The sequence below is a fragment of the Streptomyces sp. ME02-8801-2C genome, assembly GCF_033793965.1.
GTDB lineage: Bacteria > Actinomycetota > Actinomycetes > Streptomycetales > Streptomycetaceae > Streptomyces.
Genome location: NZ_JARAXP010000004.1, coordinates 748,867 through 806,337, shown reverse-complemented (window position 1 = coordinate 806,337; position 57,471 = coordinate 748,867). Strand labels below are relative to the sequence as shown.

General features: G+C 68.8%; 47 protein-coding genes, 1 other RNA gene and 3 pseudogenes (2 of these 51 cut by a window edge). 19 read left to right on the top strand and 32 right to left on the bottom strand.

Features of this window, described 5'->3' with window-relative positions:
* The 4 genes from brxC to brxL all read left to right on the top strand — a co-directional run.
* Window positions 1-2,479 carry the 3' portion of a BREX system P-loop protein BrxC gene (gene brxC, locus PV396_RS16800; RefSeq protein WP_319205336.1) on the top strand. Its footprint begins 1,082 nt before the window's first position, so 2,479 of the gene's 3,561 nt are visible here — the last part of the coding sequence; the start codon falls outside the window, past its left edge; the stop codon is at window positions 2,477-2,479.
* A complete protein-coding gene (gene pglX / locus PV396_RS16795) occupies window positions 2,479-6,015 on the top strand; it encodes a BREX-1 system adenine-specific DNA-methyltransferase PglX (RefSeq protein ID WP_319205334.1) in 3,537 nt (1,178 codons plus the stop codon). The genes brxC and pglX overlap by 1 nt, the downstream gene beginning before the upstream one ends.
* Before the next feature lie 11 nt (window positions 6,016-6,026).
* A complete protein-coding gene (pglZ, locus tag PV396_RS16790; protein WP_319205332.1) occupies window positions 6,027-8,537 on the top strand; it encodes a BREX-1 system phosphatase PglZ type A in 2,511 nt (836 codons plus the stop codon).
* Between the two features lie 120 nt (window positions 8,538-8,657).
* Window positions 8,658-10,706: a BREX system Lon protease-like protein BrxL gene (gene brxL, locus PV396_RS16785; RefSeq protein WP_416071410.1), complete on the top strand. Its 2,049-nt coding sequence runs from the start codon at window positions 8,658-8,660 to the stop codon at window positions 10,704-10,706.
* 234 nt (window positions 10,707-10,940) lie between these two features.
* Here the strand turns inward: brxL and PV396_RS16780 are convergent, their stop codons facing one another.
* Window positions 10,941-11,129 carry a DUF397 domain-containing protein gene (locus PV396_RS16780; protein WP_319205328.1) on the bottom strand — a complete coding sequence of 63 codons (189 nt, stop codon included), beginning with the start codon at window positions 11,127-11,129 and terminating at the stop codon, window positions 10,941-10,943.
* Window positions 11,126-11,998, bottom strand: coding sequence for a helix-turn-helix transcriptional regulator (locus tag PV396_RS16775; RefSeq protein ID WP_319205326.1), 873 nt, complete (start codon window positions 11,996-11,998; stop codon window positions 11,126-11,128). Before PV396_RS16775 ends, PV396_RS16780 begins: the two co-directional genes overlap by 4 nt.
* Before the next feature lie 168 nt (window positions 11,999-12,166).
* On the opposite strand from PV396_RS16775, the gene PV396_RS16770 reads away from it, so the two are divergent.
* The 3 genes from PV396_RS16770 to PV396_RS16760 all read left to right on the top strand — a co-directional run bounded on the left by PV396_RS16770 (window position 12,167) and on the right by PV396_RS16760 (window position 13,666).
* Entirely contained in the window at window positions 12,167-12,673 is a 507-nt protein-coding gene (locus PV396_RS16770) for an ATP-binding protein (RefSeq protein WP_319205324.1), read from the top strand.
* 176 nt (window positions 12,674-12,849) lie between these two features.
* Window positions 12,850-13,539, top strand: a complete 690-nt coding sequence (locus PV396_RS16765; protein WP_319205322.1) for a hypothetical protein — start codon at window positions 12,850-12,852, stop codon at window positions 13,537-13,539.
* Complete coding sequence (locus PV396_RS16760) at window positions 13,532-13,666, top strand: hypothetical protein (protein WP_319205320.1); 135 nt, start codon at window positions 13,532-13,534, stop codon at window positions 13,664-13,666. The genes PV396_RS16765 and PV396_RS16760 overlap by 8 nt, the downstream gene beginning before the upstream one ends.
* An 829-nt stretch (window positions 13,667-14,495) precedes the next feature.
* Here the strand turns inward: PV396_RS16760 and PV396_RS16755 are convergent.
* The 5 genes from PV396_RS16755 to PV396_RS16735 all read right to left on the bottom strand — a co-directional run bounded on the left by PV396_RS16755 (window position 14,496) and on the right by PV396_RS16735 (window position 20,195).
* On the bottom strand, window positions 14,496-14,948 hold the full coding sequence (locus PV396_RS16755) for a hypothetical protein (RefSeq protein ID WP_319205318.1): 453 nt from the start codon (window positions 14,946-14,948) through the stop codon (window positions 14,496-14,498).
* A gap of 29 nt (window positions 14,949-14,977) precedes the next feature.
* Window positions 14,978-15,307 (bottom strand): plasmid mobilization protein, encoded by a 330-nt coding sequence (locus PV396_RS16750; RefSeq protein WP_319205316.1) that lies wholly within the window; start codon window positions 15,305-15,307, stop codon window positions 14,978-14,980.
* A 151-nt stretch (window positions 15,308-15,458) separates the two neighbouring features.
* Window positions 15,459-15,908: a hypothetical protein gene (locus PV396_RS16745; RefSeq protein ID WP_319205314.1), complete on the bottom strand. Its 450-nt coding sequence runs from the start codon at window positions 15,906-15,908 to the stop codon at window positions 15,459-15,461.
* Window positions 15,905-18,331, bottom strand: coding sequence for an AAA family ATPase (locus PV396_RS16740; RefSeq protein WP_319205312.1), 2,427 nt, complete (start codon window positions 18,329-18,331; stop codon window positions 15,905-15,907). Before PV396_RS16740 ends, PV396_RS16745 begins: the two co-directional genes overlap by 4 nt.
* A gap of 214 nt (window positions 18,332-18,545) precedes the next feature.
* Complete coding sequence (locus tag PV396_RS16735) at window positions 18,546-20,195, bottom strand: DUF262 domain-containing protein (protein WP_319205310.1); 1,650 nt, start codon at window positions 20,193-20,195, stop codon at window positions 18,546-18,548.
* Window positions 20,196-20,532: 337 nt separating this feature from the next.
* Between PV396_RS16735 and PV396_RS16730 the strand changes: the two genes are divergently transcribed.
* Window positions 20,533-22,383, top strand: coding sequence for a DUF262 domain-containing HNH endonuclease family protein (locus tag PV396_RS16730; protein WP_319205308.1), 1,851 nt, complete (start codon window positions 20,533-20,535; stop codon window positions 22,381-22,383).
* 142 nt (window positions 22,384-22,525) lie between these two features.
* Window positions 22,526-22,851 (top strand): annotated as a pseudogene (locus tag PV396_RS16725) (adenylyl cyclase); the annotation flags it as partial.
* Window positions 22,852-22,964: 113 nt separating this feature from the next.
* On the opposite strand, the gene PV396_RS16720 reads toward PV396_RS16725, so the two are convergent.
* Window positions 22,965-24,200, bottom strand: a complete 1,236-nt coding sequence (locus PV396_RS16720; RefSeq protein WP_319205306.1) for a VCBS repeat-containing protein — start codon at window positions 24,198-24,200, stop codon at window positions 22,965-22,967.
* A 233-nt stretch (window positions 24,201-24,433) separates the two neighbouring features.
* Here PV396_RS16720 and PV396_RS16715 point away from each other — a divergent pair, with 233 nt between their 5' ends.
* The 3 genes from PV396_RS16715 (at window position 24,434) to PV396_RS16705 (ending at window position 27,239) form a co-directional block, all read left to right on the top strand.
* A complete protein-coding gene (locus tag PV396_RS16715; RefSeq protein ID WP_319205304.1) occupies window positions 24,434-24,793 on the top strand; it encodes a hypothetical protein in 360 nt (119 codons plus the stop codon).
* 43 nt (window positions 24,794-24,836) lie between these two features.
* Complete coding sequence (locus PV396_RS16710) at window positions 24,837-26,384, top strand: tannase/feruloyl esterase family alpha/beta hydrolase (protein WP_319205302.1); 1,548 nt, start codon at window positions 24,837-24,839, stop codon at window positions 26,382-26,384.
* 492 nt (window positions 26,385-26,876) lie between these two features.
* Entirely contained in the window at window positions 26,877-27,239 is a 363-nt protein-coding gene (locus PV396_RS16705; protein WP_319205300.1) for an Imm51 family immunity protein, read from the top strand.
* 199 nt (window positions 27,240-27,438) lie between these two features.
* Here the strand turns inward: PV396_RS16705 and PV396_RS16700 are convergent, their stop codons facing one another.
* From PV396_RS16700 to PV396_RS16620, 17 genes and pseudogenes are all read right to left on the bottom strand, one after another.
* On the bottom strand, window positions 27,439-28,401 hold the full coding sequence (locus PV396_RS16700) for a PDR/VanB family oxidoreductase (protein ID WP_319205298.1): 963 nt from the start codon (window positions 28,399-28,401) through the stop codon (window positions 27,439-27,441).
* 64 nt (window positions 28,402-28,465) lie between these two features.
* Window positions 28,466-29,809 carry an SCP2 sterol-binding domain-containing protein gene (locus PV396_RS16695; protein WP_319205296.1) on the bottom strand — a complete coding sequence of 448 codons (1,344 nt, stop codon included), beginning with the start codon at window positions 29,807-29,809 and terminating at the stop codon, window positions 28,466-28,468.
* 301 nt (window positions 29,810-30,110) lie between these two features.
* Complete coding sequence (locus tag PV396_RS16690) at window positions 30,111-30,707, bottom strand: HD domain-containing protein (protein ID WP_319205294.1); 597 nt, start codon at window positions 30,705-30,707, stop codon at window positions 30,111-30,113.
* Between the two features lie 4 nt (window positions 30,708-30,711).
* A complete protein-coding gene (locus PV396_RS16685; RefSeq protein ID WP_319205292.1) occupies window positions 30,712-31,191 on the bottom strand; it encodes a helix-turn-helix domain-containing protein in 480 nt (159 codons plus the stop codon).
* 168 nt (window positions 31,192-31,359) lie between these two features.
* Window positions 31,360-31,768, bottom strand: an RNA gene (gene rnpB / locus PV396_RS16680) — RNase P RNA component class A.
* Between the two features lie 67 nt (window positions 31,769-31,835).
* Window positions 31,836-32,633, bottom strand: a pseudogene (locus PV396_RS45140) (DMT family transporter); the annotation flags it as partial.
* A gap of 29 nt (window positions 32,634-32,662) precedes the next feature.
* Complete coding sequence (locus PV396_RS16670) at window positions 32,663-33,526, bottom strand: AraC family transcriptional regulator (RefSeq protein ID WP_319205288.1); 864 nt, start codon at window positions 33,524-33,526, stop codon at window positions 32,663-32,665.
* Between the two features lie 26 nt (window positions 33,527-33,552).
* Window positions 33,553-34,347 carry a class I SAM-dependent methyltransferase gene (locus PV396_RS16665; RefSeq protein WP_319205286.1) on the bottom strand — a complete coding sequence of 265 codons (795 nt, stop codon included), beginning with the start codon at window positions 34,345-34,347 and terminating at the stop codon, window positions 33,553-33,555.
* A complete protein-coding gene (locus PV396_RS16660; protein ID WP_319205285.1) occupies window positions 34,344-34,544 on the bottom strand; it encodes a hypothetical protein in 201 nt (66 codons plus the stop codon). The genes PV396_RS16665 and PV396_RS16660 overlap by 4 nt, the downstream gene beginning before the upstream one ends.
* A 62-nt stretch (window positions 34,545-34,606) precedes the next feature.
* A complete protein-coding gene (locus PV396_RS16655; RefSeq protein WP_319205283.1) occupies window positions 34,607-36,442 on the bottom strand; it encodes an ABC transporter ATP-binding protein in 1,836 nt (611 codons plus the stop codon).
* Window positions 36,439-36,564 (bottom strand): hypothetical protein, encoded by a 126-nt coding sequence (locus PV396_RS16650; RefSeq protein ID WP_319205281.1) that lies wholly within the window; start codon window positions 36,562-36,564, stop codon window positions 36,439-36,441. The genes PV396_RS16655 and PV396_RS16650 overlap by 4 nt, the downstream gene beginning before the upstream one ends.
* Before the next feature lie 2 nt (window positions 36,565-36,566).
* Window positions 36,567-37,241: a hypothetical protein gene (locus PV396_RS16645; RefSeq protein ID WP_319205279.1), complete on the bottom strand. Its 675-nt coding sequence runs from the start codon at window positions 37,239-37,241 to the stop codon at window positions 36,567-36,569.
* On the bottom strand, window positions 37,238-39,079 hold the full coding sequence (locus tag PV396_RS16640) for an alpha/beta fold hydrolase (protein WP_319205277.1): 1,842 nt from the start codon (window positions 39,077-39,079) through the stop codon (window positions 37,238-37,240). The genes PV396_RS16645 and PV396_RS16640 overlap by 4 nt, the downstream gene beginning before the upstream one ends.
* Window positions 39,080-39,284: 205 nt before the next feature.
* The gene (locus tag PV396_RS16635; protein ID WP_319205275.1) at window positions 39,285-39,572 is read right to left on the bottom strand and encodes a hypothetical protein; all 288 of its coding nucleotides are present in this window, start codon (window positions 39,570-39,572) and stop codon (window positions 39,285-39,287) included.
* Window positions 39,573-39,771: 199 nt separating this feature from the next.
* On the bottom strand, window positions 39,772-41,184 hold the full coding sequence (locus PV396_RS16630; protein ID WP_319205273.1) for an NAD(P)/FAD-dependent oxidoreductase: 1,413 nt from the start codon (window positions 41,182-41,184) through the stop codon (window positions 39,772-39,774).
* A 180-nt stretch (window positions 41,185-41,364) separates the two neighbouring features.
* Window positions 41,365-42,729 carry a sensor histidine kinase gene (locus PV396_RS16625; protein WP_319205271.1) on the bottom strand — a complete coding sequence of 455 codons (1,365 nt, stop codon included), beginning with the start codon at window positions 42,727-42,729 and terminating at the stop codon, window positions 41,365-41,367.
* A 99-nt stretch (window positions 42,730-42,828) separates the two neighbouring features.
* A complete protein-coding gene (locus PV396_RS16620; protein WP_319205575.1) occupies window positions 42,829-43,515 on the bottom strand; it encodes a response regulator transcription factor in 687 nt (228 codons plus the stop codon).
* 3 nt (window positions 43,516-43,518) lie between these two features.
* On the opposite strand from PV396_RS16620, the gene PV396_RS16615 reads away from it, so the two are divergent.
* Window positions 43,519-44,160, top strand: coding sequence for a helix-turn-helix transcriptional regulator (locus PV396_RS16615; protein ID WP_319205269.1), 642 nt, complete (start codon window positions 43,519-43,521; stop codon window positions 44,158-44,160).
* Window positions 44,161-44,172: 12 nt separating this feature from the next.
* Here the strand turns inward: PV396_RS16615 and PV396_RS16610 are convergent, their stop codons facing one another.
* Entirely contained in the window at window positions 44,173-45,615 is a 1,443-nt protein-coding gene (locus PV396_RS16610) for an RNB domain-containing ribonuclease (protein WP_319205267.1), read from the bottom strand.
* Between the two features lie 89 nt (window positions 45,616-45,704).
* Here PV396_RS16610 and yaaA point away from each other — a divergent pair, with 89 nt between their 5' ends.
* Both yaaA and eda read left to right on the top strand, forming a co-directional pair.
* A complete protein-coding gene (gene yaaA / locus PV396_RS16605; RefSeq protein WP_319205265.1) occupies window positions 45,705-46,487 on the top strand; it encodes a peroxide stress protein YaaA in 783 nt (260 codons plus the stop codon).
* A 150-nt stretch (window positions 46,488-46,637) separates the two neighbouring features.
* Window positions 46,638-47,300: a bifunctional 4-hydroxy-2-oxoglutarate aldolase/2-dehydro-3-deoxy-phosphogluconate aldolase gene (gene eda / locus PV396_RS16600; protein ID WP_416071409.1), complete on the top strand. Its 663-nt coding sequence runs from the start codon at window positions 46,638-46,640 to the stop codon at window positions 47,298-47,300.
* Here eda and PV396_RS16595 read toward each other — a convergent pair.
* The 3 genes from PV396_RS16595 to PV396_RS16585 are packed head-to-tail and all read right to left on the bottom strand — an operon-like array spanning window position 47,275 to window position 50,379.
* Window positions 47,275-48,717, bottom strand: coding sequence for a bifunctional RNase H/acid phosphatase (locus PV396_RS16595; RefSeq protein WP_319205261.1), 1,443 nt, complete (start codon window positions 48,715-48,717; stop codon window positions 47,275-47,277). The genes eda and PV396_RS16595 overlap by 26 nt on opposite strands.
* Before the next feature lie 22 nt (window positions 48,718-48,739).
* Complete coding sequence (locus tag PV396_RS16590; protein WP_319205573.1) at window positions 48,740-49,483, bottom strand: zinc ribbon domain-containing protein; 744 nt, start codon at window positions 49,481-49,483, stop codon at window positions 48,740-48,742.
* The gene (locus PV396_RS16585; protein ID WP_319205259.1) at window positions 49,480-50,379 is read right to left on the bottom strand and encodes a Nif3-like dinuclear metal center hexameric protein; all 900 of its coding nucleotides are present in this window, start codon (window positions 50,377-50,379) and stop codon (window positions 49,480-49,482) included. Before PV396_RS16585 ends, PV396_RS16590 begins: the two co-directional genes overlap by 4 nt.
* 197 nt (window positions 50,380-50,576) lie before the next feature.
* Here PV396_RS16585 and PV396_RS16580 point away from each other — a divergent pair, with 197 nt between their 5' ends.
* Window positions 50,577-51,812, top strand: coding sequence for a hypothetical protein (locus tag PV396_RS16580; protein WP_319205257.1), 1,236 nt, complete (start codon window positions 50,577-50,579; stop codon window positions 51,810-51,812).
* A 97-nt stretch (window positions 51,813-51,909) separates the two neighbouring features.
* Complete coding sequence (locus PV396_RS16575) at window positions 51,910-52,083, top strand: hypothetical protein (RefSeq protein WP_319205255.1); 174 nt, start codon at window positions 51,910-51,912, stop codon at window positions 52,081-52,083.
* 71 nt (window positions 52,084-52,154) lie between these two features.
* Here the strand turns inward: PV396_RS16575 and PV396_RS16570 are convergent, their stop codons facing one another.
* From PV396_RS16570 to PV396_RS16560, 3 genes are all read right to left on the bottom strand, one after another.
* Window positions 52,155-53,117: a 3-oxoacyl-ACP reductase gene (locus PV396_RS16570; RefSeq protein ID WP_319205253.1), complete on the bottom strand. Its 963-nt coding sequence runs from the start codon at window positions 53,115-53,117 to the stop codon at window positions 52,155-52,157.
* A gap of 9 nt (window positions 53,118-53,126) precedes the next feature.
* The gene (locus PV396_RS16565) at window positions 53,127-54,203 is read right to left on the bottom strand and encodes a Zn-dependent alcohol dehydrogenase (RefSeq protein ID WP_319205251.1); all 1,077 of its coding nucleotides are present in this window, start codon (window positions 54,201-54,203) and stop codon (window positions 53,127-53,129) included.
* Between the two features lie 69 nt (window positions 54,204-54,272).
* The gene (locus PV396_RS16560) at window positions 54,273-55,133 is read right to left on the bottom strand and encodes a MaoC/PaaZ C-terminal domain-containing protein (RefSeq protein ID WP_319205249.1); all 861 of its coding nucleotides are present in this window, start codon (window positions 55,131-55,133) and stop codon (window positions 54,273-54,275) included.
* Window positions 55,134-55,448: 315 nt separating this feature from the next.
* Here PV396_RS16560 and PV396_RS16555 point away from each other — a divergent pair.
* Together PV396_RS16555 and PV396_RS16550 are read left to right on the top strand one after the other, a co-directional pair.
* Window positions 55,449-56,780, top strand: a pseudogene (locus PV396_RS16555) (sensor histidine kinase); the annotation flags it as partial.
* A 371-nt stretch (window positions 56,781-57,151) separates the two neighbouring features.
* A protein-coding gene (locus PV396_RS16550; protein WP_319205571.1) for a response regulator transcription factor crosses the window boundary here: on the top strand, window positions 57,152-57,471 show its 5' portion. The gene runs 313 nt beyond the window's last position; the window shows 320 of its 633 coding nt (coding positions 1-320); the start codon lies at window positions 57,152-57,154; its stop codon lies beyond the right edge, outside the window.

The following is a 57,471-nucleotide window of genomic DNA, read 5'->3' as shown; positions in this document are numbered from 1 at the left end:
GCAGCACCCCAACTTCCGCACCCTGTTCGACTTTGTCGAGGGCACGACATACCGCAACTACCCCGACGAAGCCTCCTTCGTGGGCACCTACCCGTTCGTGACCTACCAGTTCCCGCTGTTCCAGTCCGCGATCCAGGGCATCTCCGACCACAACTACTTCGAGGGCCGTAGCAGCTCGGTTGGCGAGCGTTCCATGCTCGGGGTCGTGCAGGAGGTTGCCAAGGAGCTCGGAGAGCTTCCAGTTGGATCGCTGGCGACCTTTGACCAGATGTACTCCGGCATCCGTGCGGCACTGCAGTCTGCCGCGCAGCGGGTCATCGCCCGCGCCGAGCAGAACCTGCCCGAGAACCAGCTGGCCGTGCGCCTACTCAAAGCCCTGTTCCTCGTCAAGCACGTCGATGGGTTCGTCGCCAACCCGCACAATCTGACGGTGCTGGTTACCGATCGGTTTGATCGGGACATCGCCGAGCTGACCCGTCAGGTCAAGGCGTCCCTGGACCTGCTGGAGACCGAGAACTACATCCAGCGCACCGGGACCGTGTATGCCTTCCTCACCAATGACGAGCAGGAGATGGAGGCGGAGATCAAGAACGTCGACATCGAGCCCGGCGAGGTCAAGGGTCGACTGTTCAAGATCCTGTCGGAGGACGTGGTGCGCCTGAACAAGGTGCGCTACGCCAAGAACAACCAGGATTTTGCCTTCTCCTACAAGCTCGACGACCAGCCCTACAGCCGCAACCAGCAGGCTGACCTGACGCTGCACTACATCAGCCCGGACTACGAGTACAACTTCGATGTCGTCAAGGCTCACAGCGCGGGCCGGGACGAGCTGCGCGTGGTCCTGGGCGACGACGCCCAGGCCATGGCTGACCTGCAGCAGGTCATCCGCACCGAGAAGTACATCAAGCGCCGTCAGACGACCTCACTGTCGGCTTCCCAGCAGCAGGTCCTGCAGGCCAAGGCCGCGCAGAACATTGAGCGCACCAAGGACGTGATCGAGCGACTGCGCACCATGGTGGGCAAGGCTCGCCTGGTGATCAACACGGCCGAGGTGCCTATGACCTCTGCTGACGCCGAGTCTCGCGTGCGTGAGGGCATGCAGGAGCTCATCACACGTATCTACACCAGCCTGCAGATGCTGGGCGGGGTGCGCTATCAGGACAACCAGATCCAGGCGGCAGCCAACCCCGAGGAGCAGGTCCTCTTCGATGCCGAGGGCCTGTCCAAGTTGGAAGTGCCTGCAGGCGAGGTGCTCTCACACGTGACTCGGCGGGGTAACAAGGGTGAGCAGGTCACCGTCAAGGCGCTGGTCGACCGGTACAGCACCAAGCCGTTCGGGTGGGACCTGCCCTCCATCGAGGTCGTGATCGCCCGTCTGGTGGGAACCGGCAGGCTCACCCTGAGCATGGACGGTGCCATCCTCAAGCGCACCGAGGTCCCGCGGGCGCTAAGCAACACCCAGAAGCACTCCCACATCCTGGTCTCCCAGCAGAAGACCTTTGACGCCCGCACAATCAAGGATCTGCAGCACTTCGCCAAGGACTTCTTCGACGAACCGAGCGTGCCCGGCGACCCGTTGGAACTGGGCCGATACGCGGCCGACAATCTGGAGAAGAAGCGCGCCGAGCTGGCCGGCTACCGGGAGCAGCAAGACCGCTACCCGTTCCTGGCCGGGTTGGACGGTCCGATCGCGCTGCTGCAGCAGGCCGTGGGCAAGGGTGAGGAGTGGTATCTGACCGAGTTCCCCATGGCCGAAGACCTGCTGGATGCTAAGGACGACCAGATCACCCCGGCCGTGAGCTTCTTCAAGGGCGCCCAGAGGGGCATCTACGACTCCGCCCGCGACTTCCTGCAGATCAACAGCACCAATCTCGGCTACCTCGAGGCAGACGCTACCGGACAGGTCCAGGCCTTGCTGGACGATGAGGACCTGCTGCGCGGCGGCAAGATCACCAAGCTCAAGCAGGCCGTGGAGAACCTGCAGGCCCACGTCGCTGCCCGCGTCGAGCAGGCTCGCCAAGAGGTCACGGCCAGCATCACCGACCGGGTGCGGTTGCTACAGGAGACCAGCGACTACCAGCAGGCCGCCGACGCTGCCCGTCAGCAGGCCGACCAGAACGTCAAGGCCCTGTTGGACAGGATTGCCTCAGCTGACCAGATCGCCACGGTCAACATGCTCGCCAGCGCCTTCACCGACACTGGCTACCCCGCGCTTCTGGATTCCCTGACCAGCAGCATCCCCCAGCCCGAATCCGAGCAGTCCAGCGTCCCCGGCGGTTCTGAGGCTGAGGGCGCAGGCGGGCAGGCCAGCACTCCCGTGCAGGTGCCGGTCAAGCACACAACCGTCTCCATCAAGTACGTCAAGGTCACCGGTGGGCCCACCCTGCTGGAAAACCCCCAGGATGTGGACGCCTATCTCGACGCCCTGCGCCAGGCTCTCATCACCACCATCGCCTCCGGGAAGCGAGTGACCTTGTGATGGACACCAACGCGCTGAAGAACTTCGCGACCTGGGCACGCACCACCCTGCTGCGCGAGGTCGAGGCCCGAACGACGGCCGTCCTAGCCGCAGGGTCGATCGAACGTGTCGAGCACCCCGGGCGCGTCCGCCGCATGGAAGCTGACATCCAGGCGGCCGGAGGCGGGCAGGCCGGCCGTCAGGCCGTGGTCGACAAGGTCGCCTACACCTGGTTCAACCGCATCATTGCGCTGCGCTTCATGGATGCCAACGGGTACACCGGTGTCGGGGTAGTCTCCCCGTCCGAAGGTCAGCCGGGTGGGCAGCCTGAGATCCTGGTCGACGCCAAGAACGGCGTCTTCGACGCCGACGTCGTCCGTCAGACCGTGATCGACGAGGTCAATGCTCTGCTGGACGAGCAGCGCACTAGCAACGATCCCCAGGGCGAGGCCTATACGTGCCTGCTGGCCGAGTATTGCCACCACTGGCACCAGAAGATGCCGTTCATGTTCGAGTCCGACGACTTGCAGGACTACACCGAGCTGCTGTTGCCTGCCGCCCTGCTGGCTGAGGACTCCATCGTCTCCCGTACCGCCACGGCCCTCACCGCGGAGGTGTGCAAGGACGTCGAGGTCATCGGGTGGCTATACCAGTTCTACATCGCGGAGCGCAAGGACGAGGTCTTCGCGGGCATCAAGAAGAACAAGAAGGCCGGCGCCGAGGAGATCCCGGCGGCCACCCAGCTCTTCACCCCGCACTGGATCGTGCGGTACCTCGTGGAGAACTCTGTGGGGCGCCTGTGGATGCTTAACCATCCCGGCTCGTACCTGGTCGACCAGATGGACTACTACATCGCCCCGACCGACGAGCAGACCGACTTCCTGAAGATCACCTCCCCCGAAGAGCTGACGGTCATCGACCCGGCCTGCGGATCCGGGCACATGCTGACCTATGCTTTCGACCTGCTGTACGCGATCTACGAGGAAGAGGGCTACGCACCCTCCGAGATCCCGGCCGCGATCCTGACTCATAACCTCTACGGCACCGAGATCGACCCTCGCGCCGCAGCCCTGGCAGCCTTCGCGCTGACGATGAAGGCTCGCGCCCGCCACCGCCGCTTCTTCGCCAAGCAGACCGAGCCCAACATTTGTGTGCTCAACCCAATCGCCTTTACCCCGACCGAGCTGGGCCTCTTGGTCACCAAGGATGGTGACCGGTACCAGGAGGAGATGTTCTGGAACCAGTTCCAGCACGCCAGCACCCTGGGCTCGCTGATCCAGCCTGACGCCTCGCTCATTGACCAGCTTCACCAGCACATCGAGACCACGCTCAAGGTCAGTGACGACCTCCTTTCTGGGGCCCTCTTTCCCAAGGCGGCGCGTGTGCTGCAGCAGGCCCAGTACCTGCAAGCCCGCTACACCACGGTTGTCGCCAATCCCCCATACATGGGCGGGCGCAGCATGGATACCGTCCTGGCGGACTTCGCCAAGGAGGAGTACGCCAACTCCAAGGCAGACCTGTTCTCGATGTTCATCGAACGGGCGCTGAGCCTGCTGATCCAGCAGGGTTTGGCCGCGATGATCACTATGCAGGGTTGGGCATTCTTGTCCTCCTTTACCAAGCTGCGCGAGGCGGTCCTGGCTAAGGCGAATGTCCATCTCTTCGCTCACCTGGGGCCCCGAGCCTTCGACAGCATCGGCGGCGAGGTGGTCACCACCGCAGCCTTCGTACTCGAAGAAGCGCCTACGAAGCGGAGTGCAGGGACCTACATCCGTCTGACCGACGGGCGCAATGAAGCCGAGAAGAGCGCCACCCTGCGTGCCGCTGCCAAGGAGGAGAATCACCCGCAGCGTTACAAGGTCGACCCCGACGCTCTGAGCACGATTCCCGGCAAGCCACTGACGTACTGGGTCACCGAAGGTGCCGTGCATGCCATCGCTAAGTTCCCGACTCTTGGTGAAGCCGCCAAGCCCCGCCAGGGCCTGGCCACCTCTGACAACGACCGCTTCCTAAAGCAGTGGTGGGAGCCGGCCTTCGGCCAGATTGGCTTCGGAATGTCCGGCCGTCCTGCTGCGCAGGAGTCAAAGCGGCGTTGGTTCCCTTGCCAGAAGGGCGGGCCCTTCCGTAAGTGGTACGGAAATCACTTGTTGGTGGTCAACTGGCACAACGACGGCGAGGAGATGCTCGCGCTGGCCGCAGACTTGTACGGCTCGCCGACCCGCACAGTGAAGAACATGCCGTTCTACTTCCGCGAGGGCGGTACCTGGTCGACCATCTCGGCCAACTCTTTCGCCATGCGCTACAGCCCCAAGGGATTTATTTCTGAGCACAAGGGGTCGATCTGCTTCACCGATGACGAGGCGACCTTGAAGGCGGTCATCGCCTACGCCAATAGCTCCAGCGCTGACTACTTCCTGGGACTGACCTCTCCCACGCTGGACTTCCTTGAGGGGCCGGTCAGCCGGTTGCCCTTCGATCCCGAGGTCTCGTCTGAGGTGATCGAGCGAGTTGATCGGTGTATCGAGATCGCTCGGCAGGACTGGGACTCCCGTGAGGACTCCTGGGACTTCCAGCGTTCCCCGTTCCTGCAGGAACAGTTCACCAGTACGCAAGCGCTGGCCGAACGGTACGAGCTGATCCGCCAGCAGCAGCGCGACGAGGTACACGAAGTCCGTGGCCTGGAGGCGACGAACAACGTCTACTTCGCCGACCACTACGGCATCTCCGGTGATGTCGAGGTCGACGTGGCTGCTGAAGACGTGCCCCTATGCGCCAACCCTGACTTCACCTTCTCTCACCTGAACAGCGCCGACGAGCGCGAAGCTGCCATGCGCGCCTCGATGGCCACGGACCTGGTGTCCTACGCAGTGGGGTGCATCTTCGGCCGCTACAGCCTGGACACACCTGGCCTAATTCTGGCCGATCAGGAAAGCAGCATGGCCGCCTATCAGGCTGAAATCCCCGAGCCGTCGTTCCTGACAGACGAGGACAACGTCATCCCGGTGCTGGGAGACGACCGGTTCGAGGACGACGTTGTCGCGCGTTTCCGTAAGTTCCTGCGTGCAGCGTTCGGTGAGGAGCGCTTCGAGGAGAACCTGCGCTTCGTGACCGAGGCGCTGGATGTCAAGGACATGCGGGAGTACTTCGTCAAGAAGTTCTATGAAGGCCACGTCCAGCGATACAAGAAGCGCCCTATCTACTGGATGTTCTCCAGCCCGAAGGGAACCTTCAACGCACTGGTCTACCTACACCGCTACACACCCTCGACGGCCAGTACGGTGCTGGGCTACCTGCGCGAGTACCGCAACAAGCTGGCCTCTGCCCTAGAGAACGCCGAGCGCACTGCGCAGAGCGCTACGGGGCGGGAGGCCGCTGCCGCGCGCAAAGAGGCCGTGAAGTTGCGCAAGGACTTGGTCGAGCTGGAGGCCTACGAGCACGAGGTGCTCTACCCCCTGGCCACCCAGCGCATTGAGCTGGACCTGAACGACGGGGTCAAGGCCAACTACCCTAAGCTCGGCCGTGCGCTGAAGAAGATCAATGGCCTGGAGGCCAAATGACCTCGATCGTTGTGCGCCTGGGGCGCCTGTTCGAGACCCAGCGGGTTGTGTTCTGGCACGACCCGGCCGGCGAACACACCGCCTCCTTTGAGGCGCTGGACCTACCCGGCGTCGAGGTCGTGCGAGTGCAGAACAACGAGTTTGCGCTCAAGCACCGCTTCCTGAGGGAAGAGCCCGAGACCAAGTTTCTTGTCTATAGGTCTGGTCAGATCCCCGAGAAGACCGGGAACTGGCTGCTGGACCAGGAGCTGGCCTGGGGCGTGTTCTCCGCAGACAAGGCAACCCTCCTGCGCCAGGACCTCGGTCTTGACGGCGAGGACGTCGACGAGGCCCTGGCCGCACACGAGGCCTTCTTCGCCGATGAGACCCTCGTGGCCGCGCTCAAGCCGCGCCTGGCGAAGGGCGACGGGCCCCTGCAGGTGCGGGCCAAGATGAGTGCGGTCCTGCTGGAGGAGAAGGACCACAGCTTGCAGGAGATAACCCGCAGGCTGCTGGTCGAGCATGCTTCGGGTAAGGGCAAGGGCAAGGGCAAGCACACCGCGTTCTTCGACCGCCTGGCCGAGCATGACTTGGATGCCTACTTCTGGCAGGGCGCCGCCAGCATCTACGGGTACCAGTCGGCGCAACCGAGCATGGACGACTTCGTGCTGTGGCTCTTCACCCAGGCCTCCCGGCGCTTTCCCGGGCAGGACACAGCGGCCAGGAATATCCGCCTGGACTTCGAATCTTGGCGCAACGACCGGCGCAGCCAAGAGGCCATGCAGAAACTCGCCGAGAAGGTTGCCCAGGACATCTCGTACGCCGACCAGATCGAGAACCGCGACTTCCACGACCTGCTGGAGGACGACGTCTTCCCCCAGACCGAGCAGAAGATCATCTCAGCCCTAGCCGGAAAGGTTGCCGACCGCACTATCCCGGCTGGCGAGGTTGCCGAGATCGTGCGCAAGCGCAAGCTCAACAGCCTCTGGTACGACCGGTACGAGGCCGCCTACCAAGGTCTGGAGACCGCGGCGGACCTGATCACCCGGTTGTGGACGATCGACCTGAGCATCGCGTCCTTCGATGATGGGCTGACGAAGTACTGCACTGGCTGGTACGTCATCGACCAGCGCTACCGACAGTTCCTACACCAGGCCCGAACTCTGGCCGACCGCTCCGACGTCCTGGAGCACCTGCGAGAACAGATCAACCGGCAGTACCTGAACCGCTTCCTGCAGCCGCTGGGCGAGGCTTGGTCGCAGCAGCTGCATTCCCTGGCGACCTGGAAGTCGGACGTGCTGCGCCCGCAGACGAAGTTCTTCCATGACCACGTGGTCCCGTTGCATCGCAAGGACCGCCGCGTCGTCGTGATCATCTCCGACGCCCTGCGCTACGAGGTTGCCGATGACCTCAAGAGCGAGATCAACGGCCTGGACAAGTACTCCGCGGTCCTGGATGCCGAGAGCACGATGCTCGGTGTGCTGCCCAGTTACACCCAGATGGGCATGGCGGCCCTGCTGCCGCACATCACGATCGGCCTCACCGGCAAGGACGACCAGGTCCAGGTCGACGGACAGTCGGCCGGGGGAGCGGCCAACCGGTCCAAGATCCTCGCGGAGGTCGGTGGGAGCGCGGTCAAGGCCGATGACGTGCTGAGCATGAAGCGTGATGGCCTGCGCGCGCTGCTGCAGGAGCACAAAGTCGTGTACGTCTACCACAACCGCATAGATGCAGTCGGCGACAAGATGGAGACCGAGCGCAACACCCCCGAGGCCGTGGCCGCCACCCTCGAGGACCTCAAGAAGCTCGTGCGGCTACTGATGAACGCCTACGCCGGCACCGTGATAATCACCGCCGACCACGGGTTCCTGTACCAGGAGATCAAGCCCATCGACCCCGACTTCGTCTCTGAGGAACTGCCGCAGGGCGACGAGATCTTCAAGCAGGCCCGCCGGTACGTCTTGGGCAAGGGGCTCAAGGCCGCTCCCGCGCTGCACACCTTCACCGCCGCACAGATCGGCCTGGAAGGCGAGGGCATGCAGGTGCAGGTTCCCCGGGCCAACCTGCGGCTGCGCCGCTCGGGCTCGGGCACCCGGTTTGTGCACGGCGGCGCCTCCCTGCAGGAGGTCGTGGTGCCAGTGGTCAAGGTGACCAAGAAGCGCACCAGCGACCTCTCACAGGTCGGGGTCCGCATCATGGCCGGAGGAGACAAGATCACCACAGGGCAAGTCGTGGTGCGCTTCTACCAGGAAGACGCTGTCACCGAGAAGGTCCAGGCCCGCACCGTGCGGGTTGGCCTGTACGTCGACGACATGTTGATCTCTAACCAGCCTGAACTGCACTTCGATCGCACAAGCGAGGACAAGCGCGACCGCTTCCAGGATGTGCGCCTGTTGCTGTCGCGGGAGGCCGACGAGTTCAACGGCCGCACCGTGGAGTTGCGTCTTGAAGAGCCCATAGCCGGCACCACCGGGTGGAAGGCGATGCCGCAGAAGGCGACCTACACCCTCAAGCGCTCCTTCACCTCCGATTTCGACTTCTAGGGGAAGCCAGTGGTCTACGACGACACCACCCCTACGCCCACTACATCTGCTGGCGGGTTTGGGGTGCCGGTCAAGACGCCTCTGGATGAGAAGATCACCAGTCGCTTCCCAGGCGTGGTCGTGCGCAAGGACTTGGTCAAGGCCGTCAAGGGCAACGCGATCGTGCCCTCCTACGTTCTGGAGTACCTGCTGGGCCAGTACGCGGCCTCCGACGACGAGGCCACCATCCAGGCTGGCATCCAGGCTGTTCGCAAGATTCTCGCGGACCACTACGTGCACCGCAACGAGGCCGAGCTGGTCAAGTCGACCATCCGTGAGCGCGGCCGTCACAAGGTCATCGACCGGGTCACCGTCACCCTCAACGAGAAGGATGACGTCTACCAGGCCGAGTTCGCGAACCTCGGCATCAAGGGCGTCGTCGTCAGCCCCGATATCGTCAAGAAGCACCCCAAGCTCCTGGTCGGGGGTGTGTGGTGCATCTGCGACATCGAGTACTTCCACTTCGACGACTCCCGTGTAGTTCCGTGGATTCTGGGCTCGATCAAGCCCATCCAGCTGTCCCACTTCGACTTTGCCGGATACGTGCAGGCTCGCAGCGGGTTCACCACCGAGGAGTGGATGGACCTGCTGGTGCAGTCCATCGGGTTCAACCCCGCGATGTTCTCCCGTAGGGCCAAACTCATCCAGCTGGTGCGGTTGGTGCCGTTCGTTGAACGCAACTACAACCTCGTTGAGCTCGGCCCCAAGGGCACGGGCAAGTCCCACATTTACTCGGAGTTCTCCCCGCACGGCATGCTGATCTCCGGCGGCGAGGTCACCGTGCCCAAGCTTTTCGTGAACAACTCCAACGGGCGCATTGGCCTGGTCGGGTACTGGGACGTGGTCGCATTTGACGAGTTCGCCGGCCGTAAGAAGCGCACCGACAAGGCGCTGGTCGACATCATGAAGAACTACATGGCGAACAGGTCGTTCTCCCGTGGTGTCGAGACCCTCGGTGCGGAGGCCTCCATGGTCTTTGTCGGCAACACCTCCCACACCGTGCCGTTCATGCTCAAGCACTCCGACCTTTTCGACGAGCTGCCTGAGGCCTACCATGACTCCGCCTACCTCGACCGCCTGCACCACTACATTCCCGGGTGGGAGGCCGACACCATCCGCGGGGAGATGTTCTCCGAGGGGTACGGGTTCGTTGTGGACTACATCGCCGAAGTCCTCAAATCCATGCGCTCCCTGGACGCGTCCGATCGGTACCAGAAGTACTTCACGCTCTCGAGTGACATCTCCACCCGTGACCGCGACGGCATCCACAAGACCTTCTCCGGCCTGATGAAGCTGCTCTACCCCCAGGAGCAGGCCCAGCCCGAGGAGATCGAGGAGGTCCTGCGGTTCGCCATCGAAGGCCGCAAGCGTGTCAAGGACCAGATCCTGCGCATCGACACCACGATGGCCGAGGTCCGCTTCGGCTACACAGACGCCCAGGGCACCTGGCACTCGGTGGCCACTGGAGAGGAGAAGGACTACCCGGAGTACTACAACAGCCGCCGCCGCCGCAGCTCGGACGGCCAGAACCAGATCGAGGAACCTGCGGCCGGTCCTGCTCTGTCAGACCAACCTGCCGTCCCCGCGACACAGGAGAAGTCAGTCGTCGAGGAGGTCCTCAAGACCGGTCTGGTGGAGTGGGAGGAAGGTCAGCGCGGGTTCACCTTCTCCCGGCAGATTGTCCCGTACCTGCGTGGCGCCTCCCAGATCACGCTGATCGACCCGTACATCCGCTCCTACCACCAGGCCCGCAACCTGATGGAACTCATCGAAGGCATCGCCCGCGTCAAGGAGTCCGCTGACGAGGTCACCTTCAAGCTGGCCACCGTGGAGGTCCCTGACGATGCCGAACGTGCCCAGAGGCAGCTGAAGTATCTGCTGCAGATCAAGAAGAACGCGGCCATCCTCGGCGTGCTCGTGGACGTCGAGCTCGTCGACGAGGGCTCTATCCACGACCGGTCTATCACCACCGACACAGGTTGGAAGATCCTCCTGGGCCGCGGCCTGGATATCTTCCAGAGGCCTGCCGAGTCCAACGCGTTCGACCTGTCGATCAAGTACCAGCAGTACCGCGAGGTACGTGGCTTCGGCATAACCTACCTGCGGCAGAATAAGCACATCGACCACTGACTAAGGGCTGTCCCGTCGGGGCGTAACCGTAGGACTGGAGCTGGTGCATCCACTCATTCGCGGCCTGGGACTGGCCCTGCCAGCCGTAGCCTACGGTGGTCACTGATGCGAGCCGCAGCCGGGGCCTGTGAAACCTTCGGTGAAAGCCATGAGGCCATGGCGCAGACGTGCCGACGGTGTGGTCCGGATTCAGGCAGCACCACTCCGGTACCGCTACGGCGGCTCATACACCGCTCAGCCCTCTGTCACGAACCCGACGAACCGCGACCACTCCTCAGGACCGACGGCGAAGTGAGGGCGCCTCACGTCCTTGGAGTCCCGTACGCACACGGCCTGTTCAGTGACGGCGACCTCCACGCAGCTGTCACCCTGGCTGCCGCTGTAGCTGGACTTGAACCACGCCAGTTCCGGCCTCGTGCTCATAGCTCTCCTCGGAGTCGCTCCAGCAGACCCCGCGAGTCCTTCACGTTCAGGGCCTGCGAGCGCAGTGTGTCATAGCGCTGACAGAGGAGGCTCACCTCTTTCGCATCGGAGATCAGACGGCCGTTCTGCTGCCCCTCCGAGTACGCGAGCCGTTGTCCCTTCGGAGTCTCCAACAACTGCACTGGCCCATCCAGACAGGCATGCAACCCAGCCTCCAACGGCACGACTTGTAGCGTCACGTTCCGCGGTGCGCTCAGCTCCAGCACGTGGTCGAACATCTCCCGCATCTGGTCCGGATCCCCGAACCGGCGGCGGAAGACGTGCTCTTCGACGATGAAGCTGAACGGTGTCGTCGGCCGCTCGAACAGCATCCGCTGCCGCTCCATCCGCCGGGCCATGAAGTCCTCCAGCAGGCTGTCCGGAGCCACCGGAACGGTCCCCTCGAACACCGCCCGCGCATACCCCTCCGACTGCAACAACCCCGGCACCAACCGGCACTCGTACGTACACAGGTTCACCGCCACCCGCTCCAGCCGAGCCCACTGCCGGAACCACGCCGCGAGCCCCACATCCCCGCGCCCTCGTGTCACGTGCTTCGACGCCTTCCGCAGCGCCCCCGTGTTGCCCGTCGCCTCCTCGGAGCGCTCCACCAACGCCACGTCGGGCATCCGGCGCCCCAACTCCACTGACTCCACCGTGTGCTTGGAGAAGCGCACGAGGTCTGCGAACTCGGTTCTGCTGTACCCCGCGTGCTCGCGCAGCGCCTGCATGACCGCCCCGAACGTCCGCAGGCTGTCCGAGGGATCGGGCTCCCGATCCGCCTCGCCGCCCGGCACGTCTTCGTCGTCCACCACACAGCCGTCGGTCATCCGCGGCCACCTCCGGTTCCGTACCCGCGCTGTTCGCCGTCCCACAGCCGACGACACCCAGCGTGACGCAAGAACCGTCGTACCGTCCACGGAATGTGCTCGTACGCTGACACAGCGTACGGGCCGTACCTCTGGAACGCGCCCACGCGTACCCGTCACCGTGGCCCCATGAGCGCAACTACACCCCAACTCGCCGCCGCCGTACACACGTTCGCCCAGCTCCTGTCATCCACCCGCCGCGGAGCCCGGCTCGCTCGTCTCCTCGCCGCCGAGCAGCTCCGCGCGTGGCCGGTGTCACCCGGGGTCACCGAGCGTGCCGAGCAGATCGTGGCCGAACTCGCCGCAAACGCCGCCCTGCACGGTCGTGTCAGCAGCCGCGACTTCCGGCTCACCCTCACCCTCGACACCACGGCCGGCCTACTCCGCATCGCCGTCACCGACGCCCGAGGCGAGCACCTCCCGTCGCCGCCTGCGGAATGCGGAACGCCCCTGAACGCCGAGTCCGGCCGCGGCCTCCTCCTGGTCACCGCCCTCGCCGACCGCTGGGGCGTCGACCCCTACCCGCCCAGCGGCAAGACGGTCTGGGCCGAATGCGCCTGCGAGACCCCCGGCCCGGACACACAGCGGGCGGCGCTAACCGCGACAGCTGGGCGTGGGGGTCGGTCAGGGGCGTGACGAGACGGTATGCGCCGATACGGCACCCCTGGGAGGTGCTGACAGTGATCTCACAGTCAATGGGGCGGACCACAGCGGCTCCGAGCCTCGACAGGTAGGAGCTGTTGGGGGAAACGCTCCAGAACTGGCGGCCTGAGTGGGAGACTTGGGACCTAACGACCCAAGGAGTTCAAGGCATGACAACAGCCGCCCCCGACGGACTGGATCCGGCAGCAGCCGTACGTGGGCAGCGAGTCCTCGCCCTCCTGGACAAGGCAATCGACAGCCAGAGTCTGCTGGTGCGCAAGAACATAGCCCGGGCCCGTCAGCGGAACCCAGAGGCGACACCAGCACAGGTGATCCGCAATCTGGAGCGGATGTACGTCAGCGCCTTGACCGGGACTGGTGCCGCAGTCGGAGGAACCGCGGCCGCGCCCGGCGTCGGTACGGGAGTCGCACTGGCGCTGTCGGCAGGCGAGACTCTCTCATCTCTTGAGCTGAGCGCCCTCTTCGCACTTTCACTCGCCGAAGTCCACGGGGTTCCCATCGACGAGGTCGAGCGCCGCCGAACGATCGTAATGGGGATCATGCTCGGCGGGAGCGGCTCCACCACCATCACCAAGGTCGCCGAGCGTACGGGGCAACACTGGGGACGTCAGGTTGTCGCCAAGGTGCCAGTCGAGACGTTGCGTCAGATCAACAAGATCTTGGGGAGGAACTTCGTCACGAAGTACGGGACCAAGCAGGGAATCATCGTTCTCGGTCGCGTGGCACCGTTCGGTATCGGCGCTGTGATCGGTGGTGGCGCCAACGCTGCCATGGCCACTCTGGCTGTGAGGGCCGGTCGTCGCGCATTCGGCCCACCTCCGACGTCGTGGCATGACTGACGCACAGCACACCGCCGACGTCCGAGAACTCGCCTGGCTGACCCTCGGTGCACTGAAGGGCGTCCTGCACCCTGCCTCCGCCACCGGAGTCGACCACGGCACTTACACCCCGCCGCGCGACACCTGATGGAGCTCCAACCGAGGGGGTGCTTGTGGGCGGCGGAAGGTTCAACCGCACGTGTTTGAAGTGCCGCAACTCCATCAGGGTCGACCAGGACGGCCGCGTGGTCGCCCATGACAGGCCGCTGAGTCGTCTCCCCTGCCGTGCCTCCGGTCAGCTCGCCACGCTCGTGTCGGTCGAGTGGGGGCCCGGGCCACGACGCAGCCGACAGATTTCGGGTGGGAGCAAAGGACGCAGACGTGACCGCCGGGAAAAGACCGAGTACATCAAGCCCCCTGAGTGGATACCGAACTATCGGGGTGAGCATCTACCGACAATCGGCTTGCCCGCCAAGGGGTGGTTCGGTGTCTGGTTCCCGGCTCACACGATGTGGGAGCACGAGCGGAAGCTCTCCAGCTGGGTCGGAAACGATCGATCGTTCCGGTGGGACGGCCGCGAGGGGTGTTGGACGGTCGCCAGCGCTCACTTCCCCAGCGTGAGCCGGGAGCTGCTCCGCAGGCACCCGAGCGTCCTCATCGGCCGTGAGTACAACCCGCGTGAAAGCTGCAACTCGTCCTGCCAGAACGCCCAAGGCTTTCTGTGCACCTGCTCCTGCCGTGCCAAGTACCACGGCCGTGGCAAATGGCGAAGCGGGTGGAGGACGCTCGGCGAGTTCAACGGTCGGCGCGCGGGGAAGCCGTGGCACTGGATGGCCGTTAGCGTTTCCGGCTGATCGTTTTGGCACCGGCTCGCGGAGCAAGCCTGCGAAGTACCAAGCCCCGAGCCCCGCTCCTACCGACGACTCGTTCACCGCCTGCGCGACCACCTGGGCGGGGCGGAGCGTGACTCCAGAGCGTCAGACGGCAACCACGTGCACGTCCGTCGGCGCGAGGACCGTCAGGTAGGCGTGGATGTCCCCCGGGTCGGTGGTGAAGATCACCGCGCTGCCGTGTCGGGCCGCTGCCAGGGCTACCCATGCGTCCACCGCGTCCGGCCGCTTCTTCGCCGGCAGGGCCGCCCGCCCCAGAGCCGTGCCGATGCGCCGCCAGTCCGCGAGGTCCGGGCCCGTCGCGCAGGCCAGACACTCCGGACGGCCCGCCTTCGTCTCCCGCATGGGCGGCTCGGACGTACGGGCCTGAGGGACCGTGCAGTCCTTCAGGACGCCGGACAGAGCGTGCACCAGCGCCGGTTGGGGGCGCCACACCTGGGCGAGGACCGGTCCGAGCACCAGCGCCCGGTGCGGGGCCGTGCGCAGTCCCTCGTGGAGAGCCACCGCCTTCGCCTTACGGTCTGCGAGTGCAATGAGCATGCCGGTGTCGTAGACCGGCACCCGTGCGCTCACGCGGCGTGTCCCGGACGGCGGCCCTGCCGGTCCCAGCCCTGGACGAGACCCAGGGCCTCCTCCACCTCGCGGCGTTCCTGCTCCGTCAGTTCCGCGTGCGGTTCCGGGGCGGGATCGGCGGGCAGCACACCCGCTGCCTGCTCCGCCCGGGCGATGAGCGCGTCCACCTCGGCGAACTGTTCCTCTATAGCATCGCTCTCGGCCATCTGGCGCGTGGCGGCGTGCACCAGGTAGGCCGACACGTCCATGCCCGCCTGCTCCGCGTGCTGCCTGATGCGTTCGGCCTGGTCCTGCTCCAAGCTGATGGTGATGCGCGCCTTCGCCATGAAGGCATCGTAATACGCGTATGAAGGCAGTGCGAGTGCGGTCGAGGTGAGGAACCGCGCACGCCTCCTCTCCCCGGCGCCCCGTTCCGTACCGTCCCCCGTCCACCGGCGTCCGCCCCGCGCGGCGGACCTGCGGCCCGACCGGGATCCGTCACCGCGTCCGGGGCGCCAAGGCTTCGATCACCCGCTCGACGTCGTCCCGCCACGCACACAACTCCACCTGCGTGGGAGCCAATTCGTACCCGTGGTAGTGGCAGGCCCGGCTCAGGCCGGCCCAGGTCACCGACCAGCGGCGGGCCGTGTCGGGGTCGGCGTAGGACTCCAGGCACAGGGCCTGGGCGTGCGGCGCGCAGCGGGCCAGCTGCGGTTTGCGGGCCTGCCAGTAGCAGCGCAGGGCCTCTTCGAGGGCATGGCGCAGCAGGAGTGCCACGGCGCGCGGCCAGACGCCGGTGGTGGAGGCGGTGGCCGTGCCGAGCAACCGGTCCGCGCCCGCGAGCAGTTCCTCGGGGGTCGAGGTGGACGGCGGCGGAGGCGGGAGGGCCGCGGGGAGCCGGGGCGGGCGCGCGGACGGGACGGGTGTGGCCGGGCGGATCGTGGTCACAGGGATCGCACCGCCTTCGCGAGGTCCGCGGTGCGGCGGATGATCTCCTCCACGTCGTCCACGGGCACGGCTTCGTGGGAGCCCCTGTTGCACCACCGGATGTGGTCGGTGGCCTGCTGGCCGTAGGCCCGCGTGAGGTCGGTCATGGCCTCGCCCACCCGGTCGGTCTCCCCGTAGAGGGCGAGGGAGGCCAGCTCGGTGAGCTTGTGCGCCTTGGCGATGCGTCGCTCGATCTCGTCGTGGGGCAGGCCCGTGCCGAGGAGCCGGCGTCGGGCCGGTTCGAGGAAGGCGGCCTCCAGTGCGGTGCGGCACAGGCCGGGCAGGACCCGCGCTACGACGTCGCCGGGCAGGTCGCGGGTCTTGGCGAGCGCCTTCGCGTCGTACAGGGCCTGCTTGACGGGGTCGTCGCCGGAGCGGACGCGTACGGCGGAGTGCTCACGGCGGTCGACGGTGAGGACGGTGGCAGGCAGCCGCAGGTATTTCAGGGCCTGTGGCAGGCGGGTGTCGTGCGTGAACACGACGACCTGGCGGTGCTCGGCGAGGAGTGCGAGGACGCGGGCGAGGCCGTCCACCTTGGCGGGGTCCATGGACTGCACCGGGTCGTCGATGACCAGGAACCGGAAAGGATTCTCCGGCAGGAAGGTGCGCGGAAGGAAGAGAGAGAGGGCGAGGGCGTGCAGTTCGCCCTGGCTCATCACACCGAGTGCGGGGGCGTCGATGTCGTCGACGGTCACGTCGAGGGCGACCTTGCGCTGGGTCGCGGAGCCGCTCAGGCGGACCGGGCCGAGGGCGACGTTGCTCTGCTGGCGCAGGTTGGACCAGATGCGCTGGGCGTCCTCGGCGATGGGCCGCATCCGCTCGGCGCGGATCTCGTCGTGGGCGCCCTTGAGCCACTTCTGGGCGGCCTTGACGCGGGCCAGGCTCGGGATCGCCCGCTCGGCGGCGTGGGCCTTGCCCAGCCAGGCCGCGAGCGCCCGTGCGGCGTCACGCCAGGCGTCGTCCTGGTCGGCGAGGCGCACTGCGGCCTCCTGGCGGGTGACCCGCGCGGCGTCGGCCGCGGTCCGTGCGGCGTTCTCCGCGACGGACGCCAGTGCGGCCGGCTCGGAGACGGTACGGCACCGTAGCCAGTCGTCCCAGGCGGCGGCGATCTCGGGCGGCAGCCAGCCCGGAGGCGGCACGGCGAGATCACGGACGGCCTGGCCGGCCGCGTGCAGTTCCCGGCGTGCGGTGAGGGCCTGTTCGGCCTCGGCACGCAGGAGGCGTTCCTGCTCGGCCGCGTCCAGCGCCCAGTCCTCGTCCAGCCGTGCCGCGCCACCGCACACGGGACAGGTACCGAGGTCCGGGTGGGCGCGGTGGTGGGCGAGAGCCCGGGCGAGGAGTTCGGCGCGCTGTAGCGCGTCCTGTGCGGAGGTGCCCCGCAGGTCCTCGGCGGCGGCGATCGATTCGCGCAGCCGGGCCACAGCCGTGGCCACCGCCTCGGTGTCGGGTCCGGCCAGGGTGGAGCGGCGGCGCAGGTCGAACAGGAGTGACTCGCCCGCCGCACCGGTCCCGGCGGCCAGTTCGGCGGCCCGCGCGAGGTCCGGGCGCCGCCCGTCGAGTGCGGATCGGGCGGCCTGGGCGCGGGGGTCGTCGGTGTTCTCCAGCAGGGCGAGCAGGGCGGGGAGTTCGGCCTTGGCCTCCTTCGCGGGCGCGTCGTACTCGCGGGCCAGGTCGCGCAGCCGCTTGTCTGCGGCGGCGAGCTGTTCCAGGCCGAGGATGGAGGCGACGGCGTCGTACATCTCGCTGGGCTTGCCGCCGATGACCTGGCCGAGTTCGGAGTACGACAGAAAGGGACGGTAGGTCGCCAGATCCTCCTGCCAGCCGAGGTCCGGGAGGGGGACGAGATCGTGGCCGGGCCGGTCGAGTTCGGCGGCGGAGTCGGCGACGTCGCCTCCGTGCCACGTGCGCAGCACAGTGGCGGACTCCTGGTCGCCGTCGATGCGCAACTCCAGGGCGATCTGCGGCTCCTGTCCGTGGTGAAGGTTGCGCCAGCTGCGGCGCCAGATGTCACTGCGGCCGCGCCAGCGGGCGTTGTCGCCGGTCAGCGCGATCTCGGTGGCTTCCGCGAAGCTCGACTTGCCGGAGCCGTTGCGGCCTGTAACCAGCGTGAGCCCCGGGCCGGGGGTGAGCGGGAGGCGTGCGGTCCGGCCGATGCCGCGGAATCCGCTGACGGTGACGGACTGCAGATAAGCGCCCGGCATCCGTCCGCGAACCGGGCCGTCGTCCTGGAAAGCGGTTAGCAGGACGGCCTTGGAGTCCTCGTCGAGACCCGAGGTGGCGAGCCGTTCGGCGATGAGGAGAGCGAGGGTGCCGGGGGCCGCCGGCTGCCTGGCGGGCTGCTGTGCTGAGGACGGGTCCGGAGCGGAACCGACGGATTCGGGCATGACGTGAACTCCCGTAGAGGCGACGGCTGCGGAGCGAGCAGGCAGACAGACGTCCGGAGGCTCCGCAGCGTGAGGATCACGGGCCGCACGGTGCTGTCGGCATTGACGTGTGGGCCGTAAGCTGTGGACGACCATAGTCTACATTGGAAGTCATTGGAAAGCTTTGGAATTTATTGGAATATCGAGTGGCGGCTCGACGCCCCCGGCCCCGTACCTACAGACGCCACTCCTCGGCGAGCATGCCGACCAGCTCGTTCTGCCTCCCCTCCAGCAGCCCGGGGGTCCAGTCGGCATGCTGGAGCACCTGGCTCGTCAACGCGAAGGGGACCACTCCCCCGCGGCCAGTGAAGTACTTGGCCTTCTTCTCGGCGAAGTCGTAGTTCTGGGCCGCCGAGTTCTTCGCACGGTTCAGCAGAACCAGGTTGCCCAGGCGATGGGTCCACCGGGGGCGCTGCTCCTCGTCGAACAACGCGGTCCACCGAGATCCGGACCTCGGATTCTGTGGCAGAACATGCTCGACGGTGATGAGTCCATGGTGGTAGGTCACCCCCTGCCCACGCGCCAGCAACTCGTCGAGGCGGAGTAGCACGTACTTGCGAATCTTGCCGACGAGATAGAGATCGCCATCGAGCCTGGCGCGGGTGTCCGCCTTCTCGTCGTCCGTCAGCTCAAGGGCGGGGGAATCGAGACCCTGTCCTTCATCGAGTTGCCGGAGCAGTTCGGCATAGCGTCCGACCCGAGGTGTGGTGTACTCGCGGCGGATGAACAGGCTTGCCGACAGCCGCTCCAGTGCTCGCATGAACGCGTCGAGCCAGACCGGGTCGTGCTCATGATGGCGCAGGGCCCAGAGAGCCGCGGGCCGCCAATCGTAGTTGTCGACCTGCTGGAGTCGCCGGAACCAGGCGTTGACCGCGTCCGCGCCCGATGCGGACTCGTAACGCGCATCCCGAATCCTGGCGTAAGCGTCGGCGTACGGCCGGACGACATCGTGGACGAAGAGCTCGGCCTTGCCGGGAAGGTAGTGGCTGAGCACCTGCTCCGGGAATTCTTTGAGCAACTCCCGTTCGGCGCGCTTCTTTGCGAAGATCATCCGCAGATGAAGGAAGAGCTCGGCGAAGTCGTCGCGCCCGAGCATCTCCTCGGCGTCCTCCCAGACTGTGGCGCACTCGTCGGACGCCTCCGGGCCGAGATCACCGATTATGCGCGACTTGAAGATGTCGGTCGGGGACAGGTCCAGCCCCCGGGAGTTCATGACACTGAAGATCCGGTGCGCACTGTCGAGGTCGGGGGTACTGACGACGACCAGAAACGTCCGCTCGGCGAGCATCTGAGCCAGCTTCAGCCGGTCCTCCTCGGACGCATCCGAGAGTCTGCGGTGCAGCACCGTAGCGTTGCGCAGGATGGCCTTCTGTGCGTCGGTGCGCAAGACGTCCTCCTTGACCGTCAGCAGCGCGCCCACCGCGTCTTTCGTCTGCACATACTTCCCAAAGAAGTCCGCGTCGCGACTGCGCAGGGTGAGCCGCGGTCTCGGCGCGAGCCCACGGATCTTGGCGCCCGGCTCCATCACCAGCCGGTCGAGGTCGCTGCGCAGTTCCGGATCCTCAGTGAGATCACGCAGGACCGACAAGAGGATGGTCAAAGTGGTGAGGCGCTGCTGGCCGTCGATGACGTGCGCAGTCGGAGTCCCTCCATTCTTGACGAGAACAACCGATCCGAGGAAGTACGGTTCGTCTGTCCCTCGGTCCAGGGCTTCCTGCAGATCTGTCAGCAGTTGAACCGCCTGCTCCTCCTGCCAGGCGTAAGGGCGCTGGTAGTCGGGGATCTGAAAGTCGTAGTCACTGCTGAACACCTTGTGCAGGGGCATCTCATGCGCCTCAAGCTTTTGCATGCCCCGATGATGGCGGAAAGGCCGGGCTTCCCGGCAACCGATCGGCTCAGCTCCCTTCGATCCGGCAGCGGCCTCGTCGGAGCGGCGACCGCCCGACGCCCGAGCGAGGTGTCTGCCGCACAGTCACGCCGGGAAAAGCAAAACCAGTCGGGCTGCCCCCAGGTGAAATGACGGCGTCACCGCGGCCGATCCCAACGCACTCGATGCAGCTCAGCCACACTCCGCCCACCCAGGTGGCCGGTTCACCGATCACCCTGTGACAGCCCCCCAAAGATCGATACCGTGGCGCGAAACGCGACTGATATGGGGAGCCATGAGAGCCGACACCGTTGATCTGCGGCGCATCTTCGGCAGGGACATCCGGTACACGGTGCCCCTGTTCCAGCGGCCGTACGTGTGGGACAGGGACAACAACTGGGCAGCCCTGTGGGAGGACATCCGCCGTACCGTCGAGCGGGCCGAACAGGTCGCGGAGGACGGGGGCACGGTGGCCCCGCATTTTCTTGGCGCGGTGGTCTTCGACGAGACTCCCTATCCTTCGTCGAGCCTCGAGACCCGGCAGGTCATCGACGGTCAGCAGCGGCTGACGACACTTCAGTTATTTCTTTTCGCGGCCCGGCTGTCGGCGACAGCCCTCGACCACGAGAGGTCGGTGCGGCTGCTGACCAAGTTCCTGGAGAACGACAAGGACCTGTTCGACAGCGGCCAGCATCCTGACCACCTCTACAAGGTCTGGCCCACCAACGCCGATCGGGACGAGTTCCGCTCCGTGATGGTCGGCGAAGGGGGCAACGGCCGTCTCGCCGGGGCTGTCGCCTACTTCCAGCAGGAGATCGACGCGTGGCTTGCGGAGTCCTCCGAGCCGCGCGAACGGCTCGGAACGCTCGTACAGACGATGCGGGAGCAGTTGCGGCTGGTCATCATCGACCTGGAGGAGCACGATGACGCGCAGGTCGTCTTCGAGACCCTCAACAGCCGCGGTACACCACTCGAACACGCGGATCTGATCAAGAACCTGCTCTTCCGCAACGCCGAGCACTCCGGGGCGGACGTCGACCGGCTCTACAAGGCGTACTGGTCCCCGTTCGACCAGGACGAGTGGCGCACCGTGCAGACGACCGGCCGCATCACCCGCAGCCGTCTCGACGTCTTCCTGACTTTCTGGCTCACGATGCGTACGCGACGCGAGTTCACCGCTTCCTCCCTGTTCAAGGAATTCGAGCACTGGGTGAACTCGGCCAACACGCCCAGCGAGGACGTTTTCGCCGAACTCGCGCGTTATGCCGAGATCTACGACCGGATCGACCAGCACCCTCTGCATGGCGTCGAAGGCCGTTTCCTGTACCGGATGAAGGTCATGCAGACCTCCACCCCGATGCCCCTGCTCCTCTTCCTCTACGGCCTCGACGACGCCGTACTGCCGGTGGAGCGGCGACACCGGGCCATCCGGGCGATCGACAGCTACCTTCTCCGCCGGGCCATCCTCAACCTGAGCACCCGCGACTACAACAACGTCTTCCGCGACCTCGTCACCGCCGCGTCCCGGCAGCCCGAGCGCGCGGACGAAGCGATCATCAAAGCGCTCTCGGCCATGCAGGGCCATCACCGCCACTGGCCCACCGACGCGGAGTTCCGTACGGCACTGGAACAGGACCCCCTCTACACCCGCCTCTTCCGTCACCGCGTCCGCATCCTCCTCGAAGCGCTGGAGGACGAACTGCGCACGGACCACACCGAGCAGCTCACCGTCCCTGTCGGAGAGCACCTCGGGGCGAAGCTGACCATCGAGCACGTCATGCCGCAGAGCTGGCGCGACAACTGGCCGCCCCTCGACGACGACCCGTCCGAAGGCGCCGACCGAGACGAACTGGTGCACTCCCTCGGCAATTTGACCCTCGTCACCGCCCGCCTGAATCCCGCGCTGGGCAACATGGCGTGGGACGACAAACGGAAGTGGCTCAGCGAGCACAGCCTTCTTCGGCTCACCCACGGCACGCTGCTCAATCCGCCGCCGACCGCCGAGGCCAACGGCTGGATTTCCGCGTGGAACGAGCACCGCATACACGCGCGAGGCGCCCATCTCGCGTCGCTGGCTCTGAATATCTGGCCGTCGGCGGACCAACTGCTCGCCGCTCCCGTGCTGTCAGAGGTCGACAGCAAGTGACGTCAGGTATCTGACGTAGGCAGCGCTCCGTAAGCAGTCAGAGGAGAACGGAAGTCACCAAGCCCGAGTACGAGGCCAAGTTCCTCAACATCGACGTCGACTCGCCAGGCCAAGCCCACCAGCCTCGGCGCCGGTCAGTGGCTTGCGGGGCCTTGGTCTGCGGGAGGTCCGGCCAGGAAACTACCGCCAGAATGGCACCTCGGTGAGGTCGCCATCGACTTCGGCACCTGGCCGGGCCTGCCCACCTTCGTCGAGATCGAAGGCCCCGACGAGGCGTCGGTCCGGCACGCGGCCGCTCTGCTCGACCTTGACTACACCCTCACGCGCTTCGGCAGCGTCGACGAGATCTACAAGAGCGAAGTCGGCCGCGACATCCTCGCCGAGACCACTCTTCTCTTCACCGAGGCCGACGTTGACTGCTACAGCGACCAGTCCGACAGCACTGCGGCAACAGGCCGCACTGACTGAACAGAGCAACTGGGTCGGGGCCCTACACGCACCCCCGTACGGAAAACGGGTGAGTCCCCGGGGCCGAGAAACGGCACCGGGGACTCACCCGTGCTGACCCGAGAGGGATCACCTCACCCGAACGCCAACTTCTCGTTCCACCCCGACCCGATCACCGTCTTCACCGGACCGTTCGTGTTCGTGGTGGACGGGTGGTAGATAGACATGTGTCCGTCCGACGCGAACCGAGCCCAGATGTCCGGGATTCCGTCCCCGCTGAGGTCCGGGATTCCGATCGCCGAGTTGACGTTCGCCTCGGTCCAGCTGTTGCCGAACGGCTCGTCCCCGTTGACCGCGTTCGTGGCCAGCATCAGGGAGTTGAGGTCCACGCTGCCCGCCGCCGTGCCCGGCTTGCCCCGCCGGAGGTACATGTTGCCGTTGTCCAGGTTGCGCCAGAGCAGGTCGGCCACGCCGTCCTTGTTAATGTCGGCCAGGTTGACGACGTCGCGGCGGGCCCAGGCGTCGGCGTTCATCTGGGTGGCTGTCTGGATGCTGCCGCCGGTGTAGCCGGAGAGGACCCACAGGCCCGCGGCGTTGCGCAGGACCAGGTCGGGCAGTTTGTCGCCGGTGATGTCGCCGAGAGCCTTCAGCTGGATCCAGGTGGAGGGCGCGGGGGCGTTGGACGGCAGGCGGATCTTCATGCGCTGGGCGACGTCGAAGGAGCCGTAGCCGTCGCCGGGGTAGAGCCAGAAGCCGCCGTCGGGGGCGCGGGCGAAGAGGTCCGTGGTGCCGTCGCCCGGGTAGGTGCCCTGGTAGTGGGCGATCAGCGCGGCCTTGTTGCCGAGCGTCGAGGCCGCGTCGTACCAGTGGCCGGGCGGGTTGAGGGGCGCCGTGCCGTCGGTGGCCCTGGTGTAACAGGAGGTCAGTGAGCCGTACAGCTCCCCGTCCGGCTGGCCCGGGTATGTCTTGAGGACGCCCAGCGGGTCGATGACGAGCAGGTCGGGGGTGCCGTCGCCGCCCGTGTCGCCGGGGGCGTCGGCGTTCTCCTTCGGGGGGACGTACGTCGTGTGGTCCGTGCGCGCGCTCGGGTTGCCGAGGCTGTCGTAGGCGTAGATCTGGAGGGTGTTGGGACCGGCGTTCGGCGGCCGCAGGTCGGGGACGGTGGCGTTGCCGTTCGCGTCGGCGTTGACGGAGGTCGGGGCGACGCCTCCCCAGGCCCAGGTGAACCTCTTCGCGCCCGGGGAGGAGAAGGTGATCGGGCCGGTCTCGCCGAACTTCAGCGTCGCCCTGGTGGCGCCGTCCGAGGTGGAGCGCAGCCATACGTCGGTGGCGACGACCGGTGGTGGCAGGCCGGAGCCGTCGACGGTCACGGCGCAGGCCGTGGTGCCGGGCGGGAAGTAGGTGGAGACCGCCGAGGTGGGGGTGTCGGAGTCCTCCGCGCGTACGTCCCAGAAGTAGGTGGCCTGTCCTCGAGGGACGCGGCCAGGAGGGTTGTCGAGGCCCAGCCGCTGCTGAGGTTGGTGGCCAGGACGCCGGCCGGGGTGGTCGTGTCCTTCTTCCAGAAGCGGAAGCGCAGGCCCTTCAGGTTGCCGTCGAGGTCGCCTTGAACTTGCGCCAGGTCTGGGTGTGCGACTCGCTGGTGGCCCGCATGCCGAGGGTGAGCGTCGAGTGGCCGTTGGTCGTGGCGTACTGGGCGGCGTCCTTGACGTTGAAGGCCTCGTCGTCGTCGGGGCAGGATGTCGACCAGCCGCGCGCGAAGGACTTGCGCTGGAGTTCGTCGGACCAGCTCGGCTGGGCGTTCCACGTCGTGCCGGACGAGATCGAGCCCGTACGCCAGAGCTGGAACTCGCGGGTCGTGCAGGACCAGGAGTGGTTGTTGAGGAGGGCCGCATCATGGACCGAGTTCCACCGCGGACTTCCGCAAGGCCGCGACCGGGCTCACCGCCTCCTCGGCGTGGGCTGACGACAACGACGCAACGACGCAACGACAAGAGGAAGCAGAGGCGATGAACCCCCCGACGTCCCAGCCCGGTTTCTTCCGCTCCGCCCGCCGATTCCGGTGGGCTTTCCTCTGCGGCCTGGTCCTGTCGATCGGCCTGACGGCCGTGTCCCCGGCAAGCCGGACACCCTTCACGGCCTCCTTCGAACCGGCCAGACCCTGCGTGAGCCTGACCGAGCTGACCTTCGCCGACGGCACTCGCGTCACCGGGGCCGAGGAAGAGGACGGCATTTGCCGGGTGCGCCTGACCGTTCCCGAGAGCATCACCGTCGCGGTCTCCCTGCCGGTGTACGACTGGAACGGACGGTTCCAGGGGGTCGGAGGTGGCGGCTACGTCGGCGCGCTCACCCCACCCGACAGCGCGGCCGAGGCGGGCTACGCTGCGGCGTCCACCGACACGGGCCACACCGCGTCCGCCCTGTCCGGCGCATGGGCGTGGTCGCCGACCGGGATGAGACAGAACCTTGTCACCGACTTCGCCCGCCGCTCGCTCCACGAGATGACCGTCAAGGGCAAGGCGGTGACCGAGGCGTACTACGGCCAGGCCCCCGCCTACTCGTACTGGAACGGCTGCTCCACCGGCGGCCGGCAGGGCCTGATGGAGGCCCAGCGCCACCCCGAGGACTACGACGGCATCCTCTCCGCGGCGCCCGCCGTCAACTGGGACCGGTTCGTCCCCGCGGCGTTGTGGCCGCAGATCGTGATGCGGGAGAGCGGCCGTGTCATCAGCCCCTGCGTCTTCGAGGCGCTGGGCAGGGCGGTCGTCGCGGCCTGCGACGGCAACGACGGTGTGCGAGACGGGATCGTCGATCCCCTGGCCTGCCGCTTCGACCCGTCGCGGCTGATCGGCATGAAGACGGCCTGCGGCACCGTCACCGCCGAGGACGCGGCCGTCGTCGAGAAGATCTGGCAGGGACCGCGTGGCCAGGACGGCTCGTTCCTCTGGTACGGCCTGACACCGGGCGCTTCCTTCATCGGGCTGGCCGGCAGCAACTCCACCGGGGCTGCCACGCCGTTCCCGATCGCGGCCGACTGGTTCAGGTACTGGCTGGCCAAGGACCCGGACTTCGACTGGCGCACGGTCGGCACAGCGGACTTCGCGGACTGGTTCGAGCAGTCCCGGGCCGAGTACCACGACATCCTCGGCACCGACGATCCCGACCTCGGCGCCTTCCGGGACGGGGGCGGAAAGCTGATCCTTTGGCACGGCTGGGCCGACGAGCTGATCTTCCCGCAGGGCACGATCGACTACTTCCGGCGCGTGGCAGCCGAGTCGGGCGGACCGCAGCGTACCGAGCGGTTCGCTCGGCTGTTCATGGCACCCGGTGTCGCTCACTGCAATCTCGGCCCCGGCGCCGCTCCGGTCGATCCGCTCGCCGCCCTGGTGGCATGGGTCGAGAAGGGTGAGGCCCCGGAGACCCTGCTGGGCCGCAACGGGGATCTCACACGTCCGCTGTGCCGCTGGCCCGCCGTTCCTCGCTATACGGGCCACGGCAACACGGACGACGCGGCCAATTTCCGCTGCGCCGCGACGTACGGCCACCGGGAGGAATAGCCGCTACCCCGTGCCGGCGCGAGGAGGCGCGCGTCGTGGTGATGGTGCCGCACGGGCAGCGGACGGAGACGACAAAACTCCCACGGGACGATGTAGACGCAAACCGACGGTCAGATCGTCAGGGTTCTGGACAACGGAAACGGCACGTTCGACGTCGTGATACCCGACCTGAGCAACCCCAGCGGCGGACACAGCACCGCTATGGAGGATGCGACGCGGAAGCACGTCGACAAGAAGATCCGAGATGGGAAGTGGTCGTGAGCGAAGAGCGATCTCCGTGGACCGGCGCGGTGACAGAGCGGCTGAGATGCTGCATCTGTGACGGGTCGGCCGACGACGCACCCGACGGGTAGGGCCGTTGTGTTGCCCGGCTCACCACCCAGCTCGACGGCCACCTCACCCCCGGTCCCGGGAGATCACGTAGCAGAGGCAGCCCGCGTTCCACGCTGGCGAGTAGGCCGACCTGTCAGTGGGTCATGCCAAGATGCCCGCATGACTCAAGCAATCGATCACGCGGACCTCGCCCCGCTGCAGCTGTTCGACACATCGCCCGGCAACTACAGCCTGATCCTCACCGACGACCACTTTGTCGGGTTGACCGAGCTCTTCGAAGCCGTCGGCCAGGAGGGCGGCGGGTACGGCTGGGACGCGGTCGCGCACACGGCACTGCGCGTCCATGCGCCGGAACTGGCCGACCGGATAGGCGGCTTCGATCCCGAGGCCGGGATGATGTGCGTCTACGGCAAGGACGAGGCGGCTCTGCGGGAGCTCGGACTGATCATCAGCAGCGCCTTCCACGACCGCGTGAAACTGGCCGCACTGATCGAGGCGACGGACCCCGGGGACTGGGACTGAGACGGATCGATCTGCTTGCAGTTGGGGTGATCGTCTCGAGGCTGGGCAGGCGGTGTCGAGGGCTGGTTACGGATCCGGGGGGCGGGAGGAGTGACCGCTGGCCCGCCCCTCGCCGTAGCGAACGGCTACGCGGGCCGGCGATCCACCGCGCCAGGCGGCCGAGGCGGGGCCGGTGCACGTCTCCCCGGTCCCGAACGGATCAGATGTCGAGGACCAGACGGTCGCCCTTGGCCCTGGAGACGCAGATCATCATGGTGTCGCCCGCGGCGCGATCCTGGTCGTTCAGTACCGAGTCGCGGTGGTCGATCTCCCCGGACAGCACCTTCGTCTCGCAGGTGCCGCAGATGCCCTCCTCGCACGAGGTCATCACCGGCACACCGGCAGCTTCGACGGCCTCGAGAATGGTCATGTCCTCAGCGATCACCAGCTTCTTGCCGGACTGGGCCAATTCGACCTCGAAGCTGCTCTGCGGCCCGGCGGCGAGGTCCTGTTTGGGGGCGAAGCGCTCCAGGTGCAGGGTTCCACTCGGCCACTTCTCGCAGCCGGCCTCGACCGCCGCGAGCAGCGGTTCCGGGCCGCAGCTGTAGACAACTGTCTTCCGTTGCGGCTTGCCGAGGAACGACGGCAGGTCCAGCAGCCCGTACTCGTCCTGCGGCCGCAGGCTCACCCGGTCTCCGTAGGCCCGCTGCAGGGTCTCACCGAACGCCATCGAGGCGCGGGTTCGGCCCCCGTAGACGAGGCGCCAGTCGGCGCGGGTCGCGTTGACGGCCGCCACCATGGGCAGGATGGGGGTGATCCCGATGCCGCCTGCGATGAACAGGTAGTTCTTGGCCTTCACGAGCGGAAAGTGGTTGCGCGGCCCGCGGATACGCACCGACTCACCCTCGGCGAGCTCGTCGTGAACGTGACGCGAACCGCCGCGGCTTTCCGGTTCACGCAGCACCGCGACCTGAAAGCGGGACCGGTCCCCCGGGTCCCCGCACAGTGAATACTGCCGGATCAGGCCGGCTCCCAGTATCAGATCGATATGGGCTCCCGGCTCCCACTCCGGCAGTGGCCGGCCTTCCGGGTCGCGCAGCGTCAGCAGCACGACGCCTTCGGCCATCGTTTCCTTGCGTTCCAACACGAGGTCGAGCTCGACTTCGGTGCTGAGCGTGCTCATGTTCCGCCTTTCACTTCTCACGGCGATAGTTCAGCGATCTGTCGGTGATGATTCGGTGGCGCCCTTAGGACGGGAAGCAACGGCCGAAGTCGCGCAGCAGGCGGGGGGAGCCCTGCAGCTTGATCTGGCGACGGACCAGAGCCCACGCCAACATCGACGGCTTGGCGAGGAAACTCAGCCAGGTGCGTGTGTCCGCGGTGACCCTGAGATCCGGCTCACCGAGATGCCCCTCGGCGACATCGAGTTCGCGGTTGCGGATGGTCACGGTGATCTGTCGGGACTCGTCGCCGGTGAAGGTGAAGTGGTAGGTGACGGACATGTCCTTCGCCTGTTCGCGCTGGAAGATCAGCGGCAGGCCTTCCACCAGGCCGTCGATGCTGTTCGCTCGCAGGCTCATCGCCACATGCTTCGTGCGCTTGTTCGGGAACCGGGCGGCCACATGCTGTTCGGCGTCGGAACCCTCCACGACGTAGACGGTCTCCGCCTTGTCCATCAGCGGGCGCACGACCTGGTTCAGATGGGCCTTGCGGTCGTCCAGCCAGGGGCCGATGACATCCTCGCCCGCCGGACAGACCGACATGCAGTAGGCCGCTTTGTAGTTGGCACCGAAGGACAGGCTCTGCCACATCGAGGCGCTCTCACTGTCACTCACTCGCGACCGGTAGTCGTGGGCGTCACGGCTTTCGGCGACCTGCTCGGCCCAGTCCCCGAAGCCGCCCATGAATTCACGGTAGTTGTGCGTGTAGCAGGCGGAGAAGTTGAAGTGACCGTCGGAGGCGATGGCCCCGGTCGGGCAGGCCGTCACGCACAACTTGCATTCCAGGCAGGGGTTGTACTCGATGGGCCGGGTGTATTCGCTGACCTCGGCGTCGACAAGAATCGTGCCCAGCAGGATGAAGTTGCCGAATTTGGGATGAATGACGTTGCGGTGGATACCCATCTTGCCGAGCCCCGCCGCCACGGCGACCGGCTTGTGCGAGACGACCCACGCCTTCCTCGGGAAGTTGTCGATCTCCATCGGAAATCCCATCGCGGGGTTGATGGCGCGCACGCCCGCCGCTTCCAGTTCGCCCACCACCTGCCGGCCGATTTCGTTGGTGTGGTCGCCGGTGTGATGGAACTCCAGGTTGGCGACCGAACGGGCAGGAGTGCGGATGTTCTCCCGGTTCATCCGGGTCACGATGCTGATCAACGTTCGGACACCCGGCAGCGCTGCGCTCAGGTCCTCTCGCTGGTCGGCGATGTCCGGCCGGTCGATCTCGACGAAGCCGACGTCGTCCGCACCCGCGTCGAGAACCAGCCGGCGCAGCCACGCCGCGTCCAGCGGTTCGGCGGGCCGGGCGGCTGAGCGGTCACGCCGGCGGGCTTGGACGACGGTGGGATGGTCTTCGAGCTTGTTCTTCGCCATCGAGCACGTCACCTTACGGGGCTGGGCACTTGAGAGTTTCATGAAGCAACTCGCACACTAGCCGCGTGAGTTGCGTGAAGCAACTTATGGTGGAGCTGTGATCGATCTGTCGGGTCGCCTGCTGGAGATGCGCACAACTGGGCATCACAGAAAGGGAGTTCAGGGTCACCCTGGGAGCATCAAGGGCGACGAGGAGGCACAGGCGCCTCCCATGGGCTTCCGGGTCAGCGTTGGGTTCGGGTCACCGACGGCGGTGGAGTAGTAGGACCGGGGCCCCTCGTCACGGTGCGCGCCGGTGCACTCAGCTATGGATCGGGAAGGACGCCTGAAAGGCCAGGCGCTCGTCGGCCTCGTCGCCGAGGCGGGAGAGGATCTCGTCGAGCGCGAGGAACTCCTCCCACGCCGGCCGACCGGTGGCCTCGCTCAGTCTGGCCACGAAGAGGTCCTCCAGTTCGGGGACGCGCTTGTTCTTCCAGATCTTGTCGGCGAGGCTCACCAGGAGGTCCTCCGGACCGACGTCCGGTCGCGTCCACGACGCGTGGGTCGCGGCGAAGCGGGCGAACTCCGGGCTGACGCCGTGCTCGAGCAAGAGGGCCTGCCCGGCCTCCTCATGCGCCGACCCGGGCCGGGAAAGCTCGGCCGCGTGCACTGTCTTGCCTATGTCATGCGTCGCGGCCCCGAACAGCACCGCCTCCCGGTCGAACGTCACGGCGGAGCAGTGCTCTTCCATCCAGACGACCAGCTGATACGCGACATCGTGAACGGCACGCAGATGGGCCGCCAGTCGAGGCGGGGAACACAGCAATGCCAGCAGTTCCGCGACGCGGTCCGGCAGTGGGAGCAGAGGCAGATCACCGGTGCCGCGCACGGCTCTCGACAAGACGGTGTCGGTCGTCACCGCGTCAGGGTAGCCGGGTGCCGGATGTCAGGCCGGTGAGTCCTGGGCCGGGGAGCAGTTGGACGGCGTCCGGGTCCAGCACCTGTCCGCAGTGGGTGCACACGAGCTGTTCCCGCACGTGGCCTCCGCATCCCACATGGGCCGCGATGCGCGGAGGGCCGGCCGGACCCTCGGCGTGTTCGTCGCCCCAGTGCATCAAGGAAAGCAACGCGGTGAGCAGGTCCTTGGCCTTGTTCGTCGGCCGGTACTCGTAGCGGGCTGGCCGCTCCTGGTAACAGACCCGCTCCAGCAGCCCGTCGTCGACCAGCTTGGACAGGCGGCTGGTGAGTACGTTGCGGGCGATACCGAGACTGTCCTGGAACTCCTCGAACCGGCGCAGGCCGAGCAGTGAGTCGCGAACGATCAGCAAGGTCCAGCGCTCGCCCACGACCTCCAGGGTCCGGGCGATGGAGCACAGCTGACTGTCATATGTTCGGCCCAACATGCCGCGAATCTAGCACGTTGCACCAAGCAACTGACATGGCTGGGGTCTCCGTTCAACCAACCAGTAGTCGCCCGCCGCCCCCTCCCAGTCAACGCTCTGTCAGGTTGCCCAGGAAACCGCACAGATGCGCGAGCAGCGCAAGCGGACGTCGCATGCCATGAACTCCGGCAGACGAGTCGGGCTATACGCCGGGTTCTGTCACCCGGGCTCCTCGCGGGGCCCGGGGAGACGGCCATCCATCTAGGGTCGGCGTTGCCGCCGGCCTCGTGCGGTCTACCCGCGGACTCGGGCGGGCAGCCCTCGAACGTCCGCGCAGAGCCGCCTTTTACAGCGGCTCCTTTTGACCTTGCTCCGGGTGGGGTTTACCTAGCTGCCCAGGTCGCCCTGGGCACTGGTGGTCTCTTACACCACCGTTTCACCCTTACCGGGGGCCGGAGCCCTCGGCGGTTTGTTTTCTGTGGCACTGTCCCGCGGGTCACCCCGGGTGGCCGTTAGCCATCACCCTGCCCTGTGGAGCCCGGACGTTCCTCGGGGAGCGCCCCCGAAGGGGTGTCCACGCGGCCGTCCGCCCGGCTCGTCTGCCGTGTCGACCATGCTACCGGGCGTCCGCCCCGACGCGGTCCAGTGGCCGTCGCCAGGACGGAGCCCGCCAGGATCAGGGCGAACGCGGCGAGGATGCCGGCCGTCAGCGGTTCGTCCAGGAACAGGGCGCCCGCCGCCACCGCGACCGCCGGATTGACGTACGTGAACACCGTGGCCCGGGTCGGGCCGACCTCCTTGATCAGCTCCAGGAACGCCACGAAGGCGAGGGCCGTGCAGATCACGCCCAGGACGGCGAGAGCCGCCAGAACCTCAGCAGATGGAAGCTCCGCCGGGCGGGTCAGCACCGCCGCCGGGGCGTAGACCAGAGCGGCCAGCGCCAGGCAGGGCGCGGTGAGGTGGAGCGACGGGACGTTTTTCAGGTGGCGCGCCACTATCAGTGGGGCCGTGGCGTAGCCGATCACCGTCAGCAGGACCTCCGCGAGGGAGCGGGCGTCGCCGCCTGTCAGATGCGGGACGGTCAGGACCGCGACGCCCGCCAGGCCCAGGGTCAGGCCCGTGAGACGCCGGGCGCCCAGCCTCTCCGTACTGCCGAAGAAGCGGGCCAGCGCGACCCCGACTATCGGGACGCCCGCGATCAGGAGGCCGGCCGTGGAGCTGGAGAGGTGGCGTTCCGCGTCCGTCAGGGTCCACCAGGGGCCGATGATCTCGATGACCGCGAAGGCCAGCATCGGACGCCAGTGGGTGCGGATGGTGTGGGGGAGGCCTCCCTGGCGGATCGCGAAGGGGAGGAGGAGGGCGGCGCCCAGAAGGCAGCGGGTGAACACCACCGCCGACGGTGACAGGTCCGCCTCCACCGCCACCTTGATCAGCAGGTAGGGGATGCCCCAGACCACTCCCATCAGGGAGAACAACAACCAGCCGCGTGCAGTCATGCGGGCAAGTGTCGGCTGCCTCCCCGGACGCCGTCTTGAACGCTGTTGCGGTACACCGCCGGGGTGACCCCCAGGACGCGTCTGAACCAGCGGGTCAGGTGCGCCTGGTCGGCGAAGCCGACGAGGGAGGCCACCTCGGCGGGGCGCAGTCCGGTCTCCAGCAGGGCCCTGGCCCGGGTCACGCGGTGCTGGGCCAGCCAGGCGTACGGGGGGATGCCGACCGTCGTACGGAACGCGCGCAGGAGTTGGTAGCGGGACAGGCCCAGGTCGGTGGCGAGGTCGGCGAGGGAGGGCGGGGTGGTGAGTTCGTCGGCCAGGCGGGTGCGTACGGCGTGGGCTATGTGGTCCGCGCCGGGGATCCTGTCGGCCGGCGGGCGGGCTGTGGAGTGGCGGCGGGCCAGGGCGGTGAGCAGCCAGGGGAGGCGGGACTCGGCCTCCAGGGGGTCCGGGCAGGTGCTCAGGTCGGTGTGCGCGGTGCGGAGGGCGGCGGCCAGTTCGGGGTCGTGGAGGAGCGGCTCGCGGAAGTGGGGGAAGCCGGTGGTGGTGCCGTCCGTGAGGAGGGAGGCGTCGGCGTACAGGGCTCGGTAGGCGTAGCCGTTCGCGGTGTCCGGGCCGCCGGTGTGCATCTCCCCGGGTTCCAGTACGACCACGGAACCGGGCCCGGGGCGCAGGCGGCCACCCCGGTAGTCGATGACCTCCGAGCCGCCGACGTACAGCCCGACCGTGAACTCGTCGTGGGCGTGCGGGGCGTAGACGTGCCGGTCGAAGGAGGCGGTGAGCAGGTCCAGGGCGGGGCCCGTGCGGCCGAGCCTCGCTCTGGTCCAGCGTGCCTGTTCCCGTCCACCCCCGACTGCGCTCACGGTCCCACGGTACTTCGCGGCTGTCGCTACGACGGTTTGACGTACGTGCAGATCGCCAGCGGTGAGCGCGCGGAGTACGGCTCGGCGTCGGTGGGCCAGTCGCCGAAGCGGTGCTCCGGTACCAGGCCGGCGGCTCGGGCGTAGGCGTCCATTTCCTCCGGTGCGGTCAGGCGGGAGACCTCCGTGCCGACGCGGGTGGTGCCGTCGGACTCGTACCAGACGTGGGAGAGGTGCCACAGCGAACCCTCGGGCAGCAGCAGGGAGTGGCTCTGCAGGCCGGTGCCGGGCTCCGGGTAGGGCGTGAAGTACGTGTCGCGGTCGCGGCCCTCGTGCAGGGCGATGACGGCCGGCTTGTTGTGGGTCTCCAGGACGAACCGGCCGCCGGGGGCGAGCAGGTCGGCGGCGCGTCGTACCGCCTGTCGCTGCTCCTCGGGGGTGAGCAGCATGGACAGGGTGGCGCAGACGCAGTACACGAGCCCCACGGTGTGGTCGGCGGTGTAGGTGCGGATGTCGGCGTGCACGGCATCGACGGGGGTGTCGTCGGTCAGGTTGCGGCGCAGGACGCCGAGCATCTCGGACGAGGAGTCGACGCCGGTGATCCTGCCGACGCGGCGCGACAGCGGGAGCGCGAGCCGCCCGTTGCCGACACCGAACTCGATCGTGCCCGAGGCCGCGTCGGGGTGGAGTGAGGCCAGCCGGTCGACCTCGACGGTGACGGAGGCGTCGTCGGGGAAGAGGCGGTGGTAGAAGCCGTCGAACTGCCTGCCGTAGCCGATGTCGTCGACGATGCCTTGCGTGGTGGGTTTGGTGAACGTGCTCATGGGTGCTGCCTCCGCTTCTTGGGTGGGGTGGTCTGGGTGGTCCTCGGGTGGCTGTTCCCTCTGGCCTGTGAACAGGCACCGAACAGCACGACGAGGGCGGTGCCGATCACGACGGGAATGCTGACGGCCCCGGTGGCGATCAGGAAGCCGACGATGCCGACGGCCACGACGAGGGGGGCCAGCAGGAAGTCGTTCATCACGTTCTCCAGTTCTCCGGTTCTCCGGTTCTCCTGGCGGGATCTGGGGCGGCGTCCTGGGATCAGGGCGCCACGTCGCTGAGTGCCTGGAGCCGGGCGAGCCGGCGGTAGAGGTCGCTGTGCCGGTGGAGTTCGTCGTGGGTGCCGACGGCGTTCACCTGGCCCCGGTCGAGGACGACGATCTGCTGGGCCTCGGTGACGGTGGACAGCCGGTGGGCGATGGCGATGACCGCGCAGAAGCCGGAGATCATCGTGATGCTGTCGCGCAGCGCGCTCTCCGACTCGGTGTCGAGGTTGGCGGTGGCCTCGTCCAGCAGCAGGAACCGGGGGGCCTGCAGCAACGTACGGGCGATGGCGAGGCGTTGTCGCTGACCGCCCGACAGGCCGGCGCCCCGGTCGCCGAGTTCGGTGCCCAGGCCCTGGGGCAGCGCGCCGATCACCTCGGTCAGGTTGGCCATGCGCAGCGCCTCGGCGATGTCCTTGTCGCCGGCGTCCGGGGCGCTGTAGGTGAGGTTGTCGCGTACGGTGCCGCGCAGCAGGGTGTGGTCCTGGTCGACGTATCCGACGATGGACCGGAGTTGGTTCAGAGGCAGGTCGGTGATGTCCGTGCCGTCGATGCGGATCGCCCCGGACACGGGGTCGAAGAGCCGCTCGATGAGCTGGAAGACGGTGCTCTTGCCGGCGCCGGACGGGCCGACGACGGCGGTGAGCCCGGTGGCGGGGACGCTGAAGGAGACGTCGTCGAGGACGACCTTGTCGCTGCCGGGGTAGGCGAAGGTCACCGAGTCGAAGGCGAGCCCGCTGCCGTAGGTGCTCCTGGGGGCGCGGGCGCCGCGCTTGCGCTCGGCCGGGGGCCGGGTCGGCCGGTCGCCCTCCACCTCGATCTCGCCGAGCTCGGCCAGGCGGTCGATCGACGCCCGGCCGACCTGGAACTGCGCGATGGACGTGAACAGGGTCAGGAGCGGGGCCACCAGGTAGAACAGGTAGAGGATGAAGGCCGTCAGGTTGGCCGCGGTCATGTCGCCGGTCGCGGTGCGGGCCGCGCCCAGGGCGATGACGACGGTCAGGGCGAGCTGTGTGCCGATGCTCATAGTGGGGTCGAGGAGTGACGACAGGACCGTCACCTTGATCCCCGACTTGCGGGCCTGTTTCGCGATGTCCGCGATGCCCTCCGCCTCCCGGGCCTCGGCGCGGGACGCCTTCACGGTCGGCATCGCGCCGAGCACCCGCAGCAGCGCGGAGCCGAAGTTGCCGGTGTCGGTCTGGTTGGTGATCGACACCTTCCGCACCCCGCGTGCCAGCCACAGCGAGACGAGGCTGGTGACGCCGAGACAGCCCACGGTGGCGAGGAGCAGTACCTCGTCGACCCAGGCCATCAGCGCGAGGCCGCCGACGACCAGGAAGCCGTTCTGGATGATGCTGTCGATGGCGTGCGTCATCGTGGTGCGGGCGAGGAGCGTGTCGCTGACCATCCGGGCGAACACGTCGCCCTGCTTCCAGCCGCTGTAGGCCCGGAACCGGGAGCGCAGCAGGCGGGAGGCGAGGTTGCTGCGGATGTCGTAGACGATGTTCTCGCCGGCGAGCCCGATCACGTACGAGTGGAGGGCGCCGAGGATGGCGTCGGCGATGAACAGGACGGCGGCGAACAGGATGGGTTCTGTCACCGGCTGCCGGTTCTCCACGGTGGCGACCAGTGCGCCGATGACCGCGGGCTGGGCCAGGGATGCCGTGGCGCCCAGCAGGCCCAGCAGGATGCCGAGCGCGATCAGTTTGCGGTGCCGGCCGAGCGCCCGCCACGGTTTGGCTCCCTTGCCCCACAGGAGATGCAGGTGGAGCTGCGGGACCGCCCGGTGCACGGCCCGCGGCCTGGCCGGGGGCCGCGTGCCGGTGGGGCTCACTCGGGGTCGCTCCCGTCCCGCTTGCGCCCGCGTATGAGCTGTACGTACAGGAGGGCCGCCCGGACCAGGCCGACCCCGGCGAGTGCGAGGCCGCTGAGGAAGAAGGGGTTGTCGAGGGTCATGGTCAGGCCCTCGCTTCGGACCGGGCGGAGGCGGGAGGGGTGGCGGGGCCGGACGCGGAGCTCGTGGGGGACTCTGTGCGCGGGGTGGACGCGGTGAGCGGGGTGCTAGGCGCGTGCGGGTCGAGCGGGACGAACGGGGAGACGAACATCAGCCGGGGGCCCTGGCGCAGGTCGTAGCCGGTGCCGGAGGCCAGGGCGAACTGGAAGCCCCTGACCTCGTCGGCCGGTGTGTCCTCAGCCGCGATACGGGTGCGTACGTGCTCGGTGATCAGGCGGTAGCCGGGGGTGTGCGCGGCGGCCGCGAAGCCGGCTTCGAGGCGCGGCAGGATCTCCTGGCACGCGTCGAAGACGGACTTGTCTGCGCGGCGCGTCGGGAACCAGACCAGGTGCATGGGCTTGCGGTCGACGATGCCGCTGGCGTCGCGCCAGGTGGAGGCCGAGCCGTCGTCGCTCACCGTGCGGTACAGGAAGTGGTAGTCGAACATGGCCGGATGCGGTGCGAAGAACCGCCAGTTCGGCAGGAGCGAGAAGTGGTCCCGGGTCCGGACCCGGGAGAAGTCGTGGTGGGGATGCTGGCCGGCGAAGGTCAGCAGGAGCACCGCGGCTCCGGCGATCCGCCAGGGTGCGCCCTCTCCGGTGAGGGCGTTCTTCAGCCGCGTACGTGGCAGGGATGTCATCGGACGGTCTCCTTCCGGCCGGCGGGGCGGGAGGGGCGGGCGGAGTGCGGGGAGGACGCGGCCGGGGTGGTGGGGGAACTGGAGCCCAGGTTGTCGAAGAACGCGATGACGCGGTCGGTGACCTGGTTGGCGTAGCGGCTGGTGATCAGCATGGTCTCGTGGGTGGCGCCCTCGATGACCACGGTCTCGGTGCGCGCGCCGGTGTGGGCCTCGGCGAGTTCCCTGTGGAGCAGCAGCTGTTCGGGATTGCGGTCCACGGTCCGCTGGGCGGAGACGACGAGCGCGGGTACGCCCTCGATACGGGCGAGCGCGCCGGTGAAGGACCTGAAGTCCGCCCGGATCGCCTTCCATTCGCGGCGGGCGGCCTCCCACATACGGGCGTCCGCGTACTGCGCGAAGACCTTCTTCCGGTAGGCGTACGGCAGTTCACCGATCCACACCGGGCGGTTGAGGAGGATGCCGGTGCCCAGCCGCAGCGCCCGGCCGACGGTCGAGAGGTTGCCGGCCAGGCCCTTCTCGCTCGCGCCCAGTCCACTGGCGAACTGGCCGGGGTGGGAGGAGTCCAGGTAGACGATGCCCTGGAGCCGGTCGCCCAGGTGACGGGCGGCCCGTCGGGCGAGCTCGCCCCCGATGGAGTGGCCGACGAGGATCACCTTGCGGTTCGGGGCGACGGCGCCGTTCACGAGGTCGACGAGATCCTGGACGGACTCCGACAGCCGGAAGCCCGTCGTGGCGTGGCGGTGGCTGCCGGCGTATCCGGCGCGGGCGTAGGTGATGACCCCGTACCGGGTTTCGTAGCACAGGCGTTCGGCGATCCACGCGTAGTGCTCGCTGGTCGACAGCAGCCCGTTCACCAGCACGACGACCGGCTGCTGGGGATCGCCCGGCGAGTACTCCTCGTACTGGAGCCGGTTCTTGCTCCGGGTGGTCAGCGTGCGGGAGGTGTGCCAGCCCTCGGTGGTACGCAGGCGGCGTCGCACGGCGGTGGCGGCGGCGGCGAGGGTGCCGCCCGCGAGCGCGACGGCCGCGGCGGTCAGCGCACGGTCGTCGCGGCCGGCGACGGTGGGGTGGGTCCGGGGGGCGGCGGTGTAGGCGACCAGGGGGTGGAACGCGGGGAAGGCGGTCACGAACCTGCTGAGACCCATGAAGTAGCCGTTGGCGACGTGGAACGCGGCGGCGCTTGTGATCATGGAGCGGGTCAGTCGGCCGCCCCCGGCGTAGACGAGCGGGAAGGAGCACTCCAGGGCCAGCACGCTGTGCGTGAGCAGCTTGGCGGTCTTCGGGTGTTCCTCGGTCCACCGGTGCATGCCCTCGTGCCCGTACGTACGGGTGCGCATCACGCCGCCGAGTGCGGTGGCGTCGCGCCAGGGTTGGCCGAAGAGCTTGACCCAGCCGGAGATCGCGTAGGCCATGTTGGCCTGGAGGGCGGCATACCAGACCAGCGCGTCCTTGGCCGCCGGTGACGGCACCAGGCGGGCCGCGCCGGTGGCCAGCTGCACCAGCGTCGCCACCTGGTCGGAGCCGTCGCCGCCGTAGTGGTGGCGCGGGGAGAGCAGGGCGGACGAGGTGCCGAGGAAGACGTTGCCTGCGCCCCGCCAGCGGGAGTCGCCGGGCAGCAGCATGCCGAGGGCCACGGCGGAGCGGGCGACGTGCAGGGCGGTCGTGGTCCGCACCCCGCTGACGCTGTCGACCAGACGGCGGGTCAGGGGGCCGGCGCCGGCCAGGTACTGCCGGGCGACCTCCCAGTCGTTCATGCCGCCCTTCTCGATGTCCTTGCGCTGGGTCAGGTACTCCAGGGAGGACTGCAGGCTGGACACCGCAGCCAGCCGCTCGGACATGCCGATGGCGCGATCCCTGCCGACCGGAGCCGGTCCGAACACCGCAGAGGTGATCCTTCCCGGAATGACGGGAGGAATTTTTCCGCTGAATTTCACGGGCCCCTCTTTCGTGGTAGCCTCTTGCTGCGATTTATTTGCCTCAGGGCACACTGCCGGGCCAGAACACACCTCTGGCCCGGCAGTTTTTTCATGCGCTTCGAATCGATCAGACGGTGCCACCGACGGCCGCGGCCTGCGCGTTCGCGGCGTTCGCGACGGCGTTGTTGGCGTCCACCGCGGCGTTGTTGGCCTCCACCGCGCTGGCCGCACCGACCACCTGGCCGACACCGCCGGCGACCTGAGCCAGGTCCCCCAGGGCGGCGAGCGCGTTGAGGGCGTTGGCACCGTTGATCCGGCCGATGCGCGGGGTACCGAGAGTGGGACGAGCGGACGCGAGGATGACACCCTCCACGGGGAGGTCCATACGGTCCATCGCCTTCGCAATGCTGCTCATTCGCTTTCCCTTTCGTTTAGAGGGCTTCGGAGAATCTTTTTCCGTGCCCTTCGAGAAAGAACACTACGGGCGCCCCCAGGGCCTCACATCCAGAAAATTGACGAATTTCGGAGTGACGGGCTTCACACGGATTTCACACGGTGCGGACGGCGCACCCGAAAGGCCCGGACCATGCGGTCCGGGCCTTTCGGGAAGGAGGTTATCGAATTCGGCGCAGCGCCGACGCCGCCGCGTTCGCGCCGCACATGCCGTGGGCGCCCGCTCCTGGTGGTGTGGCCGCGGAGCAGATGTACATGCCCGGCACACCGGTGCTGTACGGGTCGAGTGCGGCGCGGGGGCGCAGCACGAGCTGGAGGGCGGTGTTCGCGCCGGCGACGACGTCACCGCCGACGTAGTTCGGGTTGTACTCCTCGAAGCCGCCTGGTGAGCGGACGGCCATGTCCAGGACACGTTCGCGGAATCCGGGGGCGAAGCGTTCGATCTGCGCGACGACCGCCTCCGTGGCGTCGCCGTCGTAGCCGTGCGGAACGTGCGCGTACGTCCAGACGGGGTGGACGTCGCCGTTCGAGCGCCGCGGGTCGGCCAGGTACTGCTGGCCCACGAGCACGAAGGGCCGCTGCGGCATGCGGCCCGCGTGGATGGCCCGCTCGGCGGCGGCGACCTCCTCGTAGTTCCCCCCGAGGTGGACGGTGCCGGCCCGGCGGGCCGCCTCGTTCCTCCAGGGCACACCGTCCTGGACGGCGAAGTCGACCTTGAAGGCGCCGGGTCCGTGGCGGTACCGCCGGTACGCCCGGGCCACCCGCGCGGGCAGCCGGTCGCCCAGGATGTCGGCGACCGCGCGCGGCGCGAGGTCGAAGAGGACCACGTCGGCGGGGGGCAGGTCGGCCTGGGAGCGCACCCGGACCCCGGTCTCGATCCGGCCGCCGAGCTCCATGATCAGCGCCGCCAGCGCGTCGCTGATCGCCCGGGAACCGCCCGCGGCCACGGGCCAGCCGTGGCGGTGGCCGGCGGCGATGATGGTCAGCCCGACCGCGGCACTCGCCGGCCGGTTGAACGGGCGGAACGCGTGCGCGGCCACGCCGGCGAAGAGCGCGCGGGTGGTCTCCGACCGCCACAGCCGGGCCACTACGGCGGTGGGCAGCAGTGCCTGCGGCCCGAACCGGGCCAGGCGCAGAGGATGGCGCGGCAGATGGGCGAGGGGCCGCATGAGGTCCTCGGCGAGCTCGTCGTAGCCGCCGGCGAGCGGCCCGAACACCTGCCGCCATCTGCGTGCGTCGACACCGCCGAGACCGTCGGCCGTCGCCGCCACCGACCGGTGCAGGACCCCGGCATCGCCGGAGTCCAGCGGGTGCACGCAGTCGATGTCCGGCAGGCACCAGCTGAGGCCGTGGCGGCCGAGGTCGAGGCCGCGCAGGAACGGGGAGCCGACGGCCATGGGGTGGGTGGCGGAGCAGTGGTCGTGCAGGAGTCCCGGGGTCAGTTCGCTGGTGCGGGTGCCGCCGCCGATGGTGTCGGCGGCCTCCAGCACGGTGACCTCCACGCCTTCCCGGGCGAGGTACGCGGCGGCGGCGAGCCCGTTGGGGCCACTGCCCACCACGACGGCCGTGCTCATGGGCCCTCCTCCCGTTTCTTCGAGAATGGCTGGGCCGGGCCCTCGACAGGGCCCGGCCCGGGCCGTTTCACCACTCTGCGGAACGTGAGAAGGCCGTCCCGGCACCTTTGGGTCTCCGACATTAGGGGCCGCCACGGTCCGGCGCATTCGTAGAATTGCCTAACTCGCGCGCCAGGTCGCCTACACCGCGTCCCAGTTCATCTCCGGCTCGGGCTCCTTACGGGCATTGCGCTTGGCGTGGCGTCCGGGTTGTGGCGGGCGGGGCGACGGAACCGCCGCGGCGGGGCGTTCCACGCTCTGGACAGCGGCCTGCTCGACCAGCGGGAAATGGGCGATGAGCCACCAGCCGCCGTCGTCGGCGGAGCCCGCGGTCAGGGAGCCGCCGACCGCCTCCGCGCGTTCACGCAGACCGATCAGGCCGTAACCGCCGTCGCCTCCCGTGGGAAGGGAACTCCGGAGCTGGGAGCCGGTGTTGTGGACATCGACCCGGAGCAGGTCGTGTCCGGTGCGGTGGACGCGTACGGTCGCCTGGGCGCCCGGCGCATGCCGTCGTACGTTGGTCAGCGCCTCCTGTACCACTCGGTGGACCGCGGAACCCACCTCGGGCAGCAGACCGCTTCTGCGGGCGGCGCGGGTGATCTCGAGCTGGGCGGTGGATCCGTCGCCCTGGCCGCTGAACGCCGAGACGAGTTTGACGAGTTCGGCGTACGGCTCCTCCGGCACCTCGACGGTGGTCTGCTCGAAGGTGGTCTGCTCGCCTTCCTCACGCAGTACGCGAACCAGCCGGCGCATGGAGTCCATGGTCCGCTGCCCGGCCTCGGCGATGTTGGTCAGGATGGGGCCGATCTGCTGGGGCGCACTCGCGTGGATCACCCCGGCGGCATGCGCCTGCGCGATGATGCCCGTCACATGGTGAGCGACGAAGTCATGCAGTTCCCGGGCGAGTTGCACCCGCTCGGCGAGCCGTACGGCGGCGATCGTGCGCCTGCGCCGGGCGGCCAGGGTACGCAGGTAACAGCCGGTTCCGACCGCCCCGCCGACGGCGAACGTCAGCAGGAAGGGATAGGTCAGGGTGATTCCGGTGCCCCCGGTGCGCAGGGGTTCGTCGATGATGCTGACCCCCATCGCGGCCGCCAGCGCGAGGGCGATGCCGGGGCGGTCGACGTCGTGGCAGACGCGGGCGACCAGGACCAGCATGCAGGCCGTCTCCAGCAGCCCCCATTCGGGCATGGCCCAGCCCATGAGGCAGGTGCCCAGCGTCACCGCCGTCGATCCGGCCGCGGAGATTCCTGCCCGTAACTCGGTACTCAGGCGCGCTTCCGGCACGGTCAGCAGCGCCAGGGCGAGTGGGCCGGTCACGAGCGGCAGCCAGTCGAGGGGGCCACGCTGCCGGGACCCGATGATCCCCATGTCCACCATCCACAGCATGCCCAGGGCCAGGTACAGGGTGCGGCGGTTCAGCCACTCCCGCACGGGTGGTCGAGGGGGGCCCTGGTGCGGCTGGGTCGCTCGAGCCGAGAGTGCCGCGAGTGACGAAGTTGTCATACCACCGGAGGCTAGGCAGGCGCGTGCCTGTCCAACAGCGAGTGGAAGGATCTGTGGGCAGGGACACAGATCGACTACAGGATCACCACAGAATGACGGTCAACGTCCCATCCGGACAGCCCCGTTGGCCCAGGCCCAGGCGGCGACCTCCACCCGGTTGCGCACGCCGAGCTTGTGGTGGATGTGACCCAGATGTGTCTTCACGGTCGACAGCGACAGGCACAGCTCGTCACTGATCTCCTGATTGGTACGGCCCACCGCCACCAGTCGAGCGACCTCCAACTCCCGTGCGCTGAGCAACGATTCGGGGTCGCAGGCGCCGTCGGCCGGCGCCGACGCCCGCTCCAGCTGCTTCAGCAGCCGGAGCGTCACCGCGGGCGAGACCAGTGCGTCACCGCGGGCCGCCGCCCGCACCGCCTCGACCAGCAGCGCGGGTGCGGCGTCCTTCAGCAGGAAGCCGCAAGCTCCGTTGCGCAGCGCCACGTTGAGGTAGTCGTCCTGGTCGAAGCTGGTGACCACCACGACCCGCGTCGGGTGTGTGGCCCCGGGGCCCGCGAGCAGACGGGTCACCTCCAGCCCGTCCAGCTTCGGCATACGGACGTCCACCATGCACACGTCCGGCCGCAACGCGCGCGCCAACTCCACGCACGCGAGCCCGTCGGCGGCCTCTCCGACCACCTCGATGCCTTCCTGTGCGTCGAGGATGAGCCGGAAACCGGCCCGGACCAGGTCCTGGTCGTCGGCGATCAACACGCGTGTGGGTGTACGGCTCACGCAGCCGAGCATGCCATGGATCACGTGGCGGATCCGGCCGTCCACGGAAAGCCGACGGAGCCGACGGAGCGAACGGCCGTGGAGATCGGGCGAGTTGGCAGGATCTTGCCGCCGATCGGCCGATGCCTACTTCCGGGTATCGGTCCAATGACCGATGGCCGGGGCCCGGGAGTCACGGAAGAGTCACGACGCACCAGGCGGAATCCGCCGCTGGTCCTTGACCATCCTTTCCTTGACCCTTCTCCGAACAAGGCAGGCACCATGGCAGTGACAGTGGACAGCTCCGGCCGACTCAGCACCCGGGAACTGGAGATCCTCCTTCTGGCAGCCCACGGTATGTCGGACGCGGACATGTCCGACCAGCTGTCGATCTCGCCCCGTACGGTGGCCTCCCATATGCGCAGTATCCGGGAGAAGTTGTGCGCGAAAAATCGCACACATCTCGTCGCGATAGCACTGCGTGCGGAGATCCTCGCGCTGCGAACAGACCGAACCGAACAAAGCGAACGAACCGAACGGACAGACCGGACCGAACGGACCGACCGCCCCGAGCGCACGGACCGTTCAGCGTGGTCGGGCGGGCTGGACCGGTTGGATGAAACGTTCCGCCTGACGGGACGGAGCGGGGTTCGGACCCGGCCCCTCCGCGCCGCGTAGCTCGACGAGCCCTCACGCCGGAGCGAACCGCACCCCCGCCACCCCCATCTCGGCCCGGGTGAGCCGTACCCGCAGCCGCTCCCCCAGTGGCAGCGGAACCCCGTTGCCCTCGATCCTCGCCACCACCGCCGGGGTCTCCAACTGCACTGTCCCGACGGTCGGTCTGCGCTCCTCCACGTCCACCACGCAGCCCTCGAAGACCTCCCCCACCCGGTCCTTGAGGATCGCGGCCTCGACGATGTCCACGCAGCCGCGCTCCACCGCGCCCGCGCGTCGTCCGCCCTCGGCCATCTCCCCGGGGAGTGCGTCCAGGGCCGCCAACACCCAGTCGGGCGGGGGCTGTTCGGCGACGGCGGCCAGGCAGATCTCCGAGGCGTACCGGTCGGCCAGGCGGCGCAGAGGTGCCGTGCAGTGGGCGTAGGGGGCGGCCACGGCCGAGTGGGTCGTGATGTCCGGGAGGTCGCCGTCACGGAAGACCGTGTAGCCGGCGCCTCTCAACAGGGTCGTGCACTCCTGGAGGAAGGCCGCGTGGTGGGGGCGGCGCGGGTCGAGGGAGCGGATCAGGGCCGCGTACGACACATGGTGCGGCCAGTCGATGTGCAGGGCCTGGGCGGTGCGACGCAGACGGCCGACCGCGCCGTCCGGGGCGGCGGGAAGGGTGCGGAGTACGCCCGTCCCGTGCGTCAGCATCAGCTCGGCCGCCACCATGCCGGTGAGGAGGGAGATCTGCGCGTTCCAGCCCTCGACGGGCAGCGGTGCGCGGTACGTGAGGGTGTAGGTGTGCGCGTCCTCGACGATCTCCTGCTCGGGCACGTTCAGGGAGATTCCGCCGCGTTCGACTTCGAGGCGTTCCCGCGCCTCGCCGATGTCCTTGACGAGGGCGAGCGGCTCCTCCGCCGTTCCGGCGTCGAGCCTGCGCTGTACGTCCTCGTAGGCGAGTTTGGCTCGGCTGCGGACGAGGGCCCGGCGGACGTCCGCGGTGACGGTACGGCCCTCCGCGTCGAGGTCGATCGTCCAGAGGGCGGCCGGGCGGGTCCGGCCAGGGAGGAGGCTCGCCGCGTCCTCGCTGAGCACCGGCGGGTGCAGCGGGGTCTTCTCGTCCGGGAAGTAGAGGGTGGTGACCCGGCGGTGCGTCTCCTTGTCCAGCGTTCCGCCGGGTACGACGAACGCCGCCACGTCCGCGATGGCGTACCGGACGCGGAAACCGCCGGCCGGGCGGCGCGAGAGGTGCATCGCCTGGTCGAGGTCCGTGGAGGTGGGCGGGTCGATGGTGAGGAAGGGGATGTCCGTGGCGTCGACCGCCGGCGGGGGCGGGGCCATCGCGGCCCGGTCCGCCTCGGCCAGTACGGCGGGCGGGAAGCCGTCGGGGACGCCGAGTTCGGTGCGCAGGGCGGTGAGGGCGGCCCGGAGTGGGGCTTCGGGGGCGCCGGTCACGCGTATGTGGCGGCGGGGCATGGAACGAGCGTAGGCACAGATCCGGTGGGCCCGCCTCACCACGTAATCTGACGCGAGTCGACGCCGCGTACCTGCTTGGAGAACTCACCGTGCTCGTCCTGCTGCCCCCCTCCGAAGGCAAGGCCGCTTCGGGGCGCGGCGCCCCGCTGAAGCTGGAGTCGCTGTCCCTGCCGGGGCTGACCGCCGCCCGTGAGGCCGTGCTCACGGAGCTCGTGGAGCTGTGCGTCGGGGACGAGGACAAGGCGCGTGAGGTGCTCGGGCTCAGTGAGGGGCTGCGGGGCGAGGTCGCCAAGAACGTCAACCTGTTGACAGCGGGGGCCCGGCCCGCCGGGCAGGTCTACACGGGGGTGCTGTACGACGCCCTCGACCTCGCCTCTCTCGACGCCGCCGCGAAGAAGCGGGCCGCGCGGTCGCTGCTGGTCTTCTCGGGGCTGTGGGGTGCCGTCCGGATCACGGACCGGATCCCCTCGTACCGGTGCTCGATGGGGGTGAAGCTGCCGGGGCTCGGGGCGTTGGGGGCGCACTGGCGTGCGCCGATGGCGGGCGTTCTGCCCGAGGTGGCCGGGGAGGGGCTTGTTCTCGATCTGCGGTCGTCCGCTTATGCGGGGGCGTGGAAGCCCAAGGGGGAGATTGCCGGGAGGACGGCTACCGTGCGTGTGCTGCATGCGCCTTCCCGGAAGGTTGTCAGTCACTTCAACAAGGCGACCAAGGGGCGGATTGTGCGGAGTCTGGTGAGTGCGGGGGTGGTGCCCTCCGGGCCCGGGGAGTTGGTTCAGGTGTTGCGGGATCTGGGGTATGTCGTGGAGGTTGCGGTGCCTGGGAAGGGTGGGGTGGCGTGGGGGCTTGATGTGTTGGTGGACGAGGTTCATTGACGGGCGCCCAATGGGAGGGGGGTGCTTGTTTTTTTGGCGGGTGCTGCGCCGTTGTGGCTTGTCGCGCAGTTCCCCGCGCCCCTAGGGGGTTCCACCGTCCTATTGCAGAGAGCGCAACGGCCTTTGCGCGCAATGCAAGGCGGGGGCAGGATGAGGTGCATGTCGAGCCTTCCTGCGCCCCTTGTCTCCGTTCTTGATCTTGCGGGCGTTGTTCCCGTGGTTGTTGTCGAGGATCTCGGGGACGCCGTGCCGCTTGCTCGGGCGCTTGTTGCCGGGGGGTTGCCGGCCATCGAGGTCACTCTGCGTACGCCCGTCGCGCTCGAGGCCATTCGGGCCGTCGCCGATGCCGTGCCGGGCGCTGTGGTCGGTGCGGGCACCCTCGTTTCGCCGGCGCAGGTGTCCGACGCCGTCGCCGCCGGGGCCCGCTTTCTTGTCAGCCCGGGCTGGACGGACGTACTGCTGGAGTCCATGCGGGCGTCCGGGGTGCCGTTTCTGCCCGGGGTGTCGACCGCGTCCGAAGTCGTCGCGTTGCTCGAGCGCGGGGTGAGCGAGATGAAGTTCTTTCCGGCGGAGGCAGCCGGTGGCACCGCGTATCTGAAGTCCCTGGCCGGCCCGCTCCCCCAGGCCCGGTTCTGCCCTACCGGGGGGATCGGTCCCGCGAACGCGCCGGAGTATCTCGCGCTGCCCAACGTCGGTTGTGTGGGCGGGAGTTGGATGCTTCCGGCGGATGCGATCGCCGCGCGCGACTGGGAACGGGTCGAGACGCTGGCCCGTCAGGCGGCGGCGCTCAGCGCAGGTGCGACGTGTCGTTGAAGAGCCGTACGCTCGCGTTGCCGTCCGTGTAGTACGCCACCGCCGACAGCGAGGCCGCCGAGAGCTCCATGCGGAACAGGGACTCCGGTGGGGCGCCCAGGGCCAGGCGTACCAGGGTCTTGATCGGGGTCACATGGGTGACCAGCAGGACCGTACGGCCCGCGTGGGCCGCGATCAGCTTGTCGCGGGTGACGGCCATCCGGCGTGCGGTCGCCGCGAAGCTCTCGCCGCCGCCCGTCGGTTCGGCGTCCGGGGAGGCCAGCCAGGCGTTCATGTCGTCCGGGTAGCGCTCGCGCACCTCGCCGAAGGTCAGGCCCTCCCACGCGCCGAAGTCCGTCTCGCGCAGGCCGTCGTCGATGGTCACGTCGAGGCCGAGCCGGGTCGCGACCGCGGCGGCGGTCTGGCGGGTGCGGGTCAGCGGCGAGGCGATGATCGCCTCGATCGTGCCGCGCGCGGCCAGGGCGGCCGCCACGCGCTCGGCCTGGTCCCGGCCCACGTCCGAGAGGGACGGGTCCGTGCCGCCGCTGCCCGAGAAGCGCTTCTGGGGGGTGAGGGGGGTCTCGCCGTGGCGGAGGAGTACGAAGGTGGCGGGGGCGCCCATGTCCGCGGGGGCCCAGCCTGTGCGAGGGGTTGCCACCCTGTGCGCGGCGCGGGTGTCAGCTTCGGTCTTCTCGGCCGTCGTCACAGTGCCGGCCGGTGGGGGCTGGTCGCGCAGTTCCCCGCGCCCCTTTGGTGGGACGCCTGAGCCTGTGGTGCGAAGTTCCGCCTCGGTCTTCTCGGCCGTCGTCACAGTGCCGGCCGGTGGGGGCTGGTCGCGCAGTTCCCCGCGCCCCTCAGGTGGGACGCCTGAGCCCGCGCTGCGAAGTTCCGTCTCGGTCTTCTCGGCCGTCGTCACAGTGCCGGGCGGTGGGGGCTGGTCGCGCAGTTCCCCGCGCCCCTCAGGTGGGACGCCTGAGCCTGTGGTGCGAAGTTCCGCCGTCGAAGCCGCCGCCGACCACTGTTCGCCGCGCTTGCCCGCGTCCATCGCCTCGTTTGCCAGGCGGTCCGCGTGCTTGTTGCGCTCACGCGGGATCCACTCGTACGTCACCTGCCCGGCGACCGGGTACACCTGGGCCGCCTCGGCCGCCAGGGGCTTCATGTCCGGGTGCTTGATCTTCCAGCGGCCCGACATCTGCTCGACGACCAGCTTGGAGTCCATGCGGACGCGGACGGAGGCCGTGGGGTCGAGTGCGCGTGCCGCGCGCAGGCCGGCGATCAGGCCCCGGTACTCGGCGACGTTGTTGGTGGCGATGCCGATGTACTCGGCCGCCTCCGCCAGCGTCTCGCCCGTGGCCGCGTCGATGACGACCGAACCGTAGCCCGCGGGACCCGGGTTGCCCCGGGAACCGCCGTCGGCCTCGACCATGAACTCCCGCACGCCACCTGCTCCTTAAGGACCTTTACAGACCGGACTCGGAGGTACGCACCAGGATGCGGCGGCAGTTCTCGCAGCGCAGTACGGCGTCGGGGGCGGCGGCCTTCACCTCGTTGACCTCGGTGATGTTCAGCTCCAGGCGGCAGCCCTCGCAGCGGCGCTGGTAGAGGCGGGCGGCGCCCACTCCACCCTGCTGGAGGCGCAGCTTGTCGTACAGCTTGAGGAGGTCCTCGGGCACCGAACCCGCGATGACCTCGCGCTCCTTCGTCGCCGTGGCCACCTCGCCGTCGAGGGACTCGTACGCCGCCTCGCGCCGCGCGGTCGCGTCGTCGATCTTGCCCTGGACCGCGCCGACCCGCTCGGTCAGCTCGGCGACCCGCTCCTGCGCGGACTCACGGCGCTCCATGACCTCGAGGACGATGTCCTCCAGGTCGCCCTGCCGCTTGGCGAGGGAGACGATCTCGCGCTGGAGGTTCTCCAGGTCCTTGGGCGAGCTGACGGCGCCGGAGTCCAGGCGCTGCTGGTCGCGGGTGGCGCGCTGGCGCACCTGGTCCACGTCCTGCTCGGCCTTGGTCTGCTCGCGGCCGCAGTCGCTCTCCTCCGTCGTCGCGGCCACCAGCAGGTCGCGCAGTTGCGTGAGGTCCTTGGTCAGCGACTCGATCTCGGCGTGCTCGGGGAGCGACTTGCGCTTGTGCGCGAGCTGCTGGAGGCGGACGTCGAGGGCCTGGACGTCGAGAAGGCGGATCTGGTCGGCGGGCGCGGCGTTCAGTTGGGGGCTCCCAGTGCTTCGGATGTTGCAGCAGATGTGGTGGTGGACGCCGCGTGGGCGGTCCAGGGGTCGGTGACCGTCGCGGACACATGGACCCGCAGGCCCCATCCGTTCCGGTCGGAGATCTCGTCGAGCTGGGCGGCGGCCAGCTCGCACCAGGGCCACTCGGTGGCCCAGTGCGCCGCGTCGAGCAGCGCGAGGGGGTTGTGGGTGCCCGTGCCGGTGCTGTGGGCACTGTGGGCGCGGGCCTCGGATGCCGGGTGGTGGCGCAGGTCCGCGGTGAGGAAGGCGTCGACACCGGCCGCGCGTACGTCGTCGAAGAGGCTGTCGCCCGAGCCGCCGCTGACGGCGACCGTGCGCACGAGGGCCTCGGGGTCGCCGGCGACCCTGATGCCCTGCGCGGTCGCGGGCAGCCGTTCGGCGGCGCGGGCGGCGAACTCGCGGACGGTCAGCGGGTGGTCCAGCTCGCAGACCCGGCCGAGGCCGCGTCGGCCGGCGGGGTCGGAGGGGTCCGGTACGAGGGGTCGTACGACGCGCAGGTCGAGGGCGCCGGCGAGGGCGTCGCTGACTCCCGGGTCGGCGCGGTCGGCGTTGGTGTGGGCGACGTGCAGGGCGATGTCGTGCTTGATGAGGGTGTGCACGACCCGGCCCTTGAAGGTGTCCGCCGCGACCGTGGTCGTCCCGCGCAGATAGAGCGGGTGGTGGGTGACCAGCAGATCGGCGCCCAGCTTCACGGCCTCGTCGACGATGTCCTGGACGGGGTCCACGGCGAACAGGACGCGGGTGACCTCCTGGTCGGGGTCGCCCGCGACCGTGCCGACCGCGTCCCACGACTCGGCCCGCTCGGGGGGCCAGAGGGCGTCGAGCGCGGCGATGACTTCAGACAGACGGGGCACGAAGCAAGGCTACCTGGCTGGTCTGGGCGCCTGAACCGGTACGCCCACACCCTCTGGCGTCCCGCCCCGATCAGCACATGCGCCCCCGTTTCCTCAGGCGAATCGTTACTTGGCCACCCTTATGTGTGAAATGGGCGCTGTCGGGTCCCCCGCCCGTGCGCGCGAAAACTACCTTCGTCGCCGGAGGTGACCGATCGATGACGGCCTGTGCGATCGAACTCGCGGTGGTGAACCCGCGGGCGGAGTGCGCGATCACTGCGGACGGTGCCTACGGGGCCCGGCTCGCGCGCCGCGGCGACTCCTGGTTCCCGGAGCGCTGGACGCTCGACGGACCCGAGCCGTACGCCGTGCCGCTGCCCGGCAACCAGCCGGAGGAGCCCGGTACGCAGGTGCTGCCGATGGGCGACGGGCGCGTCCTCATCCACCGTCCGATCGACGGCCGGCACACCTTCGCGCTGCTTTACCCGACCGGCCCCGGCACCGGCGAACTCCCCCTCGGCGCCGTCGAGTGCCCCGACCCCGGCACCCCGCTGCGGCTGCTGCCCCCTGCTCCGGGCGGCGACCGCGCGTACGCCCTCGCCCTGGGCCCGCGTTCGACGACGGTGTGGCTGGTGGCGGGCGGCGCCTTCGGGCCGGAGTACGTCACGGAGGTGCCCGGCCGCTGCTCGGGCGGGGTCTGGTTGGACCGCACGGGTCGGCTGCTCGCCCTGGACCGGGAGGCCGGGGGGTGCACGAAGGCGGTCGTGGTCGACCTGGAGCGCGACGGCGAGGTGTCGCCGCTGCTGCAGATCTCGGCGGAGAGCAACGACCGGCTGCTGCTCGCGGACGCGGACAGCGGGCTGCTGCTGATCGGCTCCGACGCGCCCTCGCCCGGCGAGCAGGAACGGTTGGGCTGGGGGGTGCTGGGCAGCACGCTGCCGGTGCGGTTCCCGGAGTGCCTGCGGATCGACGGGTGCGCGCTCACGCCGTTCGCGATCCAGCCGGGGCAGGTGCTGACGCCGGAGAACTGCGGGGTGGCGTTTCAGATCGAGGGTTCGGCGGGGAGCTGGGTGGGGGTGTGGCGGCCGGCCGCGCGGCAGGTGCGGCACTTTCCGGCGCCGGAGGGGTGGCTGGCGGGGGTCGGGCTGTGGAGCAGGGACGGGGAGCTTCAACTGCCGTACGCGACGGGGGAGGTGCCGTGCGGGGTGGTTCGGGTGTGGGCCGAGGAGCCCGGGGAGGGCGGGGAAAGCGGCACGGGTTGCGTGTCGGGGGCGGTGACGGGCGCGGAGCAGGGTGCCGGGACGGGTGCGGAAACAGGGACAGGGGTGGAGACGGTTGTTCCGGCGCCCGTTGCCGTGGCTCGGCCCGTGCCCCTGCAGCAGGCTCCGCTGGGGCGGCTCGTGACGAAGGTCGGGAAGCCGGGTAACGAAGTGGCGAAGCTTGTAACGAAGTAGTCCCGGTCGGCGTGTGCGGCTCGTGTCACCCGTGGGTGGGTTGGTTAAGATCATCCGGCTGTTAGAAGGATCATGTTGACGGGGTGAACAGTTACCGATGAACGACGCAAGCACCAGCACCATTCAGCCGCTGTCCGCCGACGCCCACGAGGCCACGGGCCACAGCAGGGGCCAGGGCAGGCACCGGGGTCCCGTCTCGGCCCACAACGACGAGACGACCCCGCACGGCCGTCACCGCAAGCCGTCCGAGCAGGCCGAGAACCGGGCCTGACGACACGTCACGTATTGTGCGGCCCCGCCCGGTTGGATACGGGCGGGGCCGCTCTGCGTGTCGGCGCCGGGTCAGCCGTGCTTGAGGCCGAGCACCTCCGCAGCCGCGAACGTCTCCCCGGCGGGCCGCGCCGCGTAGTGCGGGGTGAGGAGGGCGTCCAGTTCGTCGTAGGTGAAGGTGTCCTGCTTGCTGTCGAACTTGGCGGCCACCCGGGGCCGTTCGACGACGGCGACCATCCCGCCGTGGACGACGAGCAGCTGTCCGTTGACGTGTCCGGCCGCTGGTGAGGCCAGGTAGCCGACGAGCGGGGCGACATGCTCGGGGGCGAGGGGGTCGAGGCCGCCGTGGCCGTTCTCCGACTGCTCGAAGTCCCCGAAGACGTCCTCGGTCATCCGGGTCCGGGCGCGCGGGCAGATCGCGTTCGCCGTCACGCCGTACTTGGCGAGGGCGAGGGCCGTGGAGGTGGTCAGCCCGACGATTCCGCCCTTCGCGGCGGCGTAGTTGGGCTGGCCCGCCGAACCGGCGAGGAATGCCTCCGAGGACGTGTTCACGATCCGCCCGTACACCGGCGCGCCGGTCGTCTTGGCGCGGCCCCGCCAGTGTGCGGCGGCGAAGTGGGTCGTGTTGAAGTGGCCCTTGAGGTGGACCCGGATGACGGCGTCCCACTCCCCCTCCGTCATGGAGAAGATCATGCGGTCGCGCAGGATGCCCGCGTTGTTGACCAGGACGTCCAGCTTCCCGAACTCGGCGATCGCCAACTCGACCAGCTCACGGGCCTGTTGCTGGTCGGCCACGTCCCCGGTGTGCGCGACGGCCGTGCCGCCCGCCGCGCGGATCTCGGCGGCGACCTCCTCGGCGGGGGTGGCGGACGCCTCGCCGGAGCCGTCCCGGCCGGGCTGCCCGTAGTCGTTGACGACGACGGCCGCACCGAGCCGGGCCAGTTCCAGTGCCTCGACCCGGCCGAGGCCGCGCCCCGCGCCCGTGACGATCGCGGCGAGCCCCTCGAGTGGCGATGACGATGGCAGTGACGACATCGGCGCCCCTCAGATCTCGATGCACGTACGCAGCGCGGTTCCCGTACGCATCTGTTCGAGGGCCTCATTGATGCCGGCGAGCGGTACGCGGTGGGTGATGAGGCCCGCGAGGTCGACGCGGCCCGCGCGCCAGAGGGCGATCGTGCGCTCGTAGGACCGCAGGACGTCGCCGCCGCCGTACATGGACGGCAGGATGCGCTTCTCGTCGAAGAACAGCTCGAACATGTTGAGCTGGAGGTTGTCGTCCATGGCGCCCGCGCCGACGACGACCATGGTGCCGCCGCGCCGGGTGGTGTCGTAGGCGGTGCGGGCTGTGGCGGAGCGGCCGACGACCTCGAAGACGTAGTCGAACCCCTCGCCGCCGGTGAGCTGTTGCTTGGCGTCGGCCAGCTCGTCCGGTGAAACGGCTTTGGTGGCACCGAACTTGAGCGCGGAATCGCGGCGCGAGAGCACCGGGTCGACGGCGACGATCTCGGCGGCGCCCTGGAGCCGCGCGCCCTGTATCGCGGAGATGCCGACGCCGCCGCAGCCGATGACGGCGACCGACGAACCGGCAGTCACATCAGCGGTGTTGAGGGCGGCGCCAAGTCCGGTGGTGACCCCGCAGCCGATGAGGGCGGCGATGTCGAAGGGCACGTCGTCGGGGATGGGCACGGCGCAGCCCGCGGCGACGACGACCTCCTCGGCGAAGGTGCCGGTGCCGGCCATCCCGAAGACATCCCCGCCGGGGCGCCTGAAGTTGGGGGTGCCCGCGTTCATGAACCCGGCCAGGCACAGCTCGGTCTGGCCGCGCTTGCACGCGGGACACGCGCCGCAGGCGGGCAGCCAGCACACGACGACCCGGTCACCGGCCTTCACGTGGGTTACGCCCTCCCCCACTTCGAGGATCTCGCCGGCGCCCTCGTGGCCCGGGACGAAGGGCGCGGGCTGCGGGAGCACACCGCTCATCGCGGAGAGGTCCGAGTGGCACAGCCCGGTGGCCCGTACCCGGATCCTCACCTTCCCGGGGCCGAAGCCCACGGCCTCGACGTCGTCCAGGACATCGAGCTTGTCCTGCCCGATCTCGTGCAGTACGGCTGCGCGCATGGTGCGGCTCCCCTCAGGAACATGCTTGGTACGAAGCTCAACCCACGGGTGTGCGGTGGTGTGTGCGGTTCATGAGTGTTCGACGACGGTGTCCGCCAGTACGGGCGCGTCCTCCCGCTCGACGGCGGTGACCGACACCTGGACGCGGTCCGGTCCGGGCGTCCACATCCGGATGCGCAGGGTCTCGCCCGGGAACACGACCCCGGCGAAGCGCGTGCGGTACGCGCGGACCCGGCCCACTTCCCCGCCGAGGACCGTGTCGACGACCGCCTTGAGTGTCATGCCGTACGTGCACAGCCCGTGCAGGATGGGCCGCTCGAACCCGGCGCGGGCGGCGAACTCGGGGTCGGCGTGCAGCGGGTTCCAGTCGCCGGAGAGCCGGTAGAGCAGCGCCTGGTCCTCGCGGACGGTCCGCTCGACGACCTTCACGGGATCGCCGTCGGGCGCCGGGAGCCGGTTCGAGGGCCCCCGGTCGCCGCCCCAGCCGCCCTCTCCGCGTACGAAGATCTGCGCGTCGCTCGTCCACAACGGGCCCTCGGCGTCGGCGACTTCGGTGCGCATGACGAGGATCGCCGCGCTGCCCTTGTCGTACACGGCGGCGATGCTTCCGGTGGCGCGCGCCCTGCCCTCGGCCGGGATCGGGCGGTGCAGTTCGATGCTCTGGCCGCCGTGCAGGACGTGGGCGAGGTCGACGTCGACGCCGGGCATGGAGAGGCCGCCGATCACGTCCGGGGAGTCGTTGCCGGCGACGGTGGCGAAGCTGGGCAGGACGTGCAGCCGGGATTCGAGGGTGTAGCGGAGTTCGCCGGGGTCGGTCGCGGGGATGCCGGCGCCGATGCCGAGGTGGTAGAGCTGCACGTCCTTGCGTCCCCAGGCGATCTCTGCGGACCGGGGTTCGGCGGCGACGGCCTTGGCGGCGTCAATGGGCATGGGGCTCCTGATCAGCGGGCGGGGCGGACAGCTCGGGCTGTTTCGCGGAACTGGGACTGGATGCGGGGACTGAGACCTCGGTACGACCGTCCGCACCGTCGGCCGTACCGAGGTCGATACGGGCCGATCTAGAACGCGTTCCAGTCCGGCGCCCCCTGTTGTATAGCCGAGCGGTCCCGAGTTGTGAATACTCCTGACGATGCGTCAGCTCGGTGGCCCCGGGCCGCCCGGCACGCCGAGCCGGGACATTTGTCCTGCCGGACTCCGTACATCGGCATCTGCCCGGCGTGCCGCCCGCTTCGTACGCTGTCGCACATGTCGTGGATACGAAAGGCCGCCTGCCTGGTGGACGAGTGGCGGGCCGAGCGGGTGCGCTGGCGGGCGGACATGGCGCGGTACAAGGCCGCCCGGCGTGCCGCGCGGAAGTCGGGTGTGCCGGAACCGGAGAACCCGGGGCCGCCGCCCACCGGTTTCGCCCTGCTGCCCTGGCTACTGCTGGGCCTGGGCTCCTTCTCCAACCTCCTCGAGGGCCGGACCCCGCTGCCCTGGATCGGCGCGTTGGGCCTGCTCACCTTCAACTCCCTCTACATCTTCGTCACTTTCCGTGCGTTCACGAAGGAGACGCGGGCCGCCAGGTCCACGCGGGTGGCGCTCGTCGCCATGGGCACGCTGACCTGCGCGCTGGCCATCGGGTACGGCGGCACCTGGCTGTACTTCTTCCCGCTGCTCGGACTGGCCACGGGCGCGGTGATGCGCGGCCCGTGGCTGGGCCGCACCGGACTCTCGCTCGCCGCACTGGCGGGGGTCGTGTCCGCCGTACACGAGGGCTGGGACGCGCTGAACGTGGCGTACGGGACGTTCCTGTCGACGATGGTGACGGCGGCGATCCTGTCCCTGGCCGAGGCGGTACGTGAACTGCGGGCGGCGCGCGAGGAGTTGGCGCATCGCGCGGTCGAGGAGGAACGGCTGCGTTTCTCGCGCGACCTGCACGATCTGCTGGGCCACACCCTGTCGGTGATCGTGGTCAAGTCGGAGGCGGCCCGTCGGCTGGCGCCCCGGGACATGGACGCGGCCCTGCACCAGATCACGGACATCGAGTCGGTGGGCCGCCAGGCCCTGACGGAGATCCGCGAAGCGGTGACGGGCTACCGCCAGGGCGGCCTGACCTCGGAACTGGACCGCGCGGACTCAGTCCTGACCGCGGCGGACATCACCCCGGTGATCCACCGCTCGGGCCCACCCCTGTCGCCGACGGCGGAGGCACTGCTGGGATGGGTGGTGAGAGAGGCGGTCACGAACGTCATACGGCACAGCGGCGCGACACGGTGCGAGATCACGGTGGAGAGCGCGGCCGGGTCAGGGGCGCGGGGATCGGGCACGGAGGGCGCGAGCGCGCGGGGTCCGCGCTCGCGGGGCTCGGGGGCGGTGACCATGACGGGGGAGGGCTCGGGCGCGGTGGGCACGCCCCCGCTGGGTCCGGGATCGCGAGGGTCGGGCGTAGTAGGCACGGGGTCGAAAGACACGTCCGGGAAGGGCTCAGGCGCGGAGGCCACGGGCGCGGCGACCACGACCGACGACAGCTCGGGCACGGTGGGCACGAGCGCGGCAACCACGACCGGGGAAAGCTCGGGCACGGAGAGCACGCCCCCGCTGGGTCCGGGATCGCGAGGGTCGGGCGCGGGGGCGCGAGGCACGGCCGGGGAAGGCATGCGCTCGCAGGGCACGAGCGAGTGGGTGCGTCTGTGTGTCGCGGACAACGGGACGGGACCGAAGCAGGTGCCCTCGGGCTCCCCGGGGTGCACGCGGCCCGGAATCGGCGGCACCGGGCTCAAGGGGCTGGCGGAACGCCTGGCGGCGGTGGGCGGCTCGGTCGAGGCGGGGCCGGCACCCGGAGGCGGCTTCCTGTTGACGGCGGCGCTGCCGAGAAGCTCGCGGGAATCACCGTCCCCCCAGCTCGTCGCCGAGCCCGGCACTCAGCTCAACGCCCCCTTCCGCCCTACCCTTACGCCGTGAACGAGATGCCCCGGGATCACCCTCCCGCGAAGTCCATCAGGGTCCTCCTCGCCGAGGACCAGCAGATGATGCGCGGCGCGCTGGCCCTGCTGCTCGGGATGGAGCCGGACATCCAGGTCGTCGCCCAGGTCGCTGCCGGGGACGCGATCGTCGACGCGGCCCTCCTGCACCGCCCCGACGTGGCGCTCCTCGACATCGAACTGCCGGGCATCAGCGGCCTGGACGCCGCCGCCCGGCTCCGCGACGAGGCCCCGGACTGCCGCGTACTGATCCTGACCACGTTCGGCCGCCCCGGCTATCTGCGCCGGGCCATGGAGGCGGGGGC

Bases quoted from the DNA above. Each gene is read 5' to 3' on its own strand.
- PV396_RS16700 (WP_319205298.1), bottom strand. From the start codon at position 28,401: ATGAGCACGCTCAGCACCGAAGTCGAGCTCGACCTCGTGTTGGAACGC.
- PV396_RS16650 (WP_319205281.1), bottom strand. From the start codon at position 36,564: ATGACCCTCGACAACCCCTTCTTCCTCAGCGGCCTCGCACTCGCCGGG.
- PV396_RS16770 (WP_319205324.1), top strand. From the start codon at position 12,167: ATGAGCGCAACTACACCCCAACTCGCCGCCGCCGTACACACGTTCGCC.
- PV396_RS16645 (WP_319205279.1), bottom strand. From the start codon at position 37,241: ATGACATCCCTGCCACGTACGCGGCTGAAGAACGCCCTCACCGGAGAG.
- PV396_RS16570 (WP_319205253.1), bottom strand. From the start codon at position 53,117: ATGTCGTCACTGCCATCGTCATCGCCACTCGAGGGGCTCGCCGCGATC.
- eda (WP_416071409.1), top strand. From the start codon at position 46,638: ATGAGGTGCATGTCGAGCCTTCCTGCGCCCCTTGTCTCCGTTCTTGAT.
- PV396_RS16565 (WP_319205251.1), bottom strand. From the start codon at position 54,203: ATGCGCGCAGCCGTACTGCACGAGATCGGGCAGGACAAGCTCGATGTC.
- PV396_RS16755 (WP_319205318.1), bottom strand. From the start codon at position 14,948: ATGCTCATTGCACTCGCAGACCGTAAGGCGAAGGCGGTGGCTCTCCAC.
- pglX (WP_319205334.1), top strand. From the start codon at position 2,479: ATGGACACCAACGCGCTGAAGAACTTCGCGACCTGGGCACGCACCACC.
- PV396_RS16750 (WP_319205316.1), bottom strand. From the start codon at position 15,307: ATGGCGAAGGCGCGCATCACCATCAGCTTGGAGCAGGACCAGGCCGAA.
- PV396_RS16580 (WP_319205257.1), top strand. From the start codon at position 50,577: ATGACGGCCTGTGCGATCGAACTCGCGGTGGTGAACCCGCGGGCGGAG.
- PV396_RS16780 (WP_319205328.1), bottom strand. From the start codon at position 11,129: ATGAGCACGAGGCCGGAACTGGCGTGGTTCAAGTCCAGCTACAGCGGC.
- PV396_RS16760 (WP_319205320.1), top strand. From the start codon at position 13,532: ATGACTGACGCACAGCACACCGCCGACGTCCGAGAACTCGCCTGGCTG.
- PV396_RS16575 (WP_319205255.1), top strand. From the start codon at position 51,910: ATGAACGACGCAAGCACCAGCACCATTCAGCCGCTGTCCGCCGACGCC.
- PV396_RS16735 (WP_319205310.1), bottom strand. From the start codon at position 20,195: ATGCCCCTGCACAAGGTGTTCAGCAGTGACTACGACTTTCAGATCCCC.
- PV396_RS16625 (WP_319205271.1), bottom strand. From the start codon at position 42,729: ATGACAACTTCGTCACTCGCGGCACTCTCGGCTCGAGCGACCCAGCCG.
- PV396_RS16705 (WP_319205300.1), top strand. From the start codon at position 26,877: ATGACTCAAGCAATCGATCACGCGGACCTCGCCCCGCTGCAGCTGTTC.
- PV396_RS16665 (WP_319205286.1), bottom strand. From the start codon at position 34,347: ATGAGCACGTTCACCAAACCCACCACGCAAGGCATCGTCGACGACATC.
- PV396_RS16560 (WP_319205249.1), bottom strand. From the start codon at position 55,133: ATGCCCATTGACGCCGCCAAGGCCGTCGCCGCCGAACCCCGGTCCGCA.
- PV396_RS16660 (WP_319205285.1), bottom strand. From the start codon at position 34,544: ATGAACGACTTCCTGCTGGCCCCCCTCGTCGTGGCCGTCGGCATCGTC.
- PV396_RS16640 (WP_319205277.1), bottom strand. From the start codon at position 39,079: ATGTCCGAGCGGCTGGCTGCGGTGTCCAGCCTGCAGTCCTCCCTGGAG.
- PV396_RS16710 (WP_319205302.1), top strand. From the start codon at position 24,837: ATGAACCCCCCGACGTCCCAGCCCGGTTTCTTCCGCTCCGCCCGCCGA.
- PV396_RS16610 (WP_319205267.1), bottom strand. From the start codon at position 45,615: ATGCCCCGCCGCCACATACGCGTGACCGGCGCCCCCGAAGCCCCACTC.
- PV396_RS16635 (WP_319205275.1), bottom strand. From the start codon at position 39,572: ATGAGCAGCATTGCGAAGGCGATGGACCGTATGGACCTCCCCGTGGAG.
- PV396_RS16615 (WP_319205269.1), top strand. From the start codon at position 43,519: ATGGATCACGTGGCGGATCCGGCCGTCCACGGAAAGCCGACGGAGCCG.
- PV396_RS16695 (WP_319205296.1), bottom strand. From the start codon at position 29,809: ATGGCGAAGAACAAGCTCGAAGACCATCCCACCGTCGTCCAAGCCCGC.
- PV396_RS16620 (WP_319205575.1), bottom strand. From the start codon at position 43,515: ATGCTCGGCTGCGTGAGCCGTACACCCACACGCGTGTTGATCGCCGAC.
- PV396_RS16630 (WP_319205273.1), bottom strand. From the start codon at position 41,184: ATGAGCACGGCCGTCGTGGTGGGCAGTGGCCCCAACGGGCTCGCCGCC.
- PV396_RS16765 (WP_319205322.1), top strand. From the start codon at position 12,850: ATGACAACAGCCGCCCCCGACGGACTGGATCCGGCAGCAGCCGTACGT.
- PV396_RS16730 (WP_319205308.1), top strand. From the start codon at position 20,533: ATGAGAGCCGACACCGTTGATCTGCGGCGCATCTTCGGCAGGGACATC.
- PV396_RS16740 (WP_319205312.1), bottom strand. From the start codon at position 18,331: ATGCCCGAATCCGTCGGTTCCGCTCCGGACCCGTCCTCAGCACAGCAG.
- PV396_RS16685 (WP_319205292.1), bottom strand. From the start codon at position 31,191: ATGTTGGGCCGAACATATGACAGTCAGCTGTGCTCCATCGCCCGGACC.
- PV396_RS16775 (WP_319205326.1), bottom strand. From the start codon at position 11,998: ATGACCGACGGCTGTGTGGTGGACGACGAAGACGTGCCGGGCGGCGAG.